Origin of the sequence: Streptomyces sp. NPDC001717 (genome assembly GCF_042892775.1) — a bacterium.
Lineage (GTDB): Bacteria > Actinomycetota > Actinomycetes > Streptomycetales > Streptomycetaceae > Streptomyces.
In genome coordinates this window covers 25,738-80,951 of the sequence record NZ_JBIAUK010000031.1, presented here as the reverse complement: position 1 = coordinate 80,951, position 55,214 = coordinate 25,738, and the positions used below count along the sequence as shown (strand labels likewise).

The 55,214-nt window shown below is 72.4% G+C and carries 54 protein-coding genes (1 of these 54 running past the window's edge); 21 read left to right on the top strand and 33 right to left on the bottom strand.

Annotated features, from left to right (window positions below; translation table 11 throughout):
* Nucleotides 1–870 carry the start of a penicillin acylase family protein gene (locus tag ACFYZL_RS33395; RefSeq protein WP_388684204.1) on the bottom strand. It extends 1,974 nt beyond the left edge of the window, so only the first 870 of its 2,844 coding nucleotides appear in the window; its start codon is at nt 868–870; its stop codon lies off the left edge, out of view.
* Nucleotides 871–1,095: 225 nt separating this feature from the next.
* Here ACFYZL_RS33395 and ACFYZL_RS33390 point away from each other — a divergent pair, with 225 nt between their 5' ends.
* From ACFYZL_RS33390 to mscL, 8 genes are all read left to right on the top strand, one after another.
* Nucleotides 1,096–2,661, top strand: coding sequence for a potassium/proton antiporter (locus ACFYZL_RS33390; RefSeq protein WP_384746690.1), 1,566 nt, complete (start codon nt 1,096–1,098; stop codon nt 2,659–2,661).
* A 366-nt stretch (nt 2,662–3,027) separates the two neighbouring features.
* Complete coding sequence (locus tag ACFYZL_RS33385) at nt 3,028–4,350, top strand: MFS transporter (protein WP_384746691.1); 1,323 nt, start codon at nt 3,028–3,030, stop codon at nt 4,348–4,350.
* A 67-nt stretch (nt 4,351–4,417) separates the two neighbouring features.
* A complete protein-coding gene (locus tag ACFYZL_RS33380; RefSeq protein ID WP_388684200.1) occupies nt 4,418–4,729 on the top strand; it encodes an FmdB family zinc ribbon protein in 312 nt (103 codons plus the stop codon).
* A 90-nt stretch (nt 4,730–4,819) separates the two neighbouring features.
* Nucleotides 4,820–5,653 (top strand): S-methyl-5'-thioadenosine phosphorylase, encoded by an 834-nt coding sequence (locus tag ACFYZL_RS33375; protein ID WP_384746695.1) that lies wholly within the window; start codon nt 4,820–4,822, stop codon nt 5,651–5,653.
* Between the two features lie 29 nt (nt 5,654–5,682).
* Nucleotides 5,683–6,150, top strand: a complete 468-nt coding sequence (locus ACFYZL_RS33370) for a hypothetical protein (protein ID WP_384746697.1) — start codon at nt 5,683–5,685, stop codon at nt 6,148–6,150.
* A 93-nt stretch (nt 6,151–6,243) separates the two neighbouring features.
* Entirely contained in the window at nt 6,244–6,798 is a 555-nt protein-coding gene (locus ACFYZL_RS33365; RefSeq protein WP_388684197.1) for a carboxymuconolactone decarboxylase family protein, read from the top strand.
* Nucleotides 6,799–7,080: 282 nt separating this feature from the next.
* Nucleotides 7,081–7,515 carry a hypothetical protein gene (locus tag ACFYZL_RS33360; RefSeq protein ID WP_388684194.1) on the top strand — a complete coding sequence of 145 codons (435 nt, stop codon included), beginning with the start codon at nt 7,081–7,083 and terminating at the stop codon, nt 7,513–7,515.
* 120 nt (nt 7,516–7,635) lie between these two features.
* Nucleotides 7,636–8,145 carry a large conductance mechanosensitive channel protein MscL gene (mscL, locus tag ACFYZL_RS33355; protein WP_384746703.1) on the top strand — a complete coding sequence of 170 codons (510 nt, stop codon included), beginning with the start codon at nt 7,636–7,638 and terminating at the stop codon, nt 8,143–8,145.
* 13 nt (nt 8,146–8,158) lie between these two features.
* On the opposite strand, the gene ACFYZL_RS33350 is transcribed toward mscL, so the two are convergent.
* The 10 genes from ACFYZL_RS33350 to ACFYZL_RS33305 all read right to left on the bottom strand — a co-directional run bounded on the left by ACFYZL_RS33350 (nt 8,159) and on the right by ACFYZL_RS33305 (nt 19,833).
* Entirely contained in the window at nt 8,159–8,389 is a 231-nt protein-coding gene (locus tag ACFYZL_RS33350; protein ID WP_384746705.1) for a hypothetical protein, read from the bottom strand.
* Between the two features lie 37 nt (nt 8,390–8,426).
* Nucleotides 8,427–9,854, bottom strand: coding sequence for a NarK family nitrate/nitrite MFS transporter (locus ACFYZL_RS33345; protein ID WP_384746707.1), 1,428 nt, complete (start codon nt 9,852–9,854; stop codon nt 8,427–8,429).
* A 2-nt stretch (nt 9,855–9,856) separates the two neighbouring features.
* On the bottom strand, nt 9,857–10,225 hold the full coding sequence (locus ACFYZL_RS33340) for a hypothetical protein (protein WP_384746709.1): 369 nt from the start codon (nt 10,223–10,225) through the stop codon (nt 9,857–9,859).
* The gene (locus ACFYZL_RS33335) at nt 10,222–10,881 is read right to left on the bottom strand and encodes a ubiquinol-cytochrome c reductase iron-sulfur subunit (RefSeq protein WP_384746711.1); all 660 of its coding nucleotides are present in this window, start codon (nt 10,879–10,881) and stop codon (nt 10,222–10,224) included. Before ACFYZL_RS33335 ends, ACFYZL_RS33340 begins: the two co-directional genes overlap by 4 nt.
* Nucleotides 10,878–11,477, bottom strand: a complete 600-nt coding sequence (locus tag ACFYZL_RS33330; protein WP_384590006.1) for a 4Fe-4S dicluster domain-containing protein — start codon at nt 11,475–11,477, stop codon at nt 10,878–10,880. Before ACFYZL_RS33330 ends, ACFYZL_RS33335 begins: the two co-directional genes overlap by 4 nt.
* Nucleotides 11,478–11,483: 6 nt before the next feature.
* Nucleotides 11,484–13,805: a molybdopterin oxidoreductase family protein gene (locus ACFYZL_RS33325; protein WP_388684189.1), complete on the bottom strand. Its 2,322-nt coding sequence runs from the start codon at nt 13,803–13,805 to the stop codon at nt 11,484–11,486.
* Entirely contained in the window at nt 13,802–14,908 is a 1,107-nt protein-coding gene (locus ACFYZL_RS33320) for an MFS transporter (protein WP_384746717.1), read from the bottom strand. Before ACFYZL_RS33320 ends, ACFYZL_RS33325 begins: the two co-directional genes overlap by 4 nt.
* 67 nt (nt 14,909–14,975) lie before the next feature.
* Nucleotides 14,976–15,803, bottom strand: a complete 828-nt coding sequence (gene pflA, locus ACFYZL_RS33315) for a pyruvate formate-lyase-activating protein (protein ID WP_384746719.1) — start codon at nt 15,801–15,803, stop codon at nt 14,976–14,978.
* Between the two features lie 81 nt (nt 15,804–15,884).
* Complete coding sequence (gene pflB / locus ACFYZL_RS33310) at nt 15,885–18,155, bottom strand: formate C-acetyltransferase (protein WP_388684187.1); 2,271 nt, start codon at nt 18,153–18,155, stop codon at nt 15,885–15,887.
* 268 nt (nt 18,156–18,423) lie between these two features.
* On the bottom strand, nt 18,424–19,833 hold the full coding sequence (locus tag ACFYZL_RS33305; RefSeq protein WP_384746723.1) for a NarK family nitrate/nitrite MFS transporter: 1,410 nt from the start codon (nt 19,831–19,833) through the stop codon (nt 18,424–18,426).
* A 185-nt stretch (nt 19,834–20,018) separates the two neighbouring features.
* Between ACFYZL_RS33305 and ACFYZL_RS33300 the strand changes: the two genes are divergently transcribed.
* The 3 genes from ACFYZL_RS33300 (at nt 20,019) to ACFYZL_RS33290 (ending at nt 23,276) form a co-directional block, all read left to right on the top strand.
* Entirely contained in the window at nt 20,019–20,747 is a 729-nt protein-coding gene (locus ACFYZL_RS33300; RefSeq protein ID WP_384746725.1) for a sirohydrochlorin chelatase, read from the top strand.
* A 29-nt stretch (nt 20,748–20,776) separates the two neighbouring features.
* Nucleotides 20,777–21,940 carry a low temperature requirement protein A gene (locus ACFYZL_RS33295; protein WP_384746727.1) on the top strand — a complete coding sequence of 388 codons (1,164 nt, stop codon included), beginning with the start codon at nt 20,777–20,779 and terminating at the stop codon, nt 21,938–21,940.
* Between the two features lie 79 nt (nt 21,941–22,019).
* Entirely contained in the window at nt 22,020–23,276 is a 1,257-nt protein-coding gene (locus ACFYZL_RS33290) for a cytochrome P450 (protein ID WP_388684183.1), read from the top strand.
* A gap of 99 nt (nt 23,277–23,375) precedes the next feature.
* Here the strand turns inward: ACFYZL_RS33290 and ACFYZL_RS33285 are convergent, their stop codons facing one another.
* Nucleotides 23,376–23,870, bottom strand: a complete 495-nt coding sequence (locus tag ACFYZL_RS33285; protein ID WP_384746731.1) for a DUF5949 family protein — start codon at nt 23,868–23,870, stop codon at nt 23,376–23,378.
* Nucleotides 23,871–23,927: 57 nt separating this feature from the next.
* Nucleotides 23,928–24,524, bottom strand: coding sequence for a hypothetical protein (locus ACFYZL_RS33280; RefSeq protein WP_384746733.1), 597 nt, complete (start codon nt 24,522–24,524; stop codon nt 23,928–23,930).
* A gap of 154 nt (nt 24,525–24,678) precedes the next feature.
* Between ACFYZL_RS33280 and ACFYZL_RS33275 the strand changes: the two genes are divergently transcribed.
* On the top strand, nt 24,679–25,122 hold the full coding sequence (locus ACFYZL_RS33275; protein ID WP_384746735.1) for a DUF6299 family protein: 444 nt from the start codon (nt 24,679–24,681) through the stop codon (nt 25,120–25,122).
* 170 nt (nt 25,123–25,292) lie between these two features.
* Here the strand turns inward: ACFYZL_RS33275 and ACFYZL_RS33270 are convergent, their stop codons facing one another.
* From ACFYZL_RS33270 to ACFYZL_RS33250, 5 genes are all read right to left on the bottom strand, one after another.
* Nucleotides 25,293–25,460 (bottom strand): hypothetical protein, encoded by a 168-nt coding sequence (locus tag ACFYZL_RS33270; RefSeq protein ID WP_384746737.1) that lies wholly within the window; start codon nt 25,458–25,460, stop codon nt 25,293–25,295.
* Nucleotides 25,461–25,555: 95 nt separating this feature from the next.
* Nucleotides 25,556–27,655, bottom strand: a complete 2,100-nt coding sequence (locus ACFYZL_RS33265) for a SpoIIE family protein phosphatase (protein WP_384746739.1) — start codon at nt 27,653–27,655, stop codon at nt 25,556–25,558.
* Nucleotides 27,656–27,667: 12 nt separating this feature from the next.
* The gene (locus ACFYZL_RS33260; protein WP_388684179.1) at nt 27,668–28,015 is read right to left on the bottom strand and encodes a hypothetical protein; all 348 of its coding nucleotides are present in this window, start codon (nt 28,013–28,015) and stop codon (nt 27,668–27,670) included.
* A 31-nt stretch (nt 28,016–28,046) separates the two neighbouring features.
* Nucleotides 28,047–29,330, bottom strand: coding sequence for an NAD(P)-binding domain-containing protein (locus ACFYZL_RS33255; protein ID WP_384746742.1), 1,284 nt, complete (start codon nt 29,328–29,330; stop codon nt 28,047–28,049).
* A gap of 37 nt (nt 29,331–29,367) precedes the next feature.
* Nucleotides 29,368–30,819, bottom strand: coding sequence for an ATP-grasp domain-containing protein (locus ACFYZL_RS33250; protein WP_384746744.1), 1,452 nt, complete (start codon nt 30,817–30,819; stop codon nt 29,368–29,370).
* A 152-nt stretch (nt 30,820–30,971) separates the two neighbouring features.
* Between ACFYZL_RS33250 and ACFYZL_RS33245 the strand changes: the two genes are divergently transcribed.
* Nucleotides 30,972–32,522, top strand: a complete 1,551-nt coding sequence (locus ACFYZL_RS33245; protein WP_388684176.1) for a glycosyl hydrolase — start codon at nt 30,972–30,974, stop codon at nt 32,520–32,522.
* A gap of 5 nt (nt 32,523–32,527) precedes the next feature.
* Here the strand turns inward: ACFYZL_RS33245 and ACFYZL_RS33240 are convergent, their stop codons facing one another.
* The 9 genes from ACFYZL_RS33240 to ACFYZL_RS33200 all read right to left on the bottom strand — a co-directional run bounded on the left by ACFYZL_RS33240 (nt 32,528) and on the right by ACFYZL_RS33200 (nt 43,799).
* Nucleotides 32,528–33,673, bottom strand: coding sequence for a GNAT family N-acetyltransferase (locus tag ACFYZL_RS33240; RefSeq protein ID WP_388684174.1), 1,146 nt, complete (start codon nt 33,671–33,673; stop codon nt 32,528–32,530).
* Nucleotides 33,670–34,371, bottom strand: coding sequence for a lipopolysaccharide biosynthesis protein (locus ACFYZL_RS33235; protein WP_384746750.1), 702 nt, complete (start codon nt 34,369–34,371; stop codon nt 33,670–33,672). The genes ACFYZL_RS33240 and ACFYZL_RS33235 overlap by 4 nt, the downstream gene beginning before the upstream one ends.
* A gap of 81 nt (nt 34,372–34,452) precedes the next feature.
* Nucleotides 34,453–35,835, bottom strand: coding sequence for a glycosyltransferase (locus ACFYZL_RS33230; protein ID WP_388684171.1), 1,383 nt, complete (start codon nt 35,833–35,835; stop codon nt 34,453–34,455).
* Entirely contained in the window at nt 35,832–36,608 is a 777-nt protein-coding gene (locus tag ACFYZL_RS33225) for a polysaccharide deacetylase family protein (RefSeq protein WP_388684169.1), read from the bottom strand. The genes ACFYZL_RS33230 and ACFYZL_RS33225 overlap by 4 nt, the downstream gene beginning before the upstream one ends.
* Entirely contained in the window at nt 36,598–38,304 is a 1,707-nt protein-coding gene (gene murJ / locus ACFYZL_RS33220; RefSeq protein WP_384757200.1) for a murein biosynthesis integral membrane protein MurJ, read from the bottom strand. The genes ACFYZL_RS33225 and murJ overlap by 11 nt, the downstream gene beginning before the upstream one ends.
* Before the next feature lie 239 nt (nt 38,305–38,543).
* Complete coding sequence (locus ACFYZL_RS33215) at nt 38,544–40,001, bottom strand: O-antigen ligase family protein (protein ID WP_388684166.1); 1,458 nt, start codon at nt 39,999–40,001, stop codon at nt 38,544–38,546.
* Nucleotides 40,001–41,506: an exopolysaccharide biosynthesis polyprenyl glycosylphosphotransferase gene (locus ACFYZL_RS33210; protein WP_384757185.1), complete on the bottom strand. Its 1,506-nt coding sequence runs from the start codon at nt 41,504–41,506 to the stop codon at nt 40,001–40,003. Before ACFYZL_RS33210 ends, ACFYZL_RS33215 begins: the two co-directional genes overlap by 1 nt.
* Nucleotides 41,503–42,699, bottom strand: coding sequence for a glycosyltransferase (locus ACFYZL_RS33205; protein ID WP_384757188.1), 1,197 nt, complete (start codon nt 42,697–42,699; stop codon nt 41,503–41,505). The genes ACFYZL_RS33210 and ACFYZL_RS33205 overlap by 4 nt, the downstream gene beginning before the upstream one ends.
* A gap of 17 nt (nt 42,700–42,716) precedes the next feature.
* Nucleotides 42,717–43,799, bottom strand: a complete 1,083-nt coding sequence (locus ACFYZL_RS33200) for a DUF3344 domain-containing protein (RefSeq protein ID WP_388684163.1) — start codon at nt 43,797–43,799, stop codon at nt 42,717–42,719.
* A 174-nt stretch (nt 43,800–43,973) separates the two neighbouring features.
* Between ACFYZL_RS33200 and ACFYZL_RS33195 the strand changes: the two genes are divergently transcribed.
* From ACFYZL_RS33195 to ACFYZL_RS33175, 5 genes are all read left to right on the top strand, one after another.
* Nucleotides 43,974–44,228 (top strand): chaplin, encoded by a 255-nt coding sequence (locus ACFYZL_RS33195; RefSeq protein WP_384757194.1) that lies wholly within the window; start codon nt 43,974–43,976, stop codon nt 44,226–44,228.
* A gap of 118 nt (nt 44,229–44,346) precedes the next feature.
* Nucleotides 44,347–44,757 (top strand): rodlin, encoded by a 411-nt coding sequence (locus tag ACFYZL_RS33190; protein WP_376661546.1) that lies wholly within the window; start codon nt 44,347–44,349, stop codon nt 44,755–44,757.
* A gap of 243 nt (nt 44,758–45,000) precedes the next feature.
* Entirely contained in the window at nt 45,001–45,234 is a 234-nt protein-coding gene (locus tag ACFYZL_RS33185) for a chaplin (RefSeq protein WP_384757197.1), read from the top strand.
* 121 nt (nt 45,235–45,355) lie between these two features.
* The gene (locus tag ACFYZL_RS33180; protein WP_388684158.1) at nt 45,356–46,546 is read left to right on the top strand and encodes a chaplin; all 1,191 of its coding nucleotides are present in this window, start codon (nt 45,356–45,358) and stop codon (nt 46,544–46,546) included.
* Nucleotides 46,547–46,756: 210 nt separating this feature from the next.
* Nucleotides 46,757–47,107, top strand: a complete 351-nt coding sequence (locus tag ACFYZL_RS33175) for a hypothetical protein (RefSeq protein ID WP_384757406.1) — start codon at nt 46,757–46,759, stop codon at nt 47,105–47,107.
* A gap of 93 nt (nt 47,108–47,200) precedes the next feature.
* Here the strand turns inward: ACFYZL_RS33175 and ACFYZL_RS33170 are convergent, their stop codons facing one another.
* Complete coding sequence (locus tag ACFYZL_RS33170; RefSeq protein WP_384595498.1) at nt 47,201–47,440, bottom strand: chaplin; 240 nt, start codon at nt 47,438–47,440, stop codon at nt 47,201–47,203.
* 110 nt (nt 47,441–47,550) lie between these two features.
* Nucleotides 47,551–48,120 (bottom strand): hypothetical protein, encoded by a 570-nt coding sequence (locus ACFYZL_RS33165; RefSeq protein WP_384757402.1) that lies wholly within the window; start codon nt 48,118–48,120, stop codon nt 47,551–47,553.
* Between the two features lie 270 nt (nt 48,121–48,390).
* On the opposite strand from ACFYZL_RS33165, the gene ACFYZL_RS33160 reads away from it, so the two are divergent.
* Nucleotides 48,391–48,804 carry a rodlin gene (locus ACFYZL_RS33160; RefSeq protein WP_384757399.1) on the top strand — a complete coding sequence of 138 codons (414 nt, stop codon included), beginning with the start codon at nt 48,391–48,393 and terminating at the stop codon, nt 48,802–48,804.
* Nucleotides 48,805–48,887: 83 nt separating this feature from the next.
* Here the strand turns inward: ACFYZL_RS33160 and ACFYZL_RS33155 are convergent, their stop codons facing one another.
* Entirely contained in the window at nt 48,888–49,538 is a 651-nt protein-coding gene (locus ACFYZL_RS33155; protein ID WP_388684153.1) for a vitamin K epoxide reductase family protein, read from the bottom strand.
* 192 nt (nt 49,539–49,730) lie between these two features.
* Between ACFYZL_RS33155 and ACFYZL_RS33150 the strand changes: the two genes are divergently transcribed.
* Nucleotides 49,731–50,507 (top strand): DUF6227 family protein, encoded by a 777-nt coding sequence (locus ACFYZL_RS33150; RefSeq protein WP_388684150.1) that lies wholly within the window; start codon nt 49,731–49,733, stop codon nt 50,505–50,507.
* A gap of 61 nt (nt 50,508–50,568) precedes the next feature.
* Here ACFYZL_RS33150 and pfkB read toward each other — a convergent pair whose 3' ends face one another.
* From pfkB to ACFYZL_RS33135, 3 genes are all read right to left on the bottom strand, one after another.
* Complete coding sequence (gene pfkB, locus ACFYZL_RS33145) at nt 50,569–51,525, bottom strand: 1-phosphofructokinase (RefSeq protein ID WP_388684147.1); 957 nt, start codon at nt 51,523–51,525, stop codon at nt 50,569–50,571.
* Nucleotides 51,522–52,283, bottom strand: a complete 762-nt coding sequence (locus ACFYZL_RS33140) for a DeoR/GlpR family DNA-binding transcription regulator (protein ID WP_388684144.1) — start codon at nt 52,281–52,283, stop codon at nt 51,522–51,524. The genes pfkB and ACFYZL_RS33140 overlap by 4 nt, the downstream gene beginning before the upstream one ends.
* A 132-nt stretch (nt 52,284–52,415) precedes the next feature.
* Nucleotides 52,416–53,990: an MFS transporter gene (locus ACFYZL_RS33135; protein ID WP_384757384.1), complete on the bottom strand. Its 1,575-nt coding sequence runs from the start codon at nt 53,988–53,990 to the stop codon at nt 52,416–52,418.
* 62 nt (nt 53,991–54,052) lie between these two features.
* Between ACFYZL_RS33135 and ACFYZL_RS33130 the strand changes: the two genes are divergently transcribed.
* Nucleotides 54,053–55,009 carry a helix-turn-helix transcriptional regulator gene (locus ACFYZL_RS33130; protein ID WP_384757381.1) on the top strand — a complete coding sequence of 319 codons (957 nt, stop codon included), beginning with the start codon at nt 54,053–54,055 and terminating at the stop codon, nt 55,007–55,009.
* The last annotated feature ends 205 nt before the right edge of the window (nt 55,010–55,214 follow it).

Below are 55,214 nucleotides of genomic sequence, written 5' to 3'. Positions count from 1 at the left end.
GAGGCCGGTGGGGCCGGTGATGCCGGTGGTGCCGCCGTTGGCGGTGCTCGCGTTCGATCCGGTGCCGGTGACCGTGCCGTCCTTGGTACCGGTGCTGCCCGTGGTCCCCTGCGGCGCGTACTTGCCGCCCTCGACCTTGCCGCCCTCGACGATCGGACGGTTCCGGTCGAAGGGGTACGGCGGGTACAGCTCGTCGATCTGCGCCGGCGAGAGCTTGCTCGACATCAGCGCGCGGTCGATCTCGTCCTGCATGTTGCCGCGCAGGTCCCAGGCCATCGCCTTGAGCCAGGCCACCGAGTCCACCGGCGACCACTGCTCGGGCTTGTAGTCGGAGCTGAGCCCCAGGGCCGCGTGCTCGACGGAGAGGTCCTTGCCGGACTTCCCCTTCAGGTACGCGTTGACCCCGTCGGCGTAGGCCTGGAGGTACTTCTTCGTCTCGGGCGAGAGCTTCTTGTCGTACTCCTCCTGCGCGACCTGGCGCCAGCCCAGCGTCCGCAGGAAGGCGTCGGTCTCGACCTGGCCGGAGCCGAACATCTCCGAGAGCCGCCCGGAGGTCATGTGGCGGCGTACGTCCATCTCCCAGAACCGGTCCTGGGCGTGGACGAAGCCCTGCGCGCGGAAGAGGTCCTCGTCGTTGTCGGCGTAGAGCTGCGGGATCCCGTGCTCGTCGCGCTTGACGTCGACGGTGCCGGTCAGGCCGGGCACCTTGAGGGAGCCGGTCGTCTGGGGGAACGAGGCGCGCACGCCGTCCACGCCCCAGTACGCCCCGTAGCCGAGGCCCGCGAAGAGCGCCAGGACCAGCACGAGCACGATCAGACGGGCTCGTCGTCCCTTCTTCTTGACGGGAGGAGCGGTTTCGTTGGCGGGCATCGCTGTCCTTAGAGGGGCAGGGTGGTCCTGGGAGTGCTGGGAGCAACCATAGGCGCAGGACCGGCCCCGGTGATCCGCCAGGGGTCCAGGTGCTGAGGACAGGGGCAAACACTCGTTTCACAATGTGGTTATCGCGTAAAGAGAGCGTCAAAGATTAGGTAAGGTAACGAACTACTTGCCGAACCTGTCGCGCGGAGGAGCGGTCCACCGGCTTCCCCGTGCGCTTTGAGGAAGGGTCGCCCGCTGACTGTCCACACGCTCAATGAGCTCCTGCTGGTCTGCTCGCTCGTGCTGCTCGTCGCCGTCGCGGCGGTACGCGTCTCCTCACGCAGCGGCCTCCCCAGCCTGCTCATCTACCTCGGCATAGGCGTCGCGATAGGCCAGGACGGCATAGGCAACGTCGTGTTCGACAACGCCGAGCTGACCCAGGTCATCGGCTACGCGGCACTCGTCGTGATCCTCGCCGAGGGTGGTCTGGGCACCAAGTGGAAAGAGATCAAGCCGGCCCTGCCGGCGGCGATCGTGCTGTCGCTGGTGGGCGTGGCGATCAGCGTGAGCGTCACGGCGGCCGGGGCGCACTACCTGGTCGGGCTGGAATGGCGCCAGGCCCTGCTGATCGGCGCGGTCGTCTCCTCGACCGACGCCGCGGCCGTCTTCTCCGTACTGCGCAAGGTCCCGCTCCCCTCCCGGATCACGGGTGTCCTGGAGGCCGAGTCCGGCTTCAACGACGCACCCGTCGTGATCCTGGTCGTCGCCTTCGCGACGGTCGGCCCGGTGGGCCCCTGGTACGTCCTGGTCGGCAAGATCGCGTTGGAGCTGTTGCTGGGCGTCGCCATCGGCCTGGCCGTGGGCTTCCTGGGCGCGTACGGGCTGCGGCACGTGGCACTGCCCGCCTCGGGCCTCTACCCGATCGCCGTGATGGCCATCGCGATGGTGGCGTACGCGGCCGGCGCGCTGGCGCACGGCTCCGGCTTCCTCGCCGTCTACCTGGCGGCCATGGTGCTCGGCAACGCGAAGCTGCCGCACTGGCCGGCGACGCGGGGGTTCGCGGACGGGCTCGGTTGGATCGCCCAGATCGGCATGTTCGTGCTGCTGGGCCTGCTGGTGACCCCGCACGAGCTGGTGAACGACTTCTGGCCGGCGGTGATCATCGGGCTGGTGCTGACGATGGTGGCGCGACCGCTGGAGGTCTTCGTCAGCCTGCTGCCCTTCCGGCTCCCGTGGCGGGAGCAGGCCCTGATGTCGTGGGCCGGTCTGCGCGGAGCGGTGCCCATCATCCTGGCGACCATTCCGATGGTGTCCGGGATCGAGGGCAGCGAGCGCGTCTTCAACATCGTCTTCGTCCTCGTCGTCGTCTACACGCTGGTGCAGGGGCCGACGCTGCCCTGGCTGGCGCGCAAGCTGCGGCTCGGCGACACCGGCGAGGGCGCCTCCGACCTCGGCATCGAGTCGGCCCCGCTGGAGAAGCTGCGCGGGCACCTGCTGTCCTTCGCGATCCCGCCGGCCTCGCGGATGCACGGTGTCGAGGTCAGCGAGCTGCGACTGCCGGCCGGAGCCTCGGTGACCCTGGTGGTGCGGGACGCGAAGAGCTTCGTACCGGCGCCGTCGACCGTGCTGCGACGCGGGGACGAGCTGCTGGTGGTGGCCACGGATCCGGTGCGGGACGCGGCGGAGGCGCGGCTGCGGGCGGTGGCCCGGGGCGGCAAGCTCGCGGGGTGGCTCGGTACGGGCAACGGGTCGGGCAGCGGGGCCGGCGGCGCGGGCGGCACAAGGGGTGTCACCCAGCGTTAGAACGCCGCTCTAATTCGATGTCTTAGGTGGATTCCGTCCGGATTCACCCGCGTTTCGATGGCTTCTGAAGGCGAAGTTCCAGTTAATCGCAGGTGAAGACACTCGCTGTCGCCGTAATCACAGGGCCCATCTGCACCCCTCCCTGTATGATGAAGGCACAACACATCGAACCAACTCTGCCTGACGCAGAGCTGGCGCGACCGCAAAGCGGCCGTGGCTCCCTCCCGCAGTGGGTGCCCAGGTATCACTCGGTTCTGCGCAAGAGGACAGCTCTCGGGGCTCCCACATGTACGGGTGCGGCCGCTCACAAGGCGAGGCACCGTCCGCAGACGGGGACGCTCTACCAGGCAGCGGAAAGGCAAGGCCGTGACATCCGCGGTCACGACCGACAAGTCCGCCCGCCCCGGCTACGGGCAGCTCCTGCGCACGCCCGGCGCCATCGGCTTCGTGCTTCCCGGCTTCGCAGCCCGACTCCCCTTCGGCATGCTGACCATCAGCATCCTGCTCCTGGTCCAGCACACCACCGGCTCGTACGGCAGCGCCGGCATCGTCGCCGCCGTCACCGGCATCTCCATGGCGCTGTCCGCGCCGCTGATGGGCATCTTCACCGACCGCTTCGGCCAGAGCGCCGTCCTGATCCCCGTCGTCCTCACGCACGCCGCCGCCGTCAGCGGTCTGGCGGTGCTCGCGCTGATGGACGCCCCCCTGCCGGCGCTGGCGCTGGCCGCCATCCCCACCGGCGCCTCGGTGCCGCAGGTCGGACCGATGGTCCGGGCGCGCTGGGCCGCCAAGCTGCAGGGGTCGCCGCTGATGCCGACGGCCGCCGCCTTCGAGTCCGTCTCCGACGAATTCACCTTCGTCGTCGGCCCGGTCCTGGCGACCGCCCTGTGCACCGGCATCCACCCGGCGGCCGGCCTGTTCACCGAGGCGACGCTGACCCTGCTCGGCGGCCTGCTCTTCGCGGCCCAGCGGGCCACCCAGCCCAAGCCGCACGCCCCGTCGGCCTCCGGTGAGAAGCGCGCCTTCGCACTCTCCTCCCCCGGCCTGCGCGTACTGATCTTCGCCTTCCTCGGGATCGGCGCCGTCTTCGGCGGCATGCAGGTCTCGCTCGCCGCCTTCGCCAACGAGATCGGCAACCCCGGGGCCAACGGCCTGCTCTACGGCATCTTCGCCGCCGGCAACATGATCGCCGGCATCGCCATGGGTGCCATCACCTGGAAGATCGGCCCGCGCCGCCGGCTGCTCCTGGGCTACGTCGGCCTCACCGCCGTCGTGTCCGTCCTGTGGGCCGCGCACTCGGCGGTCCTGCTGGGCGCGCTCGGCCTGGTCGTCGGCCTGTGCATCGCCCCGGCGCTGATCACCGGCTTCACGATGGTCGAGCAGCTGGTCCCCGCGAACGCCCGGACCGAGGCCTTCACCTGGCTGACCGGTTCGATCGCCTTCGGGCAGGCCATCGCCGTGACCCTGGCCGGCCGCGTGACGGACGCGCACGGGTCCTCGTACGGCTTCCTGGTGCCCGCGGCCGCCACCGTTCTCGCGCTGGTCAGCCTGGTGGCGCTGCGCGGGAAGCTGGCCCCGAAGGCCCCGAGCCGGATCGTGAAGTCGTCCGCCCCGGCCGCCCCGAAGGTGATCCGGAACACGGTGAACGAGCGTGGCATCGGTCACCGAGTGCCGGTGACGGTGGACTGATCCGCCGGAATACGTCACCATGGAGCGTCGTTAGCACTCATTGAGTCAGAGTGCCAGGAGGAAATTCGTGCCGACCTACCAGTACCAGTGCACCGAGTGCGGTGAGGGCCTTGAGGCCGTGCAGAAGTTCACTGATGACGCGCTGACCGTGTGCCCGAGCTGCGACGGACGCCTGAAGAAGGTGTTCTCCGCGGTCGGCATCGTCTTCAAGGGCTCCGGTTTCTACCGGAACGACAGCCGTGGCGCCTCTTCGAGCAGCACCCCTGCCTCGAAGTCGTCTTCGTCCACGACGTCCACCGCTGCCGCCGCCCCCGCCGCTTCGTCCTCCTCGACCTCGTCGAGCTCGGGCAGCAGCGCCGGCTCCACCTCGGCGGCCTGAGCCGTCCGACCGCCTTTCCGAGGCCCCGCAGCCCTTCCCGGGCAGCGGGGCCTCCGGCATGCGCCGGAAGACCCCGTTAGGGTGATCCGCATGGCGAACGCAGAGATCGGTGTCATCGGCGGCTCGGGCTTCTACTCCTTCCTGGAGGACGTCTCCGAGATTCAGGTGGACACCCCGTACGGGCCCCCGAGCGACTCCCTCTACCTCGGTGAGCTGGCGGGCCGCACGGTGGCCTTCCTGCCGCGGCACGGGCGCACCCACACCGTCCCGCCGCACAAGATCAACTACCGGGCCAACCTGTGGGCCCTGCGCTCGGTCGGCGTGCGCCAGGTGCTCGGCCCCTGCGCCGTGGGCGGCCTGCGGCCCGAGTACGGACCGGGCACGCTCATCGTTCCGGACCAGCTGGTCGACCGTACGAAGTCCCGCGCGCAGACCTTCTTCGACGGGGAGCCCCTGCCCGACGGCAGCGTCCCGAACGTCGTGCACACGACGTTCGCCGACCCGTACTGCCCCGTGGGCCGCTCCGTGGCGCTCGCGACGGCCCGGGCGCAGGGCTGGGACGCGGTGGACGGCGGCACCATGGTCGTCATCGAGGGGCCCCGCTTCTCGACGCGCGCCGAGTCGCGGTGGCACGCGGCGGCGGGCTGGTCGGTGGTCGGCATGACGGGTCACCCGGAGGCGGTCCTCGCCCGTGAGCTGGGGCTCTGCTACACCTCGATGGCCCTGGTCACGGACCTGGACGCGGGCGCCGAGACGGGTGAGGGCGTCTCCCACACCGAGGTCCTGAAGGTGTTCGGCGAGAACGTGGGCCGCCTGCGCAAGGTCCTCTTCGACGCGGTCGGGGCCCTGCCGGAGACGGAGTCCCGCGACTGCCTGTGCACCCACGCCCACGACGGCTGGGACCTGGGCATCGAGCTGCCGTAGCTGTCGGTGGCGGGACGTACCCTCCGGTCATGGGAGATTTCGGGGGGATGATCGTGGCCCGCTGTTCCGCGGCGGAGCTGCTGAGGATCACCGGGGCGGCCGGGTTCGAGGGGATCGACCCGGGTGCGAGACCGGCCGGCGAGTGGGCGACGGCGACCTTCGCCGACCGGCCGACCGGTGGCGGCACCGTGGTGGCGCGGCGGACGGGCGAGCCCGTGTTCACGGTGGCGTACCTCGACAGCGACGTCGGTTTCGTCGAGGCCGTCACCCCGGTCGGGAGCCGCTGGAAGGCCCTGCTGAACCGGAGAAAGGCCGAGGACTACGGGATACCGCTCGGCCGCTACCCGGTCGAGGGGGCCGTGGCCGGGGCGCTCGCCTGGGCGGCCGCCGCGGGACTGACCGCCGACGCCGCGGGCATCAGGTCCGCGCTCACCGGCGAGGAGATCTTCGCGGAGGACCTCGCCGACCGGCTCCTCGTCGCGCTCGGGGTCTCGTAGAAACTTTTTCCCGGAAGCCGTCACATTCCGGGGGGCTGTCCGGTCCTTGCCGATGAAGGACCCACCGAGACCGCTTCCCGGGAGACGACAGCCATGCCGCGCATCTCGCTCACCCCGCCCCGCACCCTCCTCATGCGCATCGGCGCCTGGTACTCGCGCCGCACGTACGGCAAGGTGCTCGACCCCGGCCAGGCGTACGGGCACAACGCGCGGGTGCTGTTCTCGTACGTCCGCCTCGAACAGCAGGCGGCGAAGTGGAACGCCCTCGAAGCCGGGCTGAAGCACCTGGCGGTGATGGCCGCGGCGGCCCGCATCAACTGCTCGTGGTGCATGGACTTCGGCTACTGGGAGGGCCATGAGAAGGGCCTGTCGACGCGGAAGATCGAACTGGTGCCGCGGTGGAGGGAGAACCGCGAGGCCTTCACCGCGCTGGAGGCGCTCGTCATGGAGTACGCCGAGGCCATGACGGAGACCGAGCCGTCGGTCACCGACGAGCTCGCCGCCGAACTGATCGCGCGGCTCGGCGAGGCGGCGTTCGTCGAACTCACCGCGGTGGTCGCCCTGGAGAACTGGCGCTCGCGGGTCAACAGCGCCTTCGGTCTGACCAGCCAGGGCTTCGCGGAGGCGTGCACGATCACCCCCGTGTGAGTGACGGCGATATCCACAGAGCGGGGACCGTCCACAGGCCGGAGCGGGAGTCGGCGGGAGGCCGGATCGTGGGGTGTGTCCGGGCGCAGGGTCCGGACACGGCACGCGACCGGCTGGGCGGTGTTCCTCATGTCCTTTACTGCTTCCACCAGTTCTTCCTCCGCACCCCGTCCCTCCTCCCCCACGCCCCATCACTCCTCCTCGCCCCATCCCCCGTCCTCGATCCGTCCCTCCTCCGCCTGTCCCCCCGCGCACACGGTCCCGCAGTTCCCCCCGCTCCGCGTGGGGCGGGGCGGGGATCGGCTGCGCAGGGTCCTGCGGCGTCGGCGTCGTGCCACCGCGGCCGCGCTCGCGGTCGCCGCGGCGGCCCTGGCGGTGGGCGGCACGGAGGCCCAGGCCTCACGGGGCGCCGCCCCCGCGGAGGTGAAGGCCCCGGCGCCCGCGGCGGCCGTGCGGACGGCCTCCGCGCCGGTACGCATCGCGGACGCGGCGACGGTGCGGCTGTTGCGGCCCGGGGACCGGGTCGACGTGGTGGCGGCGGAGCGCGCCGGGCCGCCCAGGGTGGTGGCCGCGGGGGCCCGGGTTGCCGAAGTGCCCGCTCCCGAGGAGGGTGTTGGGGACGGTGGGGCCCTCGTGGTCCTGTCCGTGCCCCGGGAAACCGCGCGGGCTCTCGTGGGGGCGGGCTCCGTGGCACGGCTGGCGGTGACGTTGTGTTGATTCGCACGCACGCCCAGTCAAGTCACCTCCAAGTGGGCGTCGATTGGACACGCCGGGCCTGGACTGCCGTAGCTTTCGGAACCGTTGACTCCGTGTTCGGCAGATTCGAAGAAAGGCTCAGTGGTGGGCGAGAAGAAGAAGGAGAGCGTCCTGGCGGGCTTCAAGGCCTTCCTGATGCGCGGCAACGTGGTCGACCTGGCGGTCGCCGTGGTGATCGGCGCCGCGTTCACGAACATCGTGAACTCGATCGTCAAGGGGATCATCGGCCCGGTCGTGGGCGCGGTCGGCACGAAGAGCCTGGAGGGCTACAAGACCTGCATCAAGGCGCCTTGCGAGCTCGGCCCGGACGGGCAGCCCACGGGCGTCGAGATCCTCTGGGGCTCGGTGCTGAACGCCACGCTGACCTTCGTGATCACCGCGGCGGTCGTGTACTTCCTGATGGTCCTGCCGATGGCGAAGTACCTCGCCAAGCAGGAGCAGCGCCGCAAGGCCCGGGAGGGCGTCCAGGAGACGATGGAGATCACCGAGCTGGAGGTCCTCAAGGAGATCCGGGACAACCTGGTCGCCCAGCGGGCCGGCAGCAACGGCAGCGGCGCGGGAGTCGCCCCGGGGTCGCGCGACGCGTTCTGACGGTTCCGCCGGTTCAGATGTGGTGCGGGGGCTTCTCGTCGAGGAAGCGGGCCAGGTCGGCCGCGCTTCCGCCGGCGGGGGGTCGCTCGCCCCAGCCGCGGTCGGTGTCGTCCGAGGACTGCTGGTCCAGGGGGTCGTCGAAGACCAGCCTCGGCTTGGGCCTGGGCTTGGGCTCGGCCTCCGGCTTGGGCTCCGGCTTCGCGGCGGGCTCGGGATGCGGGTCGGGGGCGGCGGAGGTGCTCATGCCTCCAGGGTACGGCCGCCCCCGGCGCCCGCTCCGCTCAGCTCGGGGCCTCGGCGCCCTTGCGGGCGTAGAACCACCAGCACACCGCAAGGCACGTGGCGTAGAAGCCGATGAAGATCCACAGCGCGTTGGTGACGGCCATCGCCGCGAACATCGCGGGGATGAAGAAGAAGCCGTAGGCGGCGATGGCGGAGGAGAAGCCGGTGACGGCGCCCGCCTCCATCTCGGACTGCTTGAGCGCTGCCGCCTGCGCCTCGGGTCCCTTGCCCTCGGCCTCGCGCATGTGCTGGTCCCGGAAGATGACCGGGATCTGCCGGAAGGTCGATCCGTTGCCGAGGCCGGAGAAGGCGAAGGCGGCGAGGAAACCGATGAAGAAGGCCCAGAAGCTGCCCTGGTCGCCGCCCGAGGGCAGCGCGAAGATCACCACGACCAGGGAGGCGGCCATGCCGACGAACGACAGCATGGTGACCTTCGCACCGCCGATCCTGTCGGCGAGCCAGCCGCCGGCCCAGCGCATGAGCGCGCCGATGAAGGGGCCGATCCAGGCGTAGGTGGTGGCCTGGTAGCCCTGCGACTCGAAGTTGTTCTTGATCAGGAGGGGCAGGCCGGCGGCGAAGCCGATGAAGGAGCCGAAGGTGCCGACGTAGAGCCAGGTCATCAGCCAGTTGTGCTTGCGCTGAAAGATGATCTTCTGCTGGCTGAAGGGGGCGGCGGCCACCCTGAGGTCGTTCATCAGGAACCAGGCGAGCAGCGCCATGATCACCAACAGCGGCACCCACAGGAAGGCGCCGTTCTGCAGCCAGATGTCCGTGTCGTTCTTCGCGTCGTGCTGCGGGCCGCCCGCCGGCGCGCCCAGGACGGCCGCGGTGACCACCAGCGGAGCGACCAGCTGGACCACGCTCACACCGAGGTTGCCGAGACCGCCGTTGAGGCCGTTGGCGCTGCCCTTCTCCCGCTTGGGGAAGAAGAAGCCGATGTTGGCCATGGAGGAGGCGAAGTTCGCGCCGCCGATGCCGCACACGGCGGCGATCAGCGCCAGCTCCCAGTAGGGGGTGCCGTTGTCCTGGAGGGCGAAGCCGAGCCACAGCATCGGCGCGACCAGGATCAGCGTGCTGAAGGCGGTGAACTTCCGCTCGCCGAAGATCGGCCCGATGAAGGTGTACAGGATCCGGAAGGTGCCGCCGGTGATTCCGGGAATGGCCGTCAGCCAGAACAGCTGCGACTTGGAGAACCCGAAGCCGACGTCGTTCAGCTTGACGACGGTCACCGACCAGACCTGCCAGACCACGAAGCCGAGCATCAGCGCCGGGATCGAGACCCAGAGGTTGCGCTGAGCCACCCTGCGCCCGGTGGACTGCCAGAAGCCGTCGTCCTCGGGCCGCCAATCGCCGATGGTGGCGCCGGGCTTGTAGGTCTCCGCGCGGTGCGAGCGCACCGCGGACGGGGTGGGCGTGGGCATCGACATGTTCACCGGTCCTTGGGGTCGAGGATCCACAGTCCGAGGACGACGAGGAAGGAAAGGATCAGGAATCCCGCTCCCCACCAAGCCGTTCCGGTGTTGCCCTTCATCCACTCGTTGACGGTCACGGTCAGCGCCCAGAGCTGTCCGATGAGCACGGTGAGGGCCAGGGCCAGGCGTGCGTTGAGCTTCGAGGATCGTTCCGGCTCCTGCTCGGTGCCGGCTCCCGGGCCGGGGCCCGTGTGGCGGGTCCGCGGGTCTCCGTAGCCGCTGGTGGGGCGGATCTGCGGGTACCGCTCGTGGACCGGCCGGTTCAGCCGTGGCTGGGCGCTGCCCGGTTGGTAGTCCGGACGTGGAGGCACTTGCGGGGCGCTCATGTGCGCTTCCTCTCGGGCTCGGCGGCGCGATCCGATCCCGGGCAGCGCAGTTGCGCCGAGAACTCGGGGTGGGAATCGCCGAACTGCCGGCAGAGGGCGTCCTTGGCCGGCTCTCCCGACCGGGCGGTGCCGATGGCCCAGACACTGCCGTCGCCCTGCTCGGTCAGGAAGACCCTGGGGAGCGGGCGCGGTGGCGGACCCGCGGTGACCTCGCCGGTGCGCGCGTCGAAGACGCCTTCGTGGCAGGGGCAGTACAGCTCCCCTTCGGGACCCCGGTCCTCGCGCCAGAGCACGGCGCAGGCCAGGTGGGTGCAGACGGCGGAGTAGCCGACGAGGGTGCCGTCGGCGAGCCGGACGGCGACGGCCCGGTCCTCTTCGCCGGGGAAGCGGAAGGCCACGGACTGGCCGGGCGCCAGCACGTCGGTGACCTTCTTGGGTTCGGGGAGCTTCTCGCTGTCGCCGTGGCGGTGCAGGATGCCGGCGGCGACGCCGACACCGCCGACGGCCAGGCCGCCGGAGACGGTGGCGACGATCCGCAGGTAGTCGCGGCGGGTCGTGAGGGAGTCGGCGCTGATCCGGTCGCGCAACTGCTCGGCGGCGGCGTCGCCGTCGGGGTCCGGGGTGGAAGCCGCAGGGGGCTGTGCGGTGACGCTCATCGGACGTCCACTCCATTCACTTCCACGACGGGCAGACCGCCGGGGACGGGCCACTGGACCTTGTCGGCGGGGACGACCATCGCCACACCGGTGTTGACCACCACGTCACCGAAGGCGAAGGAGTCGGCCACCTGCACGCCGGGGCGTTCCGCCTGGAGTTCTTCGAGGGTTCCGTAGAAGAGGGCTCCGGTGGGGCAGACGGTGGCGCACATGGGGGCCAGGCCGTATGCGGTGCGGTCGTAGCAGAGGTTGCACTTCATCTGCAGCTTCGCCTGGAGGTCGATCTTCGGGACGCCGAAGGGGCAGGCGTTGACGCAGTTGGCGCAGCCGATGCAGCGGGTGGTGTCGGCCTGTTGGACCACTCCGTCGGCGGTCACCAGGATCGCGTCGGCGGGACAGACCTCGGCGCAGGGCGCGACGGGATCCTCGCAGTGCATGCAGACGGTCGGGAGGGAGGCGACGGACATGCCGGGATCGGTGTAGTCCAGGTGGATCATGGACTTGCCGCGGTGGGAGTCGCATTCGCGGCAGGCGGAGACGCAGGCCTGGCAGCCGATGCAGCGACCCGGGTCGATGAAGATCGTGCGGCCCATCATGGCGGGTCAGCTCCTCTCCGCCGTGCCACGGCCCTGCGAGGACGTGGGCGGCAGGGGGTCGGTCCGGGAGACCTGGGTCTGCGGATAGGCCACGCGGCCCGGGGCCGTGGGCGGCGCGGGCACCTCGTCGACCTGTTCGCCGGCCTCGATCCGGGCGGCGCAGACCTTGTACTCGGGGATCTTCGAGCGGGGGTCGAGGGCGTCGATGGTCAGGGCGTTCGCGGCCGTCGGCACGGGCCAGTGGTAGGGGATGAAGACGGTGTCCGGCCGGATGGCCTCGGTGACCAGGGCCGGGAAGACCTCGCTGCCACGGCGGGTGACCACCCTGACCGGGTCGCCGTTGCGGAAGCCGTGCGAGGGGTGGACCTCCACCCAGGGGCGCGGGGTCTGCTCGACGAGGGCGCCCAGGCGCCGGGTCTGGTTGCCGGAGAGGAAGTGGGCGACGGTGCGGCCGGTGGTGAGGGAGAGGGGGAACTCCTCGGTGTAGGGGTCCATCGGCGCGTGCCACTCGACGACCTGCATGTGGACCTTCCCGTCGGGGTGGAAGGTCTTGCCGCCCTCGAACAGCCGGGGGGTGCCCGGGTGGTCGGTGCTGGGGCAGGGCCACATGATGCCGCCGGTCTCCTCCAGGCGTTCGTAGGTGATGCCGTAGTAGTCGTTGACCGTGCCGGCGGAGGCGATGCGGAGCTCCTCGAACACCTCGCGGGAGCCGGCGAAGTCGAACTTGTCGCCGGCGCCGAGGCGGCGTGCGAGTTCGCACATCACCCAGGTGTCGGTGCGCACTCCGGCGGGCGGTTCCTGGGCCTTGTTGTGCTTGACGACACGGGCCTCGGTGTTGGCCATGACGCCCTCGTCCTCGGCCCACACGGTGACGGGGAAGACCACGTGCGCGTTGGCCGCGGTCTCGGAGAGGAAGAAGTCGAACTGGGCGTGGAATTCGAGGCGGTCGTAGCCCTCCTTGACCGCCCCGTAGTTGGGGAGGGAGACGAAGGGGTTGTTGCAGATGCCGATCAGGCCGCGGATCTCCTGCCGCTGCATCTGCCAGACCATCTCCATCATGGAGGTGCCGGCGGGCGGGAGTTCGGACTCCTCGATGCCCCAGATCCGGCAGATCTGGCGGCGGTGCTCCTCGTTCATGATGGAGCGGCCGCCGGGCAGCAGGTCGGACTTCTGGCCGTGTTCGCGGCCGCCCTGGCCGTTGCCCTGGCCGGTGATGGTGCCGTAGCCGGCGCCGGGCTTGCCGAGGTTCCCGGTGGCGACGCACAGGTTGATGATCGCCAGGCAGTTCTCGACGCCCTGCGAGTGGTGCTCGACCCCGCGCGCGTGGAAGGCCATGGCCTTGCCCGCGCCGCCGAACATGCGGGCCACCTGGACGATCTGTTCCTCGGGGACCCCGCAGATCGTGGCGGAGCGCGCGGGCGGGTAGTCCTGGACGGTCTTCTTGACCTCTTCCCAGCCGGTGGTGTGGGCGGCGAGGTAGCCCTCGTCGGTCAGGCCCTCGGCGATGACCACGTGCAGGACGGCGTTGAAGAACGCGGCGTCGGTGCCGGGTTTGAGGGCGACGTGCACGTCGGCGGTGCGGGCGATGGCCGTCTGGCGCGGATCGACCACGATCAGCGAGGCGCCCCGGTCCCGGGCGCCCCACAGGTACTGGGTCATCACGGGGAAGCACTCGCCCACGTTCGACCCGGCGATCAGCAGGCAGTCGGTGAGGAGGATGTCGGAGAAGGGGTTGGCGGCCCGGTCGATGCCGAAGGACAGTTTGTTGGCGCCGGCGGCGCTGACCATGCACAGGCGGCCGTTGTAGTCGACGTGCCGGGTCTTGAGGGCGACCCGGCCGAACTTGCCGACCAGGTAGGTCTTCTCGGAGTAGAGGCTGGCGCCGCCGAGCAGGCCGAAGGCGTCGTTGCCGTGGGCGCCCTGGATGCGGCGGATCTCGGAGACGGTGAAGTCGAGGGCCTCGTCCCAGGAGACCTCCCTGAATTCCTCGTCCCGGGTGCGGCGCAGCAGCGGGCTCGTCAGCCGGTCGGGGTGGTTGACCTGCTGGTAGGCGTTGATGCCCTTGGGGCACAGCCGCATCCGGTTGATGTCGTGGTTGCGGGGCTCGACGCCGAAGACCTTGCCGCCCCGGTCCACGCGCAGGTACATCCCGCACTGCACGCCGCAGAAGCAGCAGTGGGTGGGGACGAGGGTCTCGCCGTTCTGGTCGGCGTGCCACTGGTCGGCGGGGATGCCGCCCGCGTCGCGGAAGTTGCGGGTGCCGGGCGGGGCGATGGAGGGGTCGAAGGGCAGCGGGCGGCCCGTCCGGGCGGGGTCCGTCGCGGTCACTTGAAGCCCTTCTTGACGTGGTTCAGATAGGCGTTGCCGCGCAGGACCCGCTTGCAGCGCGGGCAGTATTCGGCCCAGGAGTCGAAGTCGAGCTTCAGGTCCCGCATCGTCCCGCGCAGGTTCTCCACGTACGGGGCGGTGTCGATGGGTTCCCCGCAGCGCTTGCAGGCGAAGACCTGGTCGTCCTGGCGGGCCGTGTACTTGAACAACTGCATGCCGACGGCGGCGGGGCGCTGGACGATGTGGAAGAACTTCCCGAACGGGATGTAGATGAGGGTGAAGACCACCGACACCATGTGCAGGATGGCCAGGAACTCGTAGCCGCCGCCGTGCAGGAAGATCGACGAGAAGGTCAGCAGCAGCCCGGTCACGGAGATCACGATCAGGCAGATCAGCGGGAGCAGGTCGTAGGCGAAGCGCTGCCCGGTGATGGCGCCCCGGTCCTTCATCCGCCGCCACAGGAAGTACGAGGCGCCGGGGATGACGAGGACCGCGGCGATGTCCAGGCCGTGGAACATCAGCCAGCCCAGGATGTTCAGCGAGTCGAAGCCGAGGACCTTGAAGCCCCAGATCCGCATCTCGTAGCCCGGTCCGGAGCCGCTGTCCGAGGTGAAGGTGAACCAGCCCCAGGTCAGCGGGAAGGTGATGAGCGCGGCCAGGATGCAGCCCCAGAAGATGAGTTGGTGGGCGGCCCAGCGCGAGCGTGAGCGGGCGCCGAGGAACTTCTGGAAGCCCAGGTAGGTGGCGATCATCTTCGGCAGTGCGGTGGGCGCCTTGCGGAAGTTCTCGGCGGAGAAGAAGCTGCCGAACCCCTTCTTGAAGAGGCGGCGGGCGCCGGGTGCGGAGACCCACACGGTGTACCGGTAGGCCACGCCGAAGGCGAGGAACACGGTGGCGACGGCGTACGGCAGCAGCGCCGAGTCGAAGTCGCGCAGGAGGCGGCTGCCGAGCACGATCGCGACGATGAGCAGCAGAGAGACGACGACGCCGGCCAGGGTGGCCCGTACGGCGACGGGTTTCCCGGCCGGCGGTGGGCTCTGGAGCGGCTGGGCCGGCGGCTCCGGCGGTGGGGTTTCGGTGAGGACTTCGGTGGGCTCGGACACAGCACCACGCTAAGTGGTATGTACCGATTCAGCCCGTTATGCAGTACTTATTATTGGGCCGACCGGGTTAGACGGCTTTCAGGCCCTGAGCAGCGAAGACCGCCTTGGCCTCGGCCACCTGCTCGGGTGTGGGCGAGGGGGTGTCGTGCAGGGTGAACTCCATGCCCAGGGCTTCCCACTTGCTCTCCCCCAGCTTGTGGAAGGGCAGGACGTCGACGCGCGAGACGTTGCCGAGGGTGCCGGCGAAGGCGGCGACGCCCTCGATGTTCTCCCGGGCGTCGGTCAGCCCGGGCACCAACACGAAGCGCAGGTGCACCTCCTTGCCGAGGTCCGCGAGGCGGCGGGCGAAGTCCAGGGTGGGTTCCAGCGGGCGGCTGGTGAGGCGCTCGTACGTCTCGCGGTCCCAGGACTTGATGTCGAGCAGGACCAGGTCCACGTCGCGCAGCAGCGCGTCGGTGGCTCGGGCGCCCAGGAAGCCGGAGGTGTCGAGGGCGGTGTGCAGGCCGAGGTCGTGCTTCATACGGTGCAGCAGTTCGCCCGCGAACACGGGCTGGAGCAGCGGCTCGCCGCCCGAGACGGTGGCCCCGCCGCCCGCGGCGGCGATGAACCGGGTGTACTTGCGGGCCTCGGCGATGACGTCGTCGGCCGAGGTGCGCCTGCCGTTTCGCATCTTCATGGTGTCGGGGTTGTGGCAGTACAGGCAGGTCAGCGGGCACCCGGCGAGGAAGGTCACGAAGCGGGTGCCGGGGCCGTCCACCCCGGTGGAGAGGTCCCAGGAGTGCACGGAGCCCTCACTGGGCCGCTGCGTCGCCGCGGCGGCCGGGGTCCGCCCGGCGCTGACGGTGACGGCCGCGGTCTGGCCGACGGGGATGCTCGGGCCGAAGAGGACGGTCATGGCAGGTGCTCCAGAGGTGGGTGCACGGCCCAGGGGTCGGGGTGAGGGCCCGACCCCTGGCCGCGCGGTCCGGGGAGGCCCTTACAGCGAGCCGTGGAAGGTGCGGTTCAGCACGTCGAGCTGCTGGTCCCGCGTGAGGCGGACGAAGTTGACCGCGTAGCCGCTGACGCGGATGGTCAGCTGCGGGTGGTTCTCCGGGTGCTCCATGGCCTCCATGAGCGTGTCGCGATTGAGCACGTTCACGTTCATGTGGAAGCCGTCGACGGCCATGTAGCCGTCGAGCACGCCCGCCAGGTTCTTGATCCGCTCCTCGGGGGTGCGGCCCAGGCCGTCCGGGGTGACGGTGTTGGTCAGCGAGATGCCGTCCTCGGCGTCCTCGTAGGGGAGCTTGGCGACCGACAGCGCCGAGGTGACGTAGCCGTGGGTGTCACGACCGTTCATCGGGTTGGCGCCCGGGGAGAAGGGCTCGCCGGCGCGGCGACCGTCGGGGGTGTTGCCGGTCTTCTTGCCGTAGACCACGTTCGAGGTGATCGTCAGCACGGACTGCGTGTGCTCGGCGTCCCGGTAGGTCGGGTGCGCCCGCACCTTCTTCATGAACTCCTCGACGAGCCAGACCGCGATGCCGTCGACGCGGTCGTCGTTGTTCCCGTACGCCGGGTAGTCGCCCTCCAGACGGAAGTCGGTGGCGAGCCCCGTCTCGTCGCGCACGACGGAGACCTTCGCGTACTTGATGGCGGACAGCGAGTCCGCGGCGACCGAGAGGCCGGCGATGCCGCAGGCCATGGTGCGGCGCACGTCGCGGTCGTGCAGGGCCATCTCGATGCGCTCGTAGGCGTACTTGTCGTGCATGTAGTGGATGACGTTGAGGGCGTGGACGTAGGTCGCGGCGAGCCATTCCATCTGCTCGTCGAACTTGGCCATGACCTCGTCGTAGTCCAGCACTTCGGCGGTCAGGGCCCCGGTGGCCGGCCCGACCTGGGCGCCGGACTTCTCGTCACGGCCGCCGTTGATCGCGTAGAGGAGGGTCTTGGCGAGGTTCACGCGGGCGCCGAAGAACTGCATCTGCTTGCCGACCGGCATCGCGGAGACGCAACACGCGATGGCGGTGTCGTCGCCGAAGCGCGGACGCATCAGCTCGTCCGACTCGTACTGCACCGAGGAGGTGTCGATCGAGACGCGGGCGCAGAACTCCTTGAAGCCCTGCGGCAGCCGCGGCGACCAGAAGACCGTCATGTTCGGCTCGGGGGCCGGGCCGAGGTTGTAGAGGGTCTGGAGGTAGCGGAAGGAGGACCTGGTCACCAGCGGGCGGCCGTCCTCGCCCATGCCGGCGATCGACTCGGTGACCCAGGTCGGGTCGCCGGAGAACAGCTCGTCGTACTCCGGGGTGCGCAGGAAGCGGACGATGCGGAGCTTGATGATGAAGTCGTCGACGAGTTCCTGGGCCTGCTCCTCGGTGAGGCGACCGGCCTCCAGGTCGCGCTGGAGGTAGACGTCGATGAAGGTGGAGGTGCGGCCGAGCGACATGGCCGCGCCGTTCTGCTCCTTCACGGCTGCCAGGTAGGCGAAGTACAGCCACTGGATCGCCTCGCGGCCGGTGCCGGCCGGGCCGGAGATGTCGTGCCCGTAGGAGGCCGCCATCGCCTTGAGCTCGGCGAGCGCGCGGATCTGCTCGGAGAGCTCCTCGCGCAGCCGGATCGTCTCCTCCAGTGAACGGTCGCCCGCCGGGAGGGAGTTCAGCTCGTCCTTCTCCTCCTTCTTGAAGGCGATCAGGCGGTCGACGCCGTAGAGGGCCACCCGGCGGTAGTCGCCGATGATGCGGCCGCGCCCGTAGGCGTCCGGCAGGCCGGTCACGACGCCGGCCTTGCGGGCGGCGCGGATCTCGGGGGTGTAGGCGTCGAAGACACCGGCGTTGTGAGTCTTGCGCCACTCCGTGAAGACCTTCTCCAGCTCCGGGGAGACCGGGTAGCCGTAGGTCTCCAGGGCGCCGGCGACCATGCGCCAGCCGCCGTACGGCATGATCGCGCGCTTGAGCGGGGCGTCCGTCTGGAGGCCGACGATCAGGTCCTTGTCGCGGTCGATCCAGCCGGGGGCGTGCGAGGTGATCGTCGACGGGATGTCGTGGGCGATGTCGTAGACGCCCTTCTCGCGCTCCTCCGGGAACTTGTCGGTGATCGACTTCCACACGGCGGTGGTGCGCTCGGTGGGGCCGGCCAGGAAGGAGTCGTCGCCCTCGTAGGGCGTGTAGTTCTGCTGGATGAAGTCGCGGACGTCGATGACGTCGCGCCACAGTCCGCCCTTGAAGCCCTCCCAGGCCTTGCCGTTCCTCGTGGTCTCCGCAGGGGTGGCAGTCATCGCCCGCACCTTCCCAGTCGCCTCGTTGCTTGTATCCATTGCACGCCTTTTGATCGATCATTTGCCTCCGCGTTGGTCCCGAGCTGGGGCCCGAAGGTCCCGCGATCACCCGCTCCCCATCGTCCCCCGGTAGCCCTGACCTGGCATTTCGAGCAGGCCGAAGGTCCATCGTGCGCTTGTGAAAGTTTTCACAATAATGTGGTTCGCGGAAACGCCGAACGGGGCCGCAGCCGCCCCGAAGACGGTTCCGGCCCCGCTCCGCAGCGGTCTAGCTCGGGGCTTCCGCGCCCTTGCGGGCGTAGAACCACCAGGCCACGACCACGCAGGAGGCGTAGAAGGCCACGAAGCCCCACATCGCGCTCGTCACGGAGAAGTTGGCGAACATCGCCGGGATGAAGAAGAAGCCGTAGGCGGCGATCGCGGCGGTGAAGCCCGTCACCGCGCCCGACTCGATCTCGGCCTGCTTCAACGCGGCCGCGTACTGCGGGGTGCCCTCCGCCAGGCCCTTCAGGTGCTGTCCGCGGAAGATGACCGGGATCTGCCGGAAGGTCGAGCCGTTGCCGATCCCCGAGAAGAGGAACGCCGACAGGAAGCAGAGGAAGAAGCCGTGGAAGGAACCGGTGTCCGAGCCCGCGGGAAGGAAGGTGATCACGCCGATGATCGAGGCCGCCATGCCCACGAAGGACAGGATCGTCACCCGCGCGCCGCCCAGCTTGTCCGCGATCCAGCCGCCCGCCCAGCGGGCCAGCGCGCCCAGGGCCGGGCCCATCCAGGCGTAGGCGGCCACCGAGTACGCGGGGAAGGTGGTCTTGATGAGCAGCGGCAGGGCCGCCGCGAAGCCGATGAAGGAGCCGAACGTGCCGACGTAGAGCCAGGTCATCAGCCAGTTGTGCTTGCGCTTGAAGATGATCTTCTGCTGGCCGAAGGGGGTCGCGGCCACCTTCAGGTCGTTCTGCCCGAACCAGGCCACCGCGGCCAGCACGACCAGCACCGGGACCCAGACGAAGGCCGCGTTCTGGAGGTGGATCTCCGAGCCGTCCGCCTTCTTCTGGCCCGCGCCGATCGCGAGGACCGAGGACGTGATCAGGATGGGCGTGAGGAGCTGCACGACGGAGACGCCCAGGTTGCCCAGACCGCCGTTGATCCCGGTCGCGTTGCCCTTCTCCTGCTTCGGGTAGAAGAAGCCGATGTTGGCGAGCGAGGAGGAGAAGTTCGCGCCGCCGATGCCGCACAGCGCGGCGATCGCGACCATGGTCGTGTACGAGGTCGACGTGTCCTGCACCGCGAAGCCCAGCCACAGCAGCGGCACGATCAGCACGACGGTCGAGAGCGCGGTGAACCGGCGCTGGCCGATCCTCGGGCCCAGGAAGGTGTAGAAGATCCGGGCCGTTCCGCCGGTGATCCCGGGAACGGCGGTGAGCCAGAACAGCTGCGACTGGCTGAAGCCGAAGCCGACGTCCTTCAGGTTCGTCGCCGTGATGCTCCAGACCTGCCAGACCACGAAGGCCACCAGCAGCGCCGGCACGGCGATCCACAGGTTGCGGGTGGCCACCTTCTTCCCGGTGGTCCGCCAGAAGGACGGGTCCTCCGGCGTCCAGTCCGTGATCGTGCGGCCCGGACGGTACTGCTCCGGATCGGCGAGCTGCGGCCGTACCGCTTCCTGCGTGGCGGAACTCATGGCTTCGTCCTCAGGTGTCGAGGGGTGTCCTTGCCTATCCAGGTTCCGTTTCCGGGGGCGCCTCGCGGCAGAGGAGAACGCACTGTGGGCGACGGGACGTACGGCCCGCGTGCCACGGCACTAGCGTGGAAGGTGTCCCCGGCCGATCCGGCCGTACGCCACCGAGCGCGAAGGGGGCGGCACCCATGCTCGTACTCGCCGTGCACGGCAGCACGGTCCCGGCCGCCGCCGCGACCATCGCGCGGCTCACCTCCGCCGTCGAGGCGCTGAGCGGGACCCGCCCGGTCGTCGGCCACCTGGACGTGCAGTCCCCGTCCCTCGCCGACGTCGTACGGGCGCACCCGGGCGCGGTGGTCGTCCCGCTGCTCCTCGGGGACGGCTACCACCGCCACGTCGACATCCCCACCGTCCTCGAAGGCACCGGCTGCGTCCTCACCGAGGGGCTCGGCGGCGATCCCGGCATCGCCCTGGCCCTGCACGGCCGACTGCGGGAAGCCGAGCGCCGCCGGAGCCCCCACGAGCGGGCCGATGCCGTGGTCGTGGCGGGCGCGGGCTCCTCCCGGCCCGGTGGGAACGCCGGTACGGAGGTCTGCGCGGCCCGCCTCGCCGCCCTGCTCGCCTCCGACCCCGGCGCGGGCCCCGACCCCGTCCCGGTGGTCCCCGCGTACCTGACCTCGGCCGAGCCCACGGTTCCGCAGGCGCTGGCCGCCCTGGAGGCCGCCGGGCACCGCCGCATCGCCGTCGCGGCACACCTGCTTGCCCCGGGCCGCTTCACGCACACCCTCGCCGGCCACGGCGCCTGGACGGTCTCGGAACCGCTGGCCGACCACCCGTGCCTGGCCCGGCTGGTGTGGGAGCGCTACGAATCCGCCCGGGGCACGTGGGCGGTGCGGGCTGCGCGTCCGGGCTGCTGAACGGGCGCCCGTCTGGTCTCCTGACCGGTATGGCCTACCTGTCGATGACCGCCCGCCGCCGCGACGAGCTCCACCGCGCATCCACCCCGCTCGAACTCTTCTTCGACCTCTGTTTCGTCGTCGCCATCGCGCAAGCCGGCGCCCGGCTGGTGCACGCGCTGGCGGAGGGCCACCCGGGGACGGGGGTGATCGGCTACTTCTTCGTCTTCTTCGGCGTGTGGTGGGCGTGGATGAACTTCACGTGGTTCGCCTCCGCCTACGACGTCGACGACGTCCCGTACCGGCTCGCGACCTTCGTCCAGATCGTCGGCGTACTGGTCTACGCGGCGGGGGTGAGCCGGGCCTTCGACGAGAACGACTGGACGGTCCCCGTCATCGGCTACATCATCATGCGCGTCGCGCTGACCGCGCAGTGGCTGCGGGCGGCGGCCGGGGAAGAGGGCGCGGCGAGGACGTCCGCGCTGACGTACGCGGCCGGGCTGGTGATCTGCCAGGCGGGCTGGGTGGCGCTGCTGTTCGCCCCCGCGGGTGCCAAGCGTCTGCTGTTCCTGGTCCTGGTCGTCGCCGAGCTGCTCGTTCCGGCGATCGCGGAGCGCAACCACCAGACCTCGTGGCACGCGCACCACATCGTGGAGCGGTACGGCCTGTTCACCATCATCGTGCTGGGCGAGACGATCTCGGCGGCCACGGTCGCGGTCAAGTCGGCGCTGGACGAGCACGACGCGGTGGGCCTGCTGCTGCCGATCGCCGGCGGCGGGCTGCTGATCGTCTTCGCGGCGTGGTGGATCTACTTCGCTGTGCCGATGCACGAACGGCTGAACACCAACCGGGAGGCGATCCCGTGGGGGTACGGGCACCTGCTGATCTTCGCCTCGGGCGCGGCGATCGGGGCGGGCATCGAGGTGGCGGTCGAACACGCGGTGGGTGCGGCGCACATCTCGCAGGTGGCCGCGAACGCCGCCGTGACGGTGCCGAGCGCGGGGTTCCTCCTGATGGTCTGGTTCCTGCACTCCCGCCACTTCAAGCGGGGTGTGGCGCAGCAACTGACGCTGCCGGTGGCTGCCGTGGCCGTCCTGGCCTGCACGTGGACCGGCGCGTACGCGGTCCTGTACGCGGGCCTGGTCTGCGCGGCCACGGTCGCGGTCGGCCTGACGTTGGCCACGAGGTCCGCCCCGGAGGCCGCCCTCCGGTGACCACCCCCCGGGACCGCGCCCCGGCGGCGGCGCGGCAGGCGGACCGTCACCCCCGCACCCCCGGTGGCGTTGGCAGGTCATGACACTCCCCCCGCAGCGATCCGGCGGAGCCCCCGGCAGGGAACTGGCCGAGCCGGGCTTCTGGCAGGCCCCGCCCGCCCACCGCCTCGCCGTCTTCGCCCGCCTCCGAGAGACCGGCGGCCCCGTCTTCGTCCCCGAAGGGACCGGCGGGGCCGGTCACTGGGCCCTCCTCCGCCACGCCCACGTGCAGGAGGCCAGCCGCCTCCCGAAGGTGTTCGCCAGCGCCCCCGGCGTGACCACTCCCGAGCCCGCCCGCTGGGTCCGTGCCCTGTTCGGGGACTCGATGGTCAACCTGGACGGCCCCGACCACGCCCAGCTCCGGAAGGTCGTGCAGCGGGCCTTCACCCCCCGCCTCCTCGCGGCGGCGGAGGCCGACATCCACGCCGTGGCGACCCGCATCGTGGACGACGTACTGGCGGACCGGCCGGACGAGTTCGTCTCGGCGGTGGCCTCCCGCCTGCCCCTGGAGGTCATCTGCAACATGATGGGCATCCCGGAGCGACACCGGCCCGAGATCGCCGACCGCGTCAACCACGCCTCCGAGAACATCGGCGTGGAGCGGGGCCTGGCCTCGCGGCTGCGGATGCCCGGTCGGGGGCTGCGCGCCCTCGCCCGCATGCAGCGGATGGTGGCGGGCATCGGGCGCGAGCGCCGCAAGAACCCGACCGACGACCTCATCTCGGCGCTGGTCTGCGCGAACGTGGACGGCCAGGCCCTCGGCGCCCGGCAACTGGGCGCGTTCTTCTCCCTCTTGATGGTCGCCGGGGTGGAGACCACCCGCAACGCGATCACCCACGGCCTGACGCTGCTCACCGACCACCCGGACCAACGGGACCTGCTGCTCTCGGACTTCGAGAAGCACGCCGACGGCGCGGTCGAGGAGATGATCCGGCACTCGACGCCGATCATCCAGTTCCGCAGGACCGTGGTGGCCGAACACACCGTGGAGGGGCACCTGTTCCGGCCCGGCGACAAGGTGGTGCTGTACTACGCCTCCGCCAACCGGGACGAGGCGGTCTTCCCCGACCCGGACGCCTTCGACATCACCCGCTCGCCCAATCCGCACCTCGGCTTCGGTGGCGGCGGCCCGCACTTCTGTCTGGGCGCGCACCTGGCCCGGGTGGAGATGCGGGCCCTCTTCCACGAGTTGCTGACCCGGCCGGTCGGGCTGCGCGCGGTGGGACTGCCCGATCTGGCGGGGTCGAACTTCGACAACCGGGTCCGCTCGCTCAGGTTCGCCTTCGAGCGCCCCTGAGCCCGCCCCCGGCCCGGGAAGGGGGGCCGGCCACCGGGCAGGCTGGGAGCCCGGCGGCCGGAGCGCGGTGCCGTGCCGCTCGCCGCGGCGGCGGCGCGGCTACTTCTGCAGGCGGCGCACCGCGAGCACGCAGTGGGCGCTGCCCGTGAGCACGGCCTCGTCGCCCGCGAACGCCTGAAGCGTCTCCGGGGCGACCGGCTGACCGGGGACGGCCTCGGGCCAGGCCCGCGTGGCGAACAGGAAGTACGCCTGGCCGCTCTCGTCCGCGGCGGCGACCCACTCGTCCGGGGCGGTGCAGCGCGCGTTCATCCCGGGCAGGGTGAGCGCGATCTGGTTGCCCTCCAGCAGGATCTGCACCGGGAAGCCGGCCGGGTTGCGGGTGCCGTCCATGACGACGTCGCCGATGGGCAGGCCGATCTCCTCCAGCAGCCCGCGGGCCGCCGTCTCCCCGGCTTCCCGGCCGCCCGGGCCGTCACCGAGGGTGTAGGCGAGGAGGTACGGGATGTCGTGTGCCTCGGAGGGGTCGCCGATCCAGGCGAGCACGGAAAGGGTGCCGAGCTGGGTCCGGTCGATTTCGGCTTGTGTAGAAGTCATGCGCCGCACCCTAGTGGTCCGGCCGCCGAGCATTTCACGGCCTTTCACCCGGGCGGGCTAGACCGCCCAGAATCCCTCTCCGGAATTCGTCCTGATGTTCGCGTCCTGGTACTGGAGCCGGTCGATGCGGGCGTTTTCCGGAACTTCGAACACCACCCAGCCCTCGGCCCGCTCACCGACCGCGAGGGAATCGAAGACGAGCGGTTTGCCCGTCGTCAGTTCACCGGCGGGCACCACCGGGTGGCGCTGTCCTGCGCTGTCGTGCGCCCACATGCGTCCGAGCGCCCCGTACGAGTCCCCGCCCACGTTGACGAACGACATCGAGGCGGCCACCCACCGCTTCCCGGGGGCCGGGGCGAAGTCCTTCGCCACGCTGACCGCCGGGTCCACGTACGCGGCCAACAGGACCTCCAGGTGGCGACCGAGCCGCTGCCCGCGCACCCGTAGGGCGTCACCCACATGGGCATCCCTCGCCCCGGCCCGCACGGGCGCGCCGGCGGCGCCCGGAGCGCCGTCGTCCACCGGGACCGCGGGCGCGGCGGCCGGGGCGAGCGCCCCCTCCGGAGCACGGTCGCAGGCCGCGGAACCGAACAGGAGCAGCGGCAGGAGGGCGGTGGCGGCGAGCAGGGGAAGCGGGCGGGGGGCGGGGCGCATTCGGGATCCCTTCGGCACGTATTCCGGCCAGTCTCACGCGCCCCGAAGGGGAATTGCACACACCGACACGAGTGCGCGGAGCGAGTGAGGGTGCCCGGCTGCCAGCACAATTCGTTCCGGCGGATTCCCGCCGCTGCGATCCCTTGGAGGAAGAATGCGCATCTCCGGCCGCCGAATGGCGCTGGCAGCCCTGTCCGCACTGGCCTCGACGGCGGTATTCACCGCCCCTGCCGGCGCCACCGTTTTCAACCAGGGCATTTCCGTACGGCCTGACGTTCACATCGCCGGGGACGGCACCATCACTCTTTCCGGCACCTACCACTGTGAACAGGCGTCACCCTTGGGGGCGATGCAGATCAAGGCCGCGGTCCTGCAGGACGGCCACCAGCTCAGCATCGGCGGCGCGCAGGTCGTCTGTGACGGTACGGAGCGCGTCTGGGAGGCGCACGCGCCCGGCTTCGCGACAGGCAGCGTGCGGCCGGGCCGGGCCACCGTCACGGCAGAGCTGCAGGAGGTCCACTTGTCCGGCCTCATGCCGTCGGCGGTCGCCACGGTCGCCCAGGACGTAAGGGACGGCGAGGTCCGGGCGGACCGCTGAGCGGTACGGGCCCACCACGCACGCCCGCCGGTCCGGTGGCCGCCGCTGCCCGGACCCGGTCGCCCGGGCCGGGGGCGGAGCCACGGGCCCGGAGCCGGGCGGCCGACGGCCGGGCCCCGCACGCCCCGGTCCGGGGCGCGGGCCCGATACCGGGCGTCCGGGCGGCGCGGCTACCGGCACTCGGGCGCGACGTCCGTCATCGACATGAAGGCCACCGACTGGCACCCGGGGACCGCGTGCGGCCGTCCCGTCATCCGGTCCACGACCGTCGGCACCCCGGCGGCGAGGAGGATCAGGGCGAGGACGCCCGTGATCGCACCCTTGCTCAGCCCGCGCACTGCGCGGTCCCGCGGAGCCGGTCGCACACGAAAGCTGTCATGGTCCGCATCATCACCCCGCTCCCGACACCCCACAACTCGGCGTGACGGTCCGGTCACCCCACGCTCCGGGGGCTGCCGTTCGCGTCGAACTCGCACCACACGGCCTTGCCCTCGCCCCGGGACTCCACGCCCCAGTGCGTGGCCAGCGCGTCCACCAGCAGCAGCCCGCGCCCGGTGGTGGCCGCCTCGCCCGGGGAGCGCCGGCGCGGCCACACGCTGGAGCGGTCCTTGACCCACAGCCGGATCCGGCGCACCGGCTCGGGCAGCACCTCCATGGTCAGCACCGCCCCGCCGTCCGTGTGCAGCAGGGCGTTGACCAGCAGTTCCCCGGCCGCGAGCTCCACGTCGTCGGCGAGTTCCGGCATGCCCCAGTCCCGCAGCGCCTGCCGCAGCGCGTAGCGGGCCTCCGACAGGCCCTCCGGATCGGCCTGGTGGACGTACTGGTGGATGCGCGGGGCCCGGTGGGTGCCCGGGTCGGGGGCGCGGCGCAGCACCAGCAGGGCCACGTCGTCCCCGGAGCCCCAGCGCTCCCACAGCCGGTCGGAGAGGTGGTCCGCGAGCGCCCCGGCGTCCTGGGGGCCGCTGCGCACCGCGTGGGCGAGGGCCTCCATGCCCTGGGTGATGGCGGTGCCGGGCTCCTCCACGAGCCCGTCGGTGCACAGCACGAGGGTCTCGCCGGGGACCAGGTCGAGCCGGGTCTCGGGGAACTCCTCCTGTTCGAAGACGGAGGCCAGCCCGAGCGGCAGGCCGCCGCGCACGTTGGGCCAGCCGGTGCGCCCGTCCGTGTGACGGATCAGCGGGCCGAGGTGGCCCGCGCGGACCGCCCGTACGCCCCCGGTCTCCAGGTCCACCTGCGCGTACATGCAGGTCGCGAAGCGTTCGGTGTCCAGCTCGGCGAGGAAGCGCGAGGCCCGCGCCAGCACCGTGGACGGCGGGTGCCCCTCCCCCGCGTACGCCCGCAGGGCGATGCGCAGCTGGCCCATGATGGCCGCGGCGTGCGTGTCGTGGCCCTGTACGTCGCCGACGACGAGGCCGACCCGGTCGCGGGGCAGCGCGATCACGTCGTACCAGTCCCCGCCGACCTCCCGCCCGCTCCAGGCGGAGTGGTAGCGGACCGCGATCTCCCCGCCCGTGATCTCGGGGATCCGGCGCGGCAGCATGGCGGCCTGGAGGCCGGTGGCGAACTCCCGCTCCTGGTCGAAGAGGAGCGCCCGCTGGAGCGACTGGGCGACGATGCCCGCGAGGCCCAGGCACAGGTTGCGTTCCTCGGGGCTGAACTCGCTGCGCCGCCGGTAGAACAGGACCAGCCCGCCGATGGCCTTGGCCTGCGCGATGAGCGGCAGGTAGGCGGCCGCGTCGTAGTGGATCCGGTTCAGGTACTCCGAGAGCAGCGGGAACTCCCCGCCGAGCTCGGTGAGCGAGGTGACGAAACGTGCCTTCCGGGAGAGCACCGCCTGCGACAGCGGGAGCGAGCCGTCCAACCGGGTGAACTGGCGCTCGCTGAGGATCTCCAGCGTCTCCCCGCTGAGCGCGATGATCTTGATGGAGGCGCCCTCGACCAGACCGAGCGCCAAGCCGTCCGCGCCGAGCCGCTCCAGGGCCCCGGCCCCGGTCAGCGCGGCCGTCACGTCGTCGACCGTCACCGCCCGCGACAGGGCCTCGGTGGTCCGCTGCACGATCGTGGTCTGCTGGGCGCGCGCCGTCTCCAGCTTCCGCAGCAGGGTGGCGTGGGCCAGCTCCGGCGTGGCGTCCCGGACGATCCCCACGATCCGGTACGCCCGCCCCTCCGGGGTCCGCTGGACGCGGCCCTGGGTGTGGGTCCACTGGTCGGTGCCGTCGCGCCTGCGCACCGTGAAGTACGCGCCGTACGTGTCCCCGCCGGCGTCGAGGACGGAGGCCACGCTCTCGTTCAGCCGGGCGGCGTCCTCGGGCGGGATGCGCAGCCCGAGCCCCTCCGGCGTGCCGTCGAACTCCTCCGGCGTCACGTCGACGACGGCCATCCCGGCCTCGTCGAGCACCATCGCGCCCGCGTCGAGGTCCCACTCGAAGCTGCCCATGCCGTTCAGCGCGAGCCGCTCCCCCGGCCCGGTCGCCGGCGGGCCCCCGCCGGGCCGCCGGGCCCGCCCGGGTCCGTCCTGCTCCGCCGCTGCCACGCTTCACACCACCTAACGGACGGGCCAGCACGGCTGGGAGATGAGCCGCTCCCACTCCTCGTCAGGATGCCCCGGAAGAGTGCGCCCGGCCTCCCGCCAGCGCTTGACGAGGGACAGGTAGATCGTGGCGTGGTCGGGGACCTGCCCGGCCTGGTGACCGGCCCCGTACCCGGCCCCGTAACCGGACCCGTAGTCGGCTCCGTACGCGGATCCGTACGGCGCCCGGTGCGAGGGCGGCGCCTGGTTCCCGGCCGGCCCGCGGGCCGGCTCGTACCCGGCGGTCCTGGCCGCCGCGGGCTGTTCCCCGCGGCTGGCGGGGATCCGCACCCAGCCACGGCCCTGTGCTCGCTCCGCGCTCATCGCAGACCTCTCTCACCCGCAGTTCCGTCACTCACCGCAGATACGTCCTCGGCGACCCGGCGGCGGCCCGGCGGGGCGCGACGATCGTCCGCACGCCCGACAGCGGGCCTCCGGCGCCGAGGCGCTTTCGGACTCCTCTCACCAGTCTCCCCGCCGTGAAGCCCGCACCGTGCACGAATCGCATGGAAGGGCCGAATGAGGGAGCCGTCAGCAGCCCCGCGAAGAACAGCCCGGGCCACGAGGACTCGAAACCGGGTCCGAGCTCCGGCGTCCCGGTCCGCCCCACGGTCGCCAGGGAGGCCCGCAGCCCCGCGTCGAGCAGCTCCAGCCGGGCCAGGTCCGGCACGAAGCCGGTGGCCGCGATGACGTGCGCGGCGTCCAGGGACACCGGTGTCCCGGACCGGGTGGTCAGTTCGAGCCTGGTCCGCCCGCCCTCGGCGACCGCCCGGCGCAGTTCGTGCCCGAGCAGCACGGGCACGCGCCGCTCGAACCGCTCGCGCAGCCACCAGGCACCGGCCGGCCCCAGCGCGGTCGCCGCGATCCGCTCCCTCCTCCGCGCGGGCAACCCGCGCACCGCCCAGGGCAGCTCCGACCACGCCCAGCTGCGCCAGCCGGTGCCGAGGCCGCTGTGCGGAGCGCGCAGGGCACGCAGCGCGGGCCGGCTCAGGGGCTGCGGCACGGTGTTCCAGTTCAGCCGGGAGCGCCGGGCGACCAGGCACGGCCGGGCCCCCTGCTCGGCCAGCAGCGCGGCGGTCTCCAGAGCCGCCTGCCCGGCCCCGAGCACGGCGACCTCCTGCCCGGCGAACCGGGCCAGGTCCCGGTGGCCGCTGCTGTGCGAGCAGTGGCCGGGCGGCAGCCCCCGCAGGGCCTCGGGGAGGTGCACGAACGGCATGACCCCGACCGCGAGGGCCACCGTGCGGGCGAGCAGCTGTTTCCCCTCGGTGGTGCGGACGCGGAACCCGTCGCCCTCGGGGGTCACCTCCGTGACGGTCACCTCCTCCACCTCGGGCGCGGCGTGCCGGGCGAACCACATCCCGTACGAGCTGAACGTGCCGATCGGCAGCGGAGTGCCGTGTTCCGCGCGCAGTCCCCGGCCGGCGCAGTAGTCGGCCAGGGTGTGCCCGCCGTCGGGCGCCGACAGGTTGGAGGACCAGGGCTCCGACTTCAGGTACATCCCGTCGGGCATGTGGTCGCGCCAGGAGGCCATCGGCCGCCCGAGCAGCCGTACGTCGAGCCCCGCGCCGGCCGCGTGGGCGGCGATCGACAGCCCGTACGGGCCCGCGCCGACCACCACGAGATCGTCGACCCGCGTCACGGACGCTCCTCCCCTTGTGCCCGCCGGACGGGCCCGCTCACCTGGTCACCAACTCGTCCGGCTCCGCCGATGCCTCCGGCGGGGCGGGCCGCGCGGGCGGCCCCGGCCGCTCCCCGCCCCGCCTGCGCGGTGCCCGGACCGCCGCGAGCGCGGTGCGCCGCCCCTGCTCCGGGAAACCGCGCAGCACCCGGGCCGCCTTCCCGGCGCCCCGCCCCGCGAAGGCGGCGAGCATCGCCAGGAACGGCCCCGGATCGTCGGCCGCGAACCAGGCCGCCTCCACCCGCCCGCGCCGGGCCGCCGCGGGCCGCGGCACGAAGGGAACGGGGCCCGCGTCGGCGCCCCCCGCCGCCGGGGCGGCGCCCGCGCCGGACCGCCGCACCGCACCCGGCGGGGTCCGGGCCGCCCGGACCGCGGGCGGCCTGCCGCCGCGGAGCACGGCCAGCAGGGCGTAGTTCTCGGCGAGGAACACCCGGCCCGGACCGCCCGAGGGCTCCGGCACCCGCCGGCCCGTCAGATCCAGGTACATCGCCTGTACGACGTCCAGCCCGGCCGGGTCGGTGAACAGCCTGAACTGCGCGCCCGGGCGCGGGTTGAAGTCCACGAGCCGGAAGGCGCCCGACTCGTCCCTGCGGAAGTCCAGGTCCAGGATCCCCTGGTAGCCGAGCCGTTCGGCGAGCCGCAGCCCCGCCTCCTCCACCGCCGGATCGGGCAGCCAGCGGCCGACCGCCGTCAGCCCCGTCCGCAGCGGCCAGGACAGCTCCTTGCGGCCCGACCCGGCGATCAGTGGACGTCCGCCCCGGCCGAAGGCGCCGTGGAAGAACCAGTCGGTGTCCGGCCCGCCGGGCAGGAACCGCTGGAGCAGCAGCGGGCTCCCCGCCTCGGCGGAGCGCTCGTACAGCCGGACCGCCTCGGCGCCGGTCCGTACGAGCACGGTGCTCCGCAGCTCCCCGCCCCCGGCGGGCAGCAGCCACGGCCGGCTCCACTTGGCCACCAGCGGCAGCCCCAGCCGCCACGCGGCCCGCGCCGCCTCGGCCGCGCTCCGCGGGACCACCGTCTCCGGGTGCGGGATGTCCCACCGGGCGCAGAGCCGCGCCAGCTCGGCCTTGTCCGCGACCCGGGCCGGCAGGTCGTCGGGCTGACGGGGGATCCGGAACCGGCCCTCCAGCATCGGCGCGACCCGTGCCACGGCGATCGCGCTCAGATCGTCCATGGCGATGAGCACCGCGGGCCGCCCGATCCGCTCCGACACCCCGGTCAGGCACTCCAGCAACGGCTCCGGCGCCTCGGGGTCCAACCCGCCGGGCGGGCCGGGGTGCACGGCGCGCAGGTACCGCGAACGCCCCATGGGACCTCCCCCGGCCTCGACGACGGCATGGACCTCCACGCCCTTGCGGCCAAGGGACCTGACGGCGCCGAGGGTTCCGTGGTGGAACGGATTCCGGTCGAGTCTGAGCACAACAGCGGGCACGTGGAAGGGAGGGGCGTGCATGGCAACGGCGTCTTTCACCTAGTCGGACCAAGCGGAGGATGCTACGCAGATGCGAATGGCCTAGGAGGCCGCCACCGGGCAGGCCATTCGTCGGATCTGATGTCTAACGTCTTTGACAAGCACACCGATTCGGGAAAGCCCGGGGAGACGCCATGCGCAGACCACGCCGCCGACTGGCGAGCACCTGTATCGGTACGGTCGCGGCCGGACTGCTCGCCACCGGCGCCGCGCTGTCGGCGGCGCCCTCGAAGGGCTGGTCCGGACACGACGACATCGCCATGGGCGCCTATCTCGACTATGGACCGACCGGAGTCGCCCGGATCCCGCTCCTGTCGAACTGGCTGGGCGGCAAGGAGATCCGGGTGGGCCACACCTACCTGCCCGGTGACCAGTGGGCCGGCATCGAGGGACGCGTCTCCTTCCTCGCCGACTGGGCCGCGTGGCGACTGTCCCGCGGCGACCGGATGTTCGTCCTCAACGTGCCCATGCAGGAACACAACGAGGACCGGCTGTCCGACGCCCGGGTCGCCCGGCTGATCAGGGCGGGCGCGCAGGGCGAGTACGACGTGCACTTCCGCAGGCTGGCCGAGCGGCTGGTGACGCTGGGCGTGCCCGACACGGTGATCGTGCTCGGCTGGGAGATGAACGGCACCACCTACTCGCACCGCTGCGGGCCGGACCCGGAGAACTGGAAGGCGTACTGGAAGCGCATCGTCAACACGATGCGGTCCGTTCCCGGTCAGAGGTTCAAGTTCGATTTCGCCCCCAACCGGGGCACGGACGCGATCGGCTGGACCCGTTGCTACCCGGGCGACGACGTGGTCGACATCATCGGAATGGATTCGTACGACCAGGATCCCGGCGACACCTTCGACGACCAGATCTCCCAGCCGTACGGGCTCCAGCAGCACGTCGACTTCGCAGAAGCACACGGCAAGGAGATCTCGTACCCGGAGTGGGGGCTGTTCCGGCGCGGGGACAACGCGGAGTACGTGCGGCGCATGCTGCAGTGGATCGAGCAGCACAAGCCGCTCTACCACACCATCACCGACTACTGCCCGCACGGCGTGTGGCAGTGCAAGCAGAACCCCGAGTCGTCGAAGGCCTTCCGGGAGGCCCTGACCCCGGAGAAGGCCGTCCCGGTCCCGACGCCGGTCATCCCGACCCCGGTGGTCCCGACCCCGGTGGTGCCCACCCCGGTCATCCCCACGCCGGTCGTCCCGACGCCTCAGATCCCCACCCCGCACGTCCCCACCCCCCAGATCCCGACCCCCCAGGTCCCGTCGCCACAGATCCCGACGCCCGAGGTCCCCCCGATCCCGACACCACAAGTGCCGACACCCACGCCGGTACCGACACCCGACGTCCCCAAGCCCTTGCCGGTGTCCCCGACTCCGGTCGACCCGAGCCCGCTCGACCCGGCGCCCGAGCCCACCCCGGACGCCACGCTCCCCGCGAACCCGAACCCGAGCCCGAGCCCGCTCGCGCCGAAGCCCGACCCCGCCCCGGCCGTGACGCCGAAGCCCACCCCCACCCCCAAGCCCAAGCCCACGCCCCAGCCCAAGCCGGAAACCCCTCCGGCGAACAGCAAGCAGTGGTGCGTGCCGCTGAGCTTCGGCGAGTGGCTCTCCAAGCTCGTCGGCAAGCAGTCGGTCTGCGTGAAGGTCGACTGGGGCAGGGAATCCGGCTACTGGCCCTTCTAGACGGTTCATCGCACGCGCAGTTCACCCAGCCGCGCCCGCCAGTCCCGGGCGGCCGGCAGAGCCTCCCGCAGCGCGTCCACCGCCCGCTCGCGCCCCGCCAGCTGCGACTCGCGCAGCCGCAGCAGGGGCGCGAGCGCGTTCGTGGCCAGCAGGAACCGCTGGTTGACGACCGTCTCGGGCCTCCAGTGGTTCTTGTACGGCTCGTCGCCGCGCAGGAAGCTCACCACCGGGCGGCCGTCGGCCAGCGCCCGCCCCGCCTCGTGGCGCAGCAGCAGCGTCGCCACGTCCACCTTCCGGGCGCGCAGTTCCGGGTCGGCCCCGTACAGGTAGCCGCCGCTCAGGCCGGCCGACAGCAGCGTGACGTTGGACGCCACCACCTTCCCGTCCAGCCTGAACTCCGTCAGCCGGCCCTCCCCCGCCCGCACCATCCGCCGGGTGGCCCGGGTCAGGTGCTCGGCGAAGCGCGGCCGCAGGTGCTCGGGGGTCACCCCGCGGCCCCGCCACTGCTTCTCGTGCAGCCGCAGCAGCGTCCTTACGGCACGCGGTACTTCCTGCTCGGTGACCTCGTGCTCCTCGATCCCGACGGCGTCGGTCTTGCGCAGCTTGGCCCGTACCCGCTGGGCTCCGGAAGCCGGCATCCGCTTGACCAGCTCGTCGAAGGGCAGCGTGGGCAGTTCCATGCAGGTGGAGTCGGTGAGCAGGGCGCCGGTCCCCGGCCAGTGCTTGTACAGCTGCTCGACCGCGGCCCCGGGGCGGACCTCGCGCAGGTCGACGACCGCGCCCCGGGCGGCCCGGTGCAGCCCGCGGGCGAGCGCCGGGACGACCTCGTCGGCGTACTCGGCGGAGACGAGCACGTCGAACCAGTCGGTGATGGCGCCGCCGAGCGGCACCAGCAGCGGCATCGGACGGTGTACGAGCATCAGCGCGGCCGCGCCGACCAGCTCCTCGCCGCGCCGCACGAGGACGAGGCGCAGCCGGCCCTCCTTCCCGTACGACAGCCACCAGGAGTGCAGCCAGGCATGGCTCTGGAAGGGAGTGGCGGTGGGACAGGCGCGGACGAGCCGGTTCCACCGCCCCTCCAGGGCGGCGAACTGTCGGGGGTCTCGGCAGAGGGTCACCGACAAGGACGGCCCGGCGCAGGACCGGGTCATCGGACGGACTCCTTCTCCTTGGCGTCGGCGTGCTCACCCTGGGCCGGGAGCGAGGCGTACCCCTCCACGACCGGTTGCGCCTCCGCCCCTTCGGGGCGCCTGGTGCGGCCGCCGGGCCGGGCGAGCAGCCACAGCCCGCCGAGCAGGCCGCCGGCGCACAGCCCGACCGCGCCGCTGATGGCGGCGGAGGGGGAGGCGGGTTCGGTCGGGGCGACGGCCTGGCTGAACAGCAGCAGCTTCACCCCGGTGTTCTTGGTGGCCTGGTTGCTGCTCAGCGAGAGCGCGTCGGCGACGGCGTTCGCGATGTCGGCGGCGCCGGAGGGGCTCTTCGAGGTGCCGGTGATGGCGATCATCGGGGACTCGGGGGAGGTCTCGGCCCGCACCTGGGTCCGCAGCTGCCGGGCGCCGACACCCGCGCGGGGCTGGGCGTAGGCGAGGGTGGAACTGCTGGTGGCGATCCGGCCGTACGCCTGGGCGAAGCCGAGGGCGGTGGCGGGTTCGGTGGTGTCGTCCGGGACGGCGACGACGAAGCTGGTGGCGGCGTACTCGGGCGCCTTGAGCACCCCGTACGTCCCGCCGGCGGCCAGCCCGACCAGCGCGCAGGCGGGTAGCGGCCACCAGACCGGCACCCGGCGGCGGCTCGGCCGGCGCCGGCCGGAACGGTGTTCGGATTCCTTCGGATCAACGGCGTCGGCCATGTGCGTGCGCTCGCTTCCTGTGTGTCGGGGAGTTCTCTACGGGCCCTGCCGGGCCCCCTGCGGGGAGCTACGGGGCAACGCTCAACCGGTACCGCCCTGCCCGGACGCGGCCCCTTGCCGCCGCCCCGGCGGCAAGGGCAGCTCCGCTTGCCGTGCGGCATCCGGCACGGCCGGGCCCTGCGCCCCCCGGCCCGGCCCGGGCAGCCCGACCCCGGCCGGGGGCACGTCCGGGGCCACGTCCGGCCCCGCCGGCGTTTGAGGCGCGGGGTCCGGGGCGGAGCCCCGGGGGGTCCGCGCCCCCAACGGATCCGGTGCGGCCCCACCGGGGTCCGGGGCGGCGGCCCCGGAAGGGTTCAGGGCCAGGTCGTACACGTCCATGAGGAGGGCCGCGCTGCGGGCGATGTCGTAGTGGCGGGCCACCGACGGCACCGGCAACCGCTTCGCCCCCGCCTCCATGTGCCCCCGCAGCGCCGCGACGAGTTCCTCCGTGCCCGTACCGATGCGGCGCGCCCCCGGCGCCTGCACGGCCGGCAGGTCGTCGATGGCGGGGCAGGTCACGTGCAGCACGGGCAACCCCGCCGCCAGCGCCTCGACCACCGCCAGCCCGAACGCCTCCTCGCGCGACGGGGACACGAACACGTCCATCGCCGCCAGCAGCGCCGGGATCCCCGGGGTGCGTCCGTCCGCGCTGTCGCCCAGCGGGTCCCGCTCCCCCAGCAGGTGGATCCGGCTCTGCGCGCCCAGCTCCGCCGCCAGCCGGCGGAGCGCCGCCCGCTCCGGCCCGTCGCCCGCCAGCAGCAGGTGCGCGCCCGGCAGCGCCGCCACCGCCCGTACCAGTACGTCGAACCGCTTGCCCGGTACCAGCCGCCCGACCCCGCCGACCACGAAGGCGCGCTCCGGCAGCCCGGTCCTGGCCCGCGTGCCGCGCCGTACGCCCTCGTCGAAGCGGAAGCGGGCGGCCTCGATCCCGTTCGGGACGACGTGCACCCGCTCGGGCGGCACCCCCCACGCCTCCAGCCGGGCGGCCACCGTGTCGGACACCGCGACCGTCGCCGCGCCGAGCCGCTCGCCGGACAGGTACAGCCCCCGCACCCCCCGCGTCAGCGGCCGGCCCTCGATCTCGGCGTCCCCGAGGGAGTGTTCGGTGGCCACGATCGCCCCGACACCCGCGACGCGCGCCGCGAGACGCCCGTACACGCAGGCCCGGTACAGGTGCGTGTGCACGAGGTCGTACCGGCCGCGCCGGATGAACCGCACCAGCTTCGGCAGCGCCCCCAGGTCCCGGTTGCCGGTCATGCCCAGGTGCACGACCCGGACCCCGTCGGCGCGCAGCCCCTCGGCCACCGGCCCGGGGTTGGTCAGCGTCAGGACGTCGCAGCGCATCGGCAGGTGCCGCAACAGCAGCCGCAGTTGCTGCTCGGCGCCGCCGACGCCGAGTCCCGTGATGATGTGCAGGGCCTTCACGGCAGCACCACCCGTCGCAGTCCGCGCACCTGGTGGCGCAGCCGCTTCACGCGCAGTCGCGCGCCGCCGTCGGCCTGGCTGACGTGGGTGCGCGGCAGGGCGTACCGGCCGGCCAGCCGCCCGGGGTCGATGGCGCAGGCGTACCCGTACCCGGCGGCCCGGGTCGCCTCGACGACCCGGGTGTCGAGGTGCCCGTACGGGTAGCAGAACCCTTCGGGCAGCACTCCGGTGAGCTCGCGCAGCAGGTCGCGGCTGCCCCGCAGTTCCTGCTGGAGCACGTCGTCGGCGGCGGCGGTGAGGTCCTGGTGGAGCAGCCCGTGCGAGCCGATCTCCTGTCCGGAGTCGGCGATCTCGCGGACGCCCTCCGCGGTGAGCAGGGCCTTGCGGGGTCCCAGCGGGTCCCACACGTTGTCCACGCCGAGCCTGCCGGGCAGGACGAAGAGGGTGGCGGTGCAGTCGTGCCGGCGCAGCAGCGGCAGCGCACCGGTCAGGAAGTCGCCGTAGCCGTCGTCGAAGGTCAGCCCGACCAGCCCGGCGGCCCGCCCGGCGGCGCGGGCCCGCAGCAGTTCGCCGACGGACACCCCGCGCAGGCCGCGGGAGCGCAGCCACAGCAGCTGGGCCTCCAGTGCGACGGGCGTGACGGTGATGCCGTACGGGTCCTCGGCGGGGTCCGTGAACTCGGCGACCGAGTGGTACATCAGGACCCACGGCAAGGCGGTCCGGCGGGGTGGGTCCACCACGGCGGCGGGGGCCGTGTCGGTGTCAGCGGACATTGCGGAACCTCTGCGTGAGCTGGGAGATCTGAGCGGGCAGGGCGGTGACTTCGAGGGCGCGTATGGCCGTGCCGGTGGCTCCGAACATGGCCGGGACCAACAGGCAGCCGAGTGCGGCGCTGAGCAGCGGGTCGGGGATCATGGGCCCGGCGATCCAGCCGGTGGCGCCGGCCGCGACGGCGGCGACGCCGAGCCGCCCGATGCTGACGGCGACGCGGCGGACCTGGATGGCGACGATCCGGGAGCCGAGGCCGGTGAGCAGGAGGGCGGCGGTGGTGGTGATGCCGGCCGCGTTGGCGGCGGCGATGCCGTAGGTGCCCCACCAGCGGACGGCGAAGGCTCCGGCGACGATGTTGACGAGGAGTCCGGCGGCCATCGCGAACGCCGGGAACCAGGTGGGCCGGGCGGTCGAGAAGAACGGCCGGGACAGCGCCCCCACGAGGCAGTGGCCGAGGAGGCCGAGCCCGTACACCCGCATCACGGAGGCGGTGGCGAGGGTGTCCCGGTGCGTGAAGGCTCCGCGTTCGAAGAGCACTTGGATGATCTGGGGGGCGTAGCCGATGACGAGCGCGGTGCCCATGAGCACGGCGAGCGAGGCCAGTGCCAGGTCCCGTTCGACGCGGCGCCGGGCCTTCTCCCGCTCCCCGCCGGCCATGGCCTGGGCGACGACGGGGAAGGTGACGGTGCAGATCATCAGCGACAGCACCATCGGCATCTGCGCGACCTTCTGCGCGTAGTTCAGGTGCGAGATCGCCCCGGGCGGCAGGGAGGCGGCGAGGAACCGCTCGACGAGCACCTGCGACTGCCGGGACACCGCGAAGAAGATCACCGGTGCGATGACCCCGAAGGCGATGAGGGTGGGCCGGTCGCGGTCGCGCTGGCTGCGGGCGGCGCCCCGGCCGCGGGGCGTGCCGAAGCCGACGTTCCCGATGAAGGAGGGCAGTTGGACGAGGATCATCAGCAGCCCGCCGACGGCGACACCGGCCGCGGCGGCCCGGACCCCCCACAGGGCGTGGAGGGCGACCATCGTGCCGATGATGCCGATGTTGTACGAGACGTAGATCGCGGCGGGCGGCACGAAGGAGCGGTGCGCGCGCAGCGCCGCGCTGAAGTATCCGGCGATTCCGAAGGAGAGCACGGTCAGGGCGGTCAGCCGGGTGCACTGGACGGCGAGCCCGGGGTCGGGCAGACCGGGGGCGAGGACGGAGACGACGACCGGCGCGGCGAGGACGAGCAGCGCGGCGACCACGGCGAGGAACAGCGCGAGCCGCGGCAGGGTCGCCCCGACCAGCAGCCGTACGGGGTCCTGGGCGCGGGCCTCCTTGCGCGTGAGCCCGGTCCGGGCGGCGGCCCGCCGGGCCAGGGCGTGGCTGAACGCGGGCACCATCAGCAGGGCCATGGCGTCCTCGATGAGCAGCGTCGAGGCCATCTCGGGCACGGTCCAGGCGATCAGGAAGGCGTCGCTGTCGTGGCCGGCCCCGAAGAGGTGCGCGATGGTCTGGTCCCGCACCAGCCCGAACACCGCCCCGGCGGCGGTCAGCCCGGCGGTGACGGCCGCGGCCTTCGCCAGGAACCGCCCGAGCGGCTGGCTCCCACCGGGGGGCTCGGCTGGCGCGTCGGCGGGGGACCCGGCCGTGCGACCGTCCCGCCCGCCGCCCGCGGCGGTTTCCCCGGCCCGGCCGCCGCGGGCACCCATGGGCCCACCGGCCCAGGCGGAGATCCGCACGCTCCGCGGACCGGGATCACCGCCCGTGTAGCCGCCGGCGGCGTACCCCGCCGCCGTACCGTCGCCGGAGCCGGGTTCCGGCGTGCCCGGACCCTCGGCCGGCCTCGGCAGGCCGCCCGTCACGAACCCCGGGTCCGGGGCCGCCGGGACATGGGCGGGGCCCGCCCCGGCCGGGGGGCCGGAGGCGGGCCGCCAGGGCGTGGTGTCCGTCACGGGCCGTCCGCACCCGGAACGGCGCGCATGCCGGTGCGCCCGCCCGCGGCAGCGGCCGCACCCCCGCGCACTCCGCGGGTCCCGGAGGCCGCACCCGGCGAACCGCCGCCCCCCGGGGAGGGCAGCGCCCACCAGGCCGCCAGGCCGACGATCACACCGGTCAGGACCGTCGACGGCCCGCCGATGTCCGCGTACAGGAAGTCGATGAGCTGCCACACGAACAGCCCGACCGCGATCAACCCGCAGTCCCGCGTCCGCGCGTCGCCCCGCTCGCCCCCGCCGGGGGCGAGCCGGCTGAGGCCCGCCACCAGCAGCACCGCCCAGCCGCCCGCCAGCGCGGTCAGCCCGGTCAGTCCCTGCTCGCTGAGGACCAGGAGGTACATGTTGTGCGGGGAGAGCAGCGGCTGTCGCAGGAACGCCTGGCCCGCGCCCGCCGTGTCGCTGCCGGAGGACAGGCCCAGCGAGGAGTGCCCGTCCCGGTTGGCCGGGAAGCCCTTCAGCCCGACCCCGACCGCCGGCCGCTCGCGCCACATCGACTCGGCCGCGGCCCACATCGTGTAGCGGTCGGTCACCGACTGGTCGGGGGCGCTCGACACCTGGGTGATCGAGGCCAGCCGCTCGCCGACCATCTCGGAGCCGACGCCGAACCCGCCCACCAGGACCACCCCGACGGCGCACAGCGCGACGAGCACCTTCAGGGCCCGCCGGATCCCCGCCAGGACGATGACGAGCAGGGCCGCCCCCGAAGTGGCGATCCACGCGCCCCGGCTGAACGACAGCACCAGCGGCACCACCAGCAGCAGCGCGACGCCCCCGGCGGTCCGCCGGAACCGCGGCGCGAGCCCCGGCGAAAGGGCCAGCGCGGTCGCCGCGATCAGTCCGTACGCCACCACCGTGGCCATGCCCATGACGTCACCGGGGCCGAAGGTGCCCACGGCGCGGACGTCCTCGCCCTGGTACGAGGCCCCGGTGTGCGTCGCGTACTGCACGACCCCCAACGCGCCCTGCACCAGCGCCAGCACCACGAAGCACCCGGCGGCCAGCCGGAACTCGGCCGCGTCGCGCACCAGCAGCACGATCGCCGCCGGGACCAGGACGAAGACCTGGAGGTAGCGGACGAAGCCCGGCAGGGCCGCGTACGGGTCGCCCGCGGTCATCGTCGCCACCGCGAGGCCGACCCCGGGCGCCCCGAGCACGAGCACGCCGAGGGGGCTCAACTCCCGCACCCGGCCGCGCACCGCCTGCACGGCGCACACGAACACCAGCAGCAGCGAGGCCGCGTCGGCCGGGCCGACCTTCCCGGAGGCGGTCGCGTCCCCCGCCGGGAGCGGGGCGAGGAGGAACAGCACGGTCGCGGCGAGCGGCAGCAGCGGCCAGTGCCGCCGCAACAGCACCGGCAACGGCTCGCCGGGCCGCCGTACGCCCTCGAGGGACGGGGATACCGCGAGGCTCATCAGCTGCCCCCCAGCCGGAAGCGGAAGAAGGAGGCCGCGGTGCGGGCCAGGATCCACAGGTCCTGCCACAGCGACCAGGTGTCGATGTAGTGGTTGTCGAAGCGGGCCCGGTCCTCGATGGAGGTGTCCCCGCGCAGGCCGTTGATCTGGGCCAGGCCGGTGATGCCGACGGGCATCCGGTGCCGTGCCTCGTAGCCGGGGTGGACGGTGGAGAACTTGGCGACGAAGAAGGGTCGTTCGGGTCGGGGACCGACCAGGCTCATGTCACCCCGTACGACGTTCCACAGCTGTGGCAGCTCGTCCAGCGAGGACTTGCGCAGGAAGGAGCCGACGGCGCTCATCCGGCGGTCCCCCGCCACCGTCCACCGGGTGGCGGCCTCGTGCGCGTCGGCGCGCAGGGTACGGAACTTCAGCAGGGTGAAGGGCCGCCCGTACAGGCCGACCCGCTCCTGCCGGAAGATCACCCCCGGCCCGTCCCCGATCCGCACGGCGAGCGCGCAGGCGGCCATCACGGGCGCCGCAGCGGCCAGCGCGAGCAGCGCGAGCACGGCGTCGATGCCGCGCTTCGCCCAGCGCTCCGCCGGGCGTGCGGGACGCGGCATCAGGGGCTGCACGGCGTACCCCCACAGCTGGTCGGCGGGGCACGCCACCCGCATGCCGGTGACCTTGGCGGTGCCGGCCGGGTCGGCGAGCCAGAGCCGGCAGCCGTGGTCGTGGAAGAGCCGCACCAGGGAGGCGGTGTGCTCGTCGGCCTCGGGCGGACGCGTGAACACGGCGTGCCGGACGGAGTTCTGGATCACCGCGCGCCGGATGTCCTCGTGGGTGGCGAGCAGCGGCATCGCGCCGCCCTCCCCTTCGGCGGCGGCCTCGGTGTCGGCGATCCCCACCGGGCGCAGGCCGAACTCGGGGCGCCCGTGCAGGGCGGCGGCCACCGCGCCCGCCCCGGCGCCGGGTCCGACGACGAGGGCGGAGGCGGGCCTGCGCACGGCCGTGCGGCGCAGGCACTGGTTGACGAACCCGCGTCCCGCGCACGTCAGTACGGTCTGGAGGCAGACGGCGGTCAGCAGGACGTTCCATCCCAGGGCCCGGCCGGGGTCGACGGCGGCCCAGACCGCCGCGGCCGCGCACCACAGCACGGCGGACCGTCCTGCCAGCACGGGCAGTTCGAGGAGCGCGGAGGGGGCGAGCCGCGGCCGGTAGAGCCCGGCCTGCGCGTGCAGGGCGGCGAGGAGCAGGGCCATGGGAACGGCCACCCCGGCGGGCGGCGCCGGTGCGGGCAGCGCCGCCACGGTCAGTACGGCGGCCAGCGCGTCGGCGGTGAGCAGCGGGAGCACCCGCCCGCGGCGGCGGATCCGCTGCGGGCGCACGGCGGGCCGGGCCCGGTCGGCCTCGGGCCCGCGCGGGGGGTGGATGGCGGCCTGGGCCCGGCGTACTGCCGTGGTGCCCGCCGACCCGGGGCCGCCCTGCCCGGTGTGCCGCCTGGCGGGTGCGCTGTCCATCGTCATCGGGTGTTGCGCTCCTGGTTCAAGGGCCGGGGCCTGCCCAGCAGTTCGTGGTACAGACCGGTGACCGCGTCCGTGGTCCGCCGCACGTCGAAGTCGGTCCGGGCGTGCTGCCGTGCCTGCTCTCCGAGTTCGGCGAGCAGCCGCGGCTCGGCGAGCAGCCCTCCCAGGGCCTTGGCCAGGGCCGTCGGGTCCTCCGGCGGTACGAGGCACAGGCGTCCCTGGCCGGGCGGCAGGCTTTCCCGGGCCCCGCTGACGTCGGAGACCAGGACCGGGCGGCCGCAGGCCATCGCTTCGAGCGGGGCGAGCGCCATGCCTTCCCACCGTGACGGCAGTACAACGAGATCGGCGGCCCGAAGCCACGGTCGGATGTCCCGGGCGGCTCCCGCGAAGAGCACTCTCGTGCCCGACAGGGCCGCCGTGCGGCGCAGCCGTTCGGCGTCGGGGCCGTCACCGACGAGGGCGAGACGGGCGCCGGGGACGGTGGCGAGCAGCTCCGGCCAGGCGCGGAGCAGGACGTCCTGCCCCTTCTGTTGGCAGAGCCGGCCCACGCAGACGGCGAGGGGCCCGTCGCCCCGGAACGCGGCGGGCAGCGGCAGTCCGGCGCGGGCGAGGGCCTTGTCGTGGTCGGGATCGGGGTCGCCGGGGCGGAAGTGGTCGAGGTCCACGCCGTTGCGGATCACCGACCAGTGGGCGGCGATGCCCTCGGCCTCGCCGGCGCGGCGTTCGGCCTCGCTGACGCAGAGCACCCGGTCGGCCCAGCGGGCCCCGTACCTCTCCCATCGCAGGGCGAGGGCGGCGGTGGCCCCGCCGACGGCTTCGAAGGACCAGGCGTGGGGTTGGAAGACGGTGGGCAGGGCGCCGCGCGCGGCGAGCCGCCCGGCGAGGCCCGCCTTGGCGCTGTGTGCGTGCAGCACGTCGGGCCGCACGCGGCTCAGCAGCCGCCGGGCACCGAGGAGTTCGGCGGGCAGCGCCGGGCCGGGGGCCCGTCCGGCGCGCCAGGTGAGCACCTCGGCCCCGGCGGCCCGGGCGGCGTCGGCCAGGACGCCGCCGCGCGGGCAGCCGACGACGGTGCGCAGGCCTTCGGCGCTCTGGGCGCGGACGAGGTCGGTGACGACCCTGGCGACTCCGCCGTCGACGGGCTGGACGAGATGGAGGACGGTCGTGGGCCGTGCGGCCCGTGGCTGTGTGGGCACGTGGAGTGCTCCTACGTTCAGCGGCGCGCGTCTGTCTGAACGAAGAGCACACCGAGGAAATGACCCTGACTTTCGCCCTTGAACCCGAAGTTCAGGCTGCGGGCACCCCCGGACAGGGCGGGACTCAGGTCGAACACGTCCGCGTCATATCCGAGGTTGTTGATGTGTTCGGGCTGTCGCGCGAACGGGTGGTCCCCGAATTCCGTGATCGTGGAATTCATAACATCATTAAAAGGATTTTCCGCATCACCGATGGTCACCCGGCGCCCGCTGTCGGAGGTCACGGTGAGCGAGTCCCCGAGGACCCCGCGGTCCCCGTCGTAGCCGACCAGCCCGACCTTCCCCGCAGACCCGGGCGGCGCCGCCAGCCCGTCGACCTCGACGACCCCGTCGCCGGCCCGGGCCTCCAGCGCCTCGAAGCCGTCCCACAGCGAGATCCGGCGCAGCGGCTCCCTCGGGTGCTCGTACGCCACGACCAGCGTCCAGCCGCCCCAGGCCCCCACCTCGGAGTGGCCCATCGCGACGTTCAGCTGCGAGACCGTCCACACTCCGGCCCCGCCCTCGCGCACCATCGGGGTCACGTCGGCCGAGGCCTGGTAGGCATCGCTGCCGGCGTCCGTACGGTGGCCCATCACCGTGTCGGCGAGGACCTCCTTGTAGGCCCCGCCGGGCTCGGCGACCAGGACGCGGCCGTTGCCCTCCGGCGGCTTCTGCTCGCCCACCCGCAGGTTCCCGCCCCAGTAGAGGCGGGCGTACGAGACCCTCGCGCCCTGCGGGATCCGGAGGTCGGCCCGGGTGGAGTTGTAGGTGTCCGGGTCCGCGTCGACCTCGTTGTAGAACATCTCGAAGTCGCCGTTGACCCCCGCCGCCCCTCGCCCGACCTCCGCGCACGACACGGCCTGCGGGGACTCCTGCCTCCGGCAGCCGATGGCGGAGTTCGACGCCCGGACCAGCCCGCCGTGCAGCACGGCCTGGTAACGCTCGGTGAAGGGGACCCGGGGCAGTTCTTTCGGAGACGGGGCTCCCGAAGCCGGCGACACGGAAACGACCAGGCAGGACAGCAGACCGAGCGTGCCGAGGATTCTGCGGGAGGAACCCATGACGCAGTCTCCATTTTCGATCAACGGGACAAAACAGGAGTGCACTTTGTCAGAAATCGGGCTGGAAATCACGTCGGACTCGCTCGTACGGCCTTTCGGGCGATAACGCGCACCTTCCGGACCGGAACGTCGTTATGACTTGCACCATTGTTCGAACCGAAAGGAATTACGGAGATGAAGAAGAGGCTGGTGCGCGGCACCACCATGGCCGTCGCAAGCGCCGCGATGCTGATGGGCGGCGCGGGCCTCGCCTCCGCGCACGGTGGGGACGGCGCGGCAGCGGACGGCTTCGCCGGCGGCTCCCCCGGCGTCCTGTCCGGCAACCTGCTCCAGGTTCCGGTGGACGTCCCGGTGAACGTCTGCGGCAACACCGTGAACGTGATCGCCCTGCTGAACCCGGCGTTCGGCAACACCTGCGTGAACGCCTGACCGTCAACCGTGCCGCCCGAAACGGCTGCATCCGGGTGAAGCCACGCAACCCAAACCGGGGCCGGGCCGTTGATCCGGGTGCTCCACTACCGGGCAATCCTGCAAAAAAGGGACGACAATGATCAAGAAGATGATGGCCTCGGCCGCGGTTGCCGCCTCGGTCGTGGGCATGGGTGCGGCCATGGCGCCGCAGGCGATGGCGATCGGCAACGACCACGGCATCAACACCGTGAACGGCAACGGCGCCTCGCAGATCTACGGCAACCAGGCCACCTACGGCAACATGAGCCCGCAGATGGCCCTGATCCAGGGCTCCTTCAACAAGCCCTGCATCGCCCTGCCCGCGAAGGCCAACGTGCAGTCCGTGCTGGCCCTGGTCAACGTCGGCGTCCAGGACATCCCGGTCCTGTCCAGCCCGCAGAACCAGCAGTGCACCGAGAACTCCACGCAGGCCAAGGGTGACGAGGCCCTCTCGCACATCCTGGACAACATCCCGGTCCTCTCCGGCAACGCCTCCGCCGGCAGCTGACCGAGGCCCGTGCCAGCGAGGCCGCCGCACCTTCGGGTCGCGGCGGCCTCGCCGCTTGTGGGTTTCCGGCGCCCCTGATCGAAAAGGGATCTCCGTAAATCCACCGGCCCCCGGAACCGGAATTCGAGCAGGGCATCGGAGTGAATTCCCCGACGCTCGCCGAAAATCCCCGGTTTCTTTTCCCCCGGACACTCGTTGTTAATTCTGCAGTGGATACGCCTCTGCGGGAAGGATCGAAAACAAATGACGTACAAGAAGGCAGTGGTGCTGGCCGCCGGCGTTCTGATGGCTGCCGGTGCCGCCTCCCCCGCCATGGCCGACGCGGACGCCGCGGGTGTCGCGAAGGACTCCCCCGGCGTCCTCTCCGGCAACCTGCTCCAGGTTCCGGTGCACGTCCCGGTCAACGTCTGCGGCAACACCGTCAACGTGATCGCCCTGCTGAACCCCGCGTTCGGCAACACCTGCGTCAACGCCTGACGAAGCTCTTGTGCCCGCAAGGGCAACCTCCTCGAAGGTGGCCTCGGAGTGCACGGCGGTGCACTCCGAGGCCACCTTCGATTCAGCACCGGCGCCACCGCCGGTAGACAGGGAAGGACCCATGCGACAGGTACTGAGCCGACAGGTACTGGGCAAGGGGATGCTCACGGCCGCAGCCGCCTCGAGTCTGCTGTCGATCGCGACCGGTGCGGCCTACGCACACCCCGGAGCCACGGCCGAGGCCTCTCATTCGCCGGGTGTGCTGGCCGGCAACAGCGTCTCGGTACCGATCACCGTCGCGCCGAACGTGTGCGGCAACAGCGTGGACGCCGGGGCGGGACTCAACCCCGCGTTCGGCAACACGTGCGCCACCACGACCGGCTCCCACGCCGACGACGACCACGACTACTCGCGCTACCTCAGCCCCGAGAACGCCGAGGCCCTGGAGCGCTACCTCGACGAGCGCGAGGCCCGCCACCGCGTCCCGGAGCAGCGCCACGAATCCCCGGGCGACCGGGGCGGATACGGCCACTCCGAAGAGCAGCAGCCCCGGCACGACCAGGGCGGCTACGGCCACGCCGACGAGCGGCAGCAGCCGCCGCGCCACCAGCCCCGGCACGACCAGGGCGGCTACGGCGACTCCGACCGGCCGCAGGGCGAGGAGGAGTGCGACGACCACCCCCGCCCCGAGGCGGAGCACCCGGCCCCGGTACCCCACCCGGCGCCCCCCGCTCCCCCCAAGCCGCAGCCGCTGCCGCACCCCGTGGAGGAACTGCCGCCGCCGGCCCCGGTGGAGGAGGCCCCCAAGCCGCTCCCCGCCCCGGTGCCCGCACCGATCCCGGCCCCCGCGCCCGTCGAGGAACTCCCCGTACCGCCACCGGTCCCGGCGCCCCAGCCGCCCGTGGAGCAGGCACCCGCGCCGCTGCCCGCCCCGGCGCCCGTACCGGCACCGGTGGAGGAGGCCCCCCAGCCGCTCCCAGCCCCCGCGCCGCAGGTCCCCGCCCCCACTCCCGGCATGGAGGAGGGCCCCGCGCCGCGGCCGCCGCACGGCAGCCAGCCCGTGGAGCGCCCGGCCGACCAGCCCCCGGCCGCCCCCGCCGGCGACACCCCGGTCCACCTGCCCCCGACCCCGGCCACGGTCCCGGCCCCGCACGTCCCCGCGCCGGCGCCCGCACCCGTACCGGCTCCGGCACGGGTGACCGCGCCCATGCTGGCCGAGACCGGCGCGGGCCAGCCCGCGGCCGCGGCGGCCCTCGCGTCGGCACTGATCCTGGGCGGCGCCATTCTGTACCGGCGGTCCCGCATCGCCTGATCGTCAATCCCGGTAATACCGGTATTACCGGTAATCGGAAGAAACAGCGGCCGGAGAATCCCCATCGGATTCTCCGGCCGCTGTCATGTCCGCACTGTGTGCCCGCCCCCGTCGGCGTTTCCGTACGGGCAGGCGATCGTTACCCATGGAGAAAGCGGCGCGACGGTCGCCGCTGACACCTCTGTCCACGAAAAGAAGAGGATTTCGACAATGAAGCTCTCGAAGGTCGCCGCTGTGGTCGTCGGCTCCGTAGCCGCCCTCGGCGCCTCCGCCCCCGCCTTCGCCGCCGACACCCCGGCCGCGTCGATGCCCCCCATGAGCCTGACCGGCGGGGCGACGGAGGTGCTGAACGCCGTCAACCCCGTCAGTGAGGCGCTCCCGCAGACCGCCGGCAACGCGCTGGCCGAGCAGGGCGACGCCGTCAACAAGGTCGTGGGCACGGCGCAGAAGGTGAACAAGGTCCGCAACGACGTGCCCGGCACCGTCCTCGGGCTCGCCAACGGCGCCACCCAGACGACCCCGATGCTCGGCGGCGTCAAGCTCAACGGCGGCCGGGGCTGAGCCGCCCGGACAAGACCGTGGGCGCCACCGGCAAGGCCGGGGCGCCCACAGTCGGTTGAGCTGTCGAGCTGTCTGGCAGTCGTTCCGCAGACGTCAGTCGTTGACGCAGACGTTGCCGAACGCGGGGTTCAGCGCGCCGATGACGTTGACGGAGTTGCCGCAGACGTTGACCGGAACGTGGACCGGGACCTGGCCCAGGTTGCCGGACAGGACACCGGGGGAACCCACGGCCGCGCCTTCGGCCGACGAGTCGGCCATAGCGGAGCCGGCGGCACCAGCCGCAGCGAGACCAGCGGTGGCCAGGACCAGGGCGGCCTTCTTGGCAGAGTTCATGGGAAGTGCACCTTCTGTTCGATGTTCTGCCCCGAACCGGGGCTCACATCGAGCGAAACGGTCCAGCTTCCCGGACGACACGGCCTCCGGCCGAATCAAACCTGTTCAGCTCAATTGTCGTAGTCGTGTGACGGGCTCCAGGCGGCCTTCCCCGCGCCCCGCGCGCTCGGGAGATCGGGGATGTCGGGCAGCTCCGGCACCAGCTCCGCCGGAGGCTTGAGCGGCGTCGCCGGCAGCTCCGGCACCACCGTGTCGACCGGCGGGAGTTCCACGGGCAGCTTCGGGACTTCCACCGGCAGCTTCGGGACCTCCACCGGCAGCTCGGGGAGTTCGACCTCCGGAAGCTTGATCTCGGGAAGCTTGATCTCCGGGAGTTTGATCTCCGGGAGCTTCGGCAGCTCGATCGGCGGCAGCTTCACGCCGAGCAGGCCGCCCAGCGAGTTGAGGAGGTCCCCGATGGTCTTGGTGAGGCCGGAGAGGAGGTCGTCGATCGGGCCGGCCGCTGCCACCTGTTCCTCGACCTCTTCGATCTGCCGCTGGACGGCTGCCGATCGCCTGGCGATCTCGGCGGCGCCCTGACCGTCCGCGGCGCCCGCGGGGGCGGCCGCGCCGGTCAGTATGACGACGGCGAGGGCCGACGGGACGAGCATGCGGGCGCGGGACGGCTTGGTGCGGTGCATGGGTGTTCCTTCTGGTGGTGACATACAAGCGGACCAGAGCGGTCCGCTTCCTTACTCACCGTGCGAACACCTCGCACGGAGCGCAACCGGATCATGAACGGCTGAGGGGTGCGTACGGGCTTCGCGCACGCGTCCGCAGAAGGCTCACCCCCTCCGGGGAAAACCCCGCGGCACGCGGGCCGTTTGAGTGAAGCACCGGAACCAACCCCCTGGTGGGGCAGTTGACCAGGGCGCTCCATCAGCGGGCACTCGTGCGACTAAAGGATCAAGATGTTCAAGAAGTTCATGACCGCCGCCGCGGTCTCCGCCGTTGCGGTCGGCGCGGGCGCCGCTGCCGCTGCCCCGGCCATGGCCATCGGCAACGACAACGGCATCAACACCGTCAACGGCAACGGTGCCACGCAGGTCTACGGCAACCAGAAGACCCACGGCGACCAGAGCCCGCAGCTCGGCCTGGTCCAGGGCACCCTGAACAAGCCCTGCATCGGTCTGCCGGCGAAGGTCAACGCCCAGTCCCTGGTCGCCGTCCTCGCCAACGTCGGTGTCCAGGACATCAACGTCCTGTCCAACCCGCAGAACCAGCAGTGCACCGAGAACTCCACCCAGGCCAAGGGCGACGAGCCGCTCTCGCACATCCTGGACAACATCCCGGTCCTCTCGGGCAACGGCTCCGTCGGCAGCTGATCCCAGCCCCCGCGTCGAGCGACGAGGGCCCCGGCAGCGTCCAGCTGCCGGGGCCCTCGCGCGTTCGGCCGTGAGGGGCGGCGTCACCCGGTCCAGAAGTCCCACCACCGGGTGAGGACGAGCATCCCGATCACCCCGATGTGCAGGGCGGGCGGGGCCCAGGCGAACTCGGCGAAGAAACCGCGGACCGGGCCGGGGGCGGGGAGCGCGCCCGTACGGACGTTGTGCGCGGTGACCGCCCAGAACATCAGCAGCGTCGCCAGCCAGGCCAGGCAGCACCACAGACAGAGCGCGTTGATCTCGTACAGCGACTGGATCATCAGCCAGGTGCAGAAACCGACGCCGAAGACCGTGCCCGCGTGCAGGCCGAGCCAGAACCAGCCGCGGTAGCGGGCACCGGCCAGGACGCCCGCGGCCACGCACACCACGACACCGTACGAAACCAGCCCGAGCATGGGGTTGGGGAAGCCGAACGCGTGCGCCTGCTCGCTCTGCATCACGCTGCCGCAGGAGACCACCGGATTGAGACTGCACGCCGGCTTGAAGTCGGGGTCCTCCAACAGGAGGAACTTGTCGAGGGTGATGACCCAGGAGGCGAGGAGTCCGGCCGCCCCGGTGAGGACCAGCAGCCAGGCCAGGCCCTTTGAAGCCGGCACCGCACCTTCGGGCCCGCTCTCGTGTCGACTGTCGGGCCGTCCCTGTTGGCGCGGGACGCCCACTGTATTCGTTGCCATGCGGCCCATAGTCCCGCGCTCCATCACAGAGCGGGCCGAACCATGCGCATCCGTACGCAAGTTGACCTGAAGGTGTGGTGGGAACCACTGATGGTTCCCGGACGTTTTACCGAACCCCGGACGTTGTGCCAGAGCCAGGGGCTACGTTGAGCATCCGCGAAGTGACTAGCTGCGACGGCCTGGAGACCCACCTTGAGCGATCCGTACGAGACAACCGAGGCGCACCTCGACCGCCTCCTGGGCCGCACCCTCAACTCCTTCGACCTCCCCGACGGGTTGGTCGAACGCCTCGGCGCGGCGCTCGCCCACAGCTCTTCGCTGTACACCACCCACCACAGCCCGGCGACGGGGCTGTGGCGGGAGACCCACCGGCACACCTACCTGCTGGCGAACGGCGGTTCGGTCTCCCTGTGGGAGCTGACGTACCGGCGCGGCGAGGGCGACCGCACGGTCCGGCACGAGGTCTTCGCCAGCAAGGCGGAGACCTGCCTGGCCGTGGCCCGGGTGTTCGGCCGGGACGCGGCGGACGCGACGCTGGATCCGGCGCTGCTGCCGGGCGACGAGGAGCCGGAGAACGACGTGGCCGTGCTGACCGCGTTGTTCGCGGGCACGGCCCCCGCGCAGCGGCACCGGGAGTACGCGGTGGAGCAGTCCGCCGACCACGCCCGGCGGGTCCTGCGCCGCGCGGAGAACCCGGACCGGCCCGGCGAGGAAGTGGCGGCGCTGCTGCGGTCGGCGTACGCGCACCACATCACGCAGGCGTTCGGCAGCGCCCGGCAGTGCGGCCCCGACGGGCGGGACGCGGGCTTCAGCCTGTACGAGCACGCCTTCGTGCTCCTGGACGGTACGGAGTTCAGCCTCTGGGAGGTCGAGCACACGGCCACGCCGGACGGGCGGCACATGTGCGAGGTGTACGACGACGAGGCGGCGGCGCGCGGAGCGATGGAGCACCGCCCCCGGGTCCGCTGACTCCGGGCCCGGTACGGGCGCGGGGCGCGCCTACCGGCCCGGGGCGATCCCCCGCTTCGGGTCAGGGCGTCGCGGGTTCGGACAGGAGGAGGTCCGGGAGCGGGTCCCGGGTGGTGCGGATCGCCTCGGGGTCCAGGTCCGCCGGGGTCGGCATGGCGCTGCCGGGGAGCCGGACCGCGGCCGCGCCGTGGGCCAGGGCCGAGGCGAGCGCGGTCGGGCCGGCGCCTCCCGCGACGAGGAATCCGGCCAGGGCCGCGTCGCCCGCGCCGACGTTGCTGCGGACCCGGTCCGCGGGCACCCGCGCGGTGCCGTAGTGGACGCCGTCCTCCTCGACCAGAAGCTGGCCGTCGGCGCCCAGTGAGGCGAGCACGGCGCCCGCGCCCAGCGAGCGCAGCTCCTGCGCCGCGTCGAGCACCTCGCCCAGCGTGGACAGCGGGCGGCCCACCGCCGCGGCCAGTTCGGCGGCGTTCGGCTTGACGACGTCGGGACGGCCCGGGAGCGCCGCGAGCAGCGCCGGGCCGGAGGTGTCCAGGGCCACGCGGGCGCCGCCTTCGTGCGCACGGGCGACGAGGTCCGCGTACCACCGGGGTTCGAGGCCGCGCGGGAGGCTGCCGCAACAGGCGATCCACCGTGCGCCGCCGGAGCAGCCGTGGACGGTGCCGAGGAGGAGGGCGGACTCCGTCGGGGTGAGCTCCGGGCCGGGCGTGTTGATCTTGGTGAGGGTGCCGTCGGGTTCGACGAGGGAGATGTTCGACCGGGTCTGGCCGGAGATGGAGATCGCGGTGACGTCCACGCCCTGTGCGCCGAGGAGTTCGGCGAGCAGGGCGCCCGGGGCGCCGCCGAGCGGGAGGACCGCCGTCGTGCGGTGGCCCGCGGCGGCCACCGCGCGGGAAACGTTGACGCCCTTGCCCCCGGGGTCGACCCGGTCGCCGGTGGCGCGCAGGACCGCGCCGCGGGCGAGCGAGGGGACCTCGTACGTCCGGTCCAGGGAGGGGTTGGGCGTGACGGTGAGGATCATACGAGCACAACTTCCGTACCGGCGGCCTCGATCGCCGCCTTGTGGGCGGGGGCGAGCCCCGTGTCCGTGATGAGCAGGTCTATGTCCGCGAACGAGCCGAAGCGCGCGAAGTGCTCCTGTCCGGCCTTGGCGGAGTCGGCGAGCAGGACGACCCGGCGGGCGGCGGCGATCGCGGCGCGCTTGACGGCGGCCTCGGCGAGGTCGGGGGTGGTCAGCCCGCCCGAGGCGCTGAAGCCGTTCGTCGCGAGGAAGAGGACATCGGCGCGGATCTCGGCGTACGCGCGCAGCGCCCAGGCGTCGACGGCGGCGCGGGTGCGGTGGCGGACCCGGCCGCCGACGAGGTGGAGGTCGATCCCGGTGTGGTCGGCGAGGCGGGCGGCGACGGGCAGCGCGTGGGTGACCACGGTGAGCGCCGCCTCGACGGGGATGACGGCGGCGAGGCGGGCGATGGTGCTGCCCGCGTCGAGGACGACGCTGCCGCCGCCGGGGAGTTCGGCGAGGGCGGCGGCGGCGATGCGGTCCTTCTCGTCCGCCGCGGTGGCTTCGCGTTCGGTGAGGTCGGGTTCGAAGTCGAGGCGGCCGGCCGGGATGGCGCCGCCGTGGACCCGGCGGACCAGGCCGGCCCGGTCGAGGGCCTTGAGGTCGCGGCGTACGGTCTCGGCCGTCACCCGGAAGCGGTCGGCGAGGGAGAGCACGTCGACCCGGCCCACCTCGCGGGCGAGGCGGAGGATCTCCTGCTGGCGCTCCGGCGCGTACATGTGGGTTTACGTCCGTTCCATGCCCGAATGCGTGGACCCATTCACCATACGTCCGATTTCGGACGCCAACAAAGAGAAACGGACGCGCCCGCCGGTGAGGGCGGGCGCGTCCGTGAGCCGGGGCGGGTTTCGCTAGGCGACCGGGGTGGGGGTCTTCTCGGCTTCGGGTTCGGCGGGGGCGGTGTACTCGGAGCCGCCCTCGCGCTGCTCCATCGGGATCGGCTTGCGCGGCAGCAGGAACATCACCGCGCAGATCACGACCAGCACGGCCGCGATCGACCACAGCGCGCTGCGGAAGGCCTCGACGTACTGCGGGCCGAAGACCGTGTCGTCCTCGATCAGCCCGAAGAAGACGACCGAGGTCAGGGCGAGGCCCAGGGCGTTGCCCATCTGGCCGGTGGTGTTGATCAGGCCGGAGGCGGAGCCGGCGTGCTCGCGCGGCACCTCGGACAGCGTCGTGTCGTTGAGCGGCGCCACGATCAGGCCCATGCCGATGCCCATGAGGACCAGCGGGGCCGCCATCTGCCAGGAGGCGATCTCCATGCCGTAGTGCGCGGACTCCCAGATGTACAGGAGCAGGCCCGCGGCCATGGTCAGCGCGCCGGCCTGGAGCACCTTGCGGCCGAAGCGCGGCACGAGCTTGCCGACGGAGATGCCCGCGGCGGCCGAGACGGAGAGGGAGAAGGGGATGCCGGTGAGGCCGGCGTGCAGGGCGCTCCAGCCGAGGCCCAGCTGCATGTACAGCGTCCAGACCAGGAAGAAGATGCCGGTCGCGATGCCGAAGGTCAGCTGGACGGCGATACCGCCGGCGAAGCTCTTGACCTTGAAGAGGGAGAGCTCGACGAGCGGGGACCCGTCCTTCTTGATCTTGTACTTCTCGTAGGCGATGAACGCGGCGAAGACGAACGGCGACGCGATCATGCAGACGAAGCCCCACAGCGGCCAGTCGTTCTCACGGCCCTGGGTGAGCGGGAAGATCAGCATGACCAGGGCGAGGGTCGCGAGGACGACGCCGACGAGGTCGAGGCGCAGGGCCTTGGGGGCCTTGGACTCGCTGATGAACATGCGGCCGAGGATCACGGCCGCGATGCCGACCGGCAGGTTGATCAGGAAGATCGGTCGCCATTCGAGGCCGAGGATGTTCCACTCGCTGAGCAGCGCGCCGAGCATCGGACCCGAGACGGCGCCGAGGCCCACGATCGCGCCGAACATGCCGAAGACCTTGCCGCGCTCGTGCGGCGGGAAGGTGACGTGGATGATCGCCAGGACCTGCGGGACCATCATGGCCGCCATCCCGCCCTGGAGCAGGCGGGAGGCGACGAGCATGCCCGGGTTGGCAGCGATGCCGCAGAGCAGCGAGGCGGCGGTGAACCCCGCGACACCGATGAGGAAGAGGCGCTTGCGACCGTAGATGTCACCGAGACGGCCGCCGGTGATCAGACCGGCGGCGAAGGCGAGGGCGTAGCCGGCGGTGATCCACTGGATCGCGCTGGTGGACGCGCCGAGGTTCTCGCGCATGCTGGGGATGGCTATGTTGACGATCGTGACGTCGACCAGGTCCATGAAGGTCGCGGTCATCACGATGGCGAGTGCCAGCCAGCGGCGGCGGTCCGCCTGCGTGGTCGCGGGTGTCGTCGCCTCGCTCCGCTCTTCTCGTACGGGCCCGCTCGGTCTCTCGGGCGATGTCTTGGACGTCTCGGTGCTCATGAGGAGAAACCTAGACGGGATGTAGGTCAGGGCGTGTCCTCTTTCGCCGGCAACCTGGTGCCATGACCGACACACCGGCACGGCTGCTCTCCCTGCTGTCCCTCCTCCAGACCCCGCGCGAATGGCCGGGGAGCGAACTGGCGCAGCGGTTGCGGGTCAGCGCGCGGACCATCAGGCGGGACATCGAGCGGCTGCGGGAGCTGGGGTACCCGGTGGAGGCCACGCTGGGCGCGGAGGGCGGCTACCGGCTGGTGGCCGGAGCCGCGATGCCGCCGCTGCTCCTCGACGACGAGGAGGCGGTGGCGATCGCGGTGGGGCTGCGGGCGGGGGCCGGGCACGCGGTCGACGGGATCGAGGAGGCCTCCGTACGCGCTCTGGCGAAGCTGGAGCAGGTGCTGCCGTCGCGGCTGCGGCACCGGGTGGGCGCGCTGCAGTCCGCGACGACCGCGCTGACGCGGGGGGACGGGGCGAGCGTGGACCCTCGGACGCTGACGACGATGGCCTCGGCGGTGGCGGGGCCGGAGCGGCTGCGGTTCGCGTACCGGGCGGCGGACGGGGCGGAGTCGCGGCGGCTGGTGGAGCCGTACCGCCTCGTCAGCACGGGAAGCCGGTGGTACCTGGTGGCGTACGACATGGAGCGCGAGGACTGGCGGACGTTCCGGGTGGACCGGGTGCGGGAGCCGTTCGCGACGGGTGCGCGGTTCGCTCCGCGGGAGCTGCCGATGGACGCGGAGGAGTTCGTACGGCGCGGGTTGCGGGGCGGGGGGACGTATGAGGTGGAGGCCGCCTTCGAGGCGCCGGTGGAGCAGCTGCCGCCGTGGCTCCGGACCTTCGCCCTGCCGGGCGGGGGGCGGCGGGAGACCGTGGTCCGCTTCGAGACGGGGGACGCGCCGGAGTGGATGGCGGCGAGGCTCGCCCTGATCGGCCTCCCCTTCACGGTCCGGGAACCGGCGCAGCTGCGGGTCGCGGCGGGTGCGCTCGGCGCGCGACTTGCGGGCTCGGTGGGCCCGGCCGACTGATATCCCGCACCGCTGAAGCCACACGTCCGGGTGTGGTACCGCTGCCGCTGGCGAGGGGCCTGCCCCCGGCCCCCCGGTCCTCAATCGCCGGACGGGCTGGTGTTGCCTCCGGCGGGGGGGGGGGGGCGGGGCGGGGGGGGGGGGGGGGGGGGGGGGGGGGGGGGGGGGGGGGGGGGGGCGCCGCGCCCCCCCCCCGGGGGCGCCG

What these genes read in the sequence shown, in the direction of transcription:
- pflA (WP_384746719.1), bottom strand. Translation starts at nt 15,803, where the DNA reads ATGACCGTCCTCTTCGGCCCGAGCATCCCCGTCGGCCAGACCGCGGCC.
- ACFYZL_RS33155 (WP_388684153.1), bottom strand. Translation starts at nt 49,538, where the DNA reads ATGGCAACGAATACAGTGGGCGTCCCGCGCCAACAGGGACGGCCCGAC.
- pflB (WP_388684187.1), bottom strand. Translation starts at nt 18,155, where the DNA reads ATGACTGCCACCCCTGCGGAGACCACGAGGAACGGCAAGGCCTGGGAG.
- ACFYZL_RS33260 (WP_388684179.1), bottom strand. Translation starts at nt 28,015, where the DNA reads ATGAGCGCGGAGCGAGCACAGGGCCGTGGCTGGGTGCGGATCCCCGCC.
- ACFYZL_RS33240 (WP_388684174.1), bottom strand. Translation starts at nt 33,673, where the DNA reads ATGACCCGGTCCTGCGCCGGGCCGTCCTTGTCGGTGACCCTCTGCCGA.
- ACFYZL_RS33140 (WP_388684144.1), bottom strand. Translation starts at nt 52,283, where the DNA reads ATGTACGCGCCGGAGCGCCAGCAGGAGATCCTCCGCCTCGCCCGCGAG.
- ACFYZL_RS33375 (WP_384746695.1), top strand. Translation starts at nt 4,820, where the DNA reads ATGGCGAACGCAGAGATCGGTGTCATCGGCGGCTCGGGCTTCTACTCC.
- murJ (WP_384757200.1), bottom strand. Translation starts at nt 38,304, where the DNA reads ATGGGTGCCCGCGGCGGCCGGGCCGGGGAAACCGCCGCGGGCGGCGGG.
- ACFYZL_RS33130 (WP_384757381.1), top strand. Translation starts at nt 54,053, where the DNA reads ATGACCGACACACCGGCACGGCTGCTCTCCCTGCTGTCCCTCCTCCAG.
- ACFYZL_RS33195 (WP_384757194.1), top strand. Translation starts at nt 43,974, where the DNA reads ATGAAGAAGAGGCTGGTGCGCGGCACCACCATGGCCGTCGCAAGCGCC.
- ACFYZL_RS33365 (WP_388684197.1), top strand. Translation starts at nt 6,244, where the DNA reads ATGCCGCGCATCTCGCTCACCCCGCCCCGCACCCTCCTCATGCGCATC.
- ACFYZL_RS33280 (WP_384746733.1), bottom strand. Translation starts at nt 24,524, where the DNA reads ATGCGCCCCGCCCCCCGCCCGCTTCCCCTGCTCGCCGCCACCGCCCTC.
- ACFYZL_RS33275 (WP_384746735.1), top strand. Translation starts at nt 24,679, where the DNA reads ATGCGCATCTCCGGCCGCCGAATGGCGCTGGCAGCCCTGTCCGCACTG.
- ACFYZL_RS33350 (WP_384746705.1), bottom strand. Translation starts at nt 8,389, where the DNA reads ATGAGCACCTCCGCCGCCCCCGACCCGCATCCCGAGCCCGCCGCGAAG.
- ACFYZL_RS33245 (WP_388684176.1), top strand. Translation starts at nt 30,972, where the DNA reads ATGCGCAGACCACGCCGCCGACTGGCGAGCACCTGTATCGGTACGGTC.
- ACFYZL_RS33180 (WP_388684158.1), top strand. Translation starts at nt 45,356, where the DNA reads ATGCGACAGGTACTGAGCCGACAGGTACTGGGCAAGGGGATGCTCACG.
- ACFYZL_RS33135 (WP_384757384.1), bottom strand. Translation starts at nt 53,990, where the DNA reads ATGAGCACCGAGACGTCCAAGACATCGCCCGAGAGACCGAGCGGGCCC.
- ACFYZL_RS33305 (WP_384746723.1), bottom strand. Translation starts at nt 19,833, where the DNA reads ATGAGTTCCGCCACGCAGGAAGCGGTACGGCCGCAGCTCGCCGATCCG.
- ACFYZL_RS33345 (WP_384746707.1), bottom strand. Translation starts at nt 9,854, where the DNA reads ATGTCGATGCCCACGCCCACCCCGTCCGCGGTGCGCTCGCACCGCGCG.
- ACFYZL_RS33295 (WP_384746727.1), top strand. Translation starts at nt 20,777, where the DNA reads ATGGCCTACCTGTCGATGACCGCCCGCCGCCGCGACGAGCTCCACCGC.
- ACFYZL_RS33330 (WP_384590006.1), bottom strand. Translation starts at nt 11,477, where the DNA reads ATGATGGGCCGCACGATCTTCATCGACCCGGGTCGCTGCATCGGCTGC.
- ACFYZL_RS33215 (WP_388684166.1), bottom strand. Translation starts at nt 40,001, where the DNA reads ATGAGCCTCGCGGTATCCCCGTCCCTCGAGGGCGTACGGCGGCCCGGC.
- ACFYZL_RS33290 (WP_388684183.1), top strand. Translation starts at nt 22,020, where the DNA reads ATGACACTCCCCCCGCAGCGATCCGGCGGAGCCCCCGGCAGGGAACTG.
- ACFYZL_RS33335 (WP_384746711.1), bottom strand. Translation starts at nt 10,881, where the DNA reads ATGAGCGTCACCGCACAGCCCCCTGCGGCTTCCACCCCGGACCCCGAC.
- ACFYZL_RS33165 (WP_384757402.1), bottom strand. Translation starts at nt 48,120, where the DNA reads ATGCACCGCACCAAGCCGTCCCGCGCCCGCATGCTCGTCCCGTCGGCC.
- ACFYZL_RS33160 (WP_384757399.1), top strand. Translation starts at nt 48,391, where the DNA reads ATGTTCAAGAAGTTCATGACCGCCGCCGCGGTCTCCGCCGTTGCGGTC.
- ACFYZL_RS33185 (WP_384757197.1), top strand. Translation starts at nt 45,001, where the DNA reads ATGACGTACAAGAAGGCAGTGGTGCTGGCCGCCGGCGTTCTGATGGCT.
- ACFYZL_RS33285 (WP_384746731.1), bottom strand. Translation starts at nt 23,870, where the DNA reads ATGACTTCTACACAAGCCGAAATCGACCGGACCCAGCTCGGCACCCTT.
- ACFYZL_RS33250 (WP_384746744.1), bottom strand. Translation starts at nt 30,819, where the DNA reads ATGCACGCCCCTCCCTTCCACGTGCCCGCTGTTGTGCTCAGACTCGAC.
- ACFYZL_RS33235 (WP_384746750.1), bottom strand. Translation starts at nt 34,371, where the DNA reads ATGGCCGACGCCGTTGATCCGAAGGAATCCGAACACCGTTCCGGCCGG.
- pfkB (WP_388684147.1), bottom strand. Translation starts at nt 51,525, where the DNA reads ATGATCCTCACCGTCACGCCCAACCCCTCCCTGGACCGGACGTACGAG.
- ACFYZL_RS33170 (WP_384595498.1), bottom strand. Translation starts at nt 47,440, where the DNA reads ATGAACTCTGCCAAGAAGGCCGCCCTGGTCCTGGCCACCGCTGGTCTC.
- ACFYZL_RS33300 (WP_384746725.1), top strand. Translation starts at nt 20,019, where the DNA reads ATGCTCGTACTCGCCGTGCACGGCAGCACGGTCCCGGCCGCCGCCGCG.
- ACFYZL_RS33190 (WP_376661546.1), top strand. Translation starts at nt 44,347, where the DNA reads ATGATCAAGAAGATGATGGCCTCGGCCGCGGTTGCCGCCTCGGTCGTG.
- ACFYZL_RS33175 (WP_384757406.1), top strand. Translation starts at nt 46,757, where the DNA reads ATGAAGCTCTCGAAGGTCGCCGCTGTGGTCGTCGGCTCCGTAGCCGCC.
- ACFYZL_RS33225 (WP_388684169.1), bottom strand. Translation starts at nt 36,608, where the DNA reads ATGTCCGCTGACACCGACACGGCCCCCGCCGCCGTGGTGGACCCACCC.
- ACFYZL_RS33340 (WP_384746709.1), bottom strand. Translation starts at nt 10,225, where the DNA reads ATGAGCGCCCCGCAAGTGCCTCCACGTCCGGACTACCAACCGGGCAGC.
- ACFYZL_RS33370 (WP_384746697.1), top strand. Translation starts at nt 5,683, where the DNA reads ATGGGAGATTTCGGGGGGATGATCGTGGCCCGCTGTTCCGCGGCGGAG.
- ACFYZL_RS33210 (WP_384757185.1), bottom strand. Translation starts at nt 41,506, where the DNA reads ATGACGATGGACAGCGCACCCGCCAGGCGGCACACCGGGCAGGGCGGC.
- ACFYZL_RS33200 (WP_388684163.1), bottom strand. Translation starts at nt 43,799, where the DNA reads ATGGGTTCCTCCCGCAGAATCCTCGGCACGCTCGGTCTGCTGTCCTGC.